This is a genomic window from Haloferula sp. BvORR071, from assembly GCF_000739615.1.
GTDB lineage: Bacteria > Verrucomicrobiota > Verrucomicrobiia > Verrucomicrobiales > Akkermansiaceae > Haloferula.
On record NZ_BATP01000022.1, the window covers coordinates 171,937 to 229,607 of the forward strand.

Consider the following 57,671-nt stretch of genomic DNA (forward strand, 5'->3'; position numbering starts at 1 on the left):
GGGGATCGCTATCGGGATCGATGCTGCCATTCCTGCTGCGACGGCTGGGTCTGGACCCGGCAACTTCGTCGGCACCTTTCGTCGCGACGCTGGTGGATGTGACCGGGCTGGTGATTTATTTCGTGTCTGCGCAGGCGATTTTGAAGGGGACTTTGTTGTGAGGGTTTGACGGGTGGTTTTCTAGAACCGCGAAAGGGCGCGAAATCCGCGGAACACCCGGAAGGGCTGGAGACTCAGGGGAGTTTCACGCGGTAGGCGCGGTAGGGGTAATCGGTTTTGTCTTCGCCGTTGTTGTAGTTGGGGCGGCGGTTGATTTGGGCGCAGGTGAGGTAGAGGTAGCCATCGGAGCCGATGCCGAGGGAGTCGGGCCATACGAGGCGCTCGTCTTTGACGAGGGTTTCGACTTTGCCGTCGGGGGTGACGTATTTCAGCGACTGGTTGGCGGAGTCGGTGATGTAAATGTTGCCCTTGGCATCGGCGACCATCCCGTGGCAGACGCCGGTCTCGGCGACGGTCTCGATGTGCTTGGCAAGGTCGTCGTTTGTTAGAGCGGGATCGGCGAGGTGACGGGTCTCGATGCGGTAGAGCTTGGTCTGGTTGATGGCACGGTAGTAGAAGTACTTCTCGTCCCGGGTGAGGGCGATGCCATTGACGTTTGAGGAGAAGGGGTGGCCACCGCCATCGACGACGTCCTTGCCATCGAGGTGGAGGACGAAGCCGGGAGTCGCGAGGGTGGAGGGATGGTCCTGGAGGACAACGCGGGATTTGCCGCTGGCGAGGTCGAGGACGACGATGGCCTTCAGCCCAGGATCGGAGAGGTAGGCGAGATTGTGGCTGAGATCGACACAGACGTCATTGAGCGCGCTCTTGTCCTTGGGGAGCTCGGGGAAGTCGTAGGTTTTGACGACGGCGTTTTTGCCGAGGTCGATGTGGACCAGTTTGAAGTAGCCGCCTTTTTGGCCGCTTTCCTTTCCGAAGATGGAGGCGGCGGAGCCAGGGGCGGAATCAAGGACCCAGAGGTGATCGGCTTTATCGACGAAGAGGTCCTGGACGTTGATGAAGTGGGTATCCGGCGCGGTGGTGTCGTAGCGGTTCCACTCGGGGTCCGGGAAGGGCTGGCGCTCACCGCCGATGATTTCGGTGAGGGCGTGGAGGAAGGGCTCGCGGTGCGGGAAGGAGACGAAGACGCGATTTGGCCGGGAGGCGACGGCCATGCCGATGGGCTGGTTTTTGCCGAAGGCGGCGACTTGTTCCAGCTCAGCGGCTTGGGAGGTAGCGAGGAGGAGAAGAGCGAGAAAGGGGCGGAGCATGGTGGTGGGAGGGGGAAGTTAGGTGGGTATTCCGGGAGCGCAAACTAGGCTTGGGAGCGCGTGGGCTCGGGCCGGCTAAAGCCAGCGCACCCAGTGGGCAGGCATTTGTGGGGCATTTTCGAGGCAGAATCGCGCCTTGCCGCGGGGGGCGGGGCCTGATTCCATCCGCGCCCCGAGCGAGCCGCTCGACCCTATTCCTATGGCCAACAAGGACTTCACCGACCCCGCCCGCATGGAGAAAATCGTCTCCCTATGCAAACGCCGCGGCTTCATTTTCCAAGCCGGTGAGCTCTACGGCGGTCTGAACGGCTGCTGGGACTACGGTCCGCTGGGCGCGGAGCTGAAGCGCAACCTGAAGGACTACTGGTGGCGCAAGACGGTGCAGGAGCGCGATGATGTGCTGGGCATGGACGGGGCAATCCTGACGATGCCGCAGGTGCTGAAGTCCTCCGGCCACCTGGATAGCTTCAGTGACCCGATGTGCGACTGCTTGCTCTCCAAGGCGCGGCTGCGCGCGGACCAGGTGCCGGCACAGGATGGCACGGCGGTGTATTTCAAGGGCGCGAAGCACGAGGCCACTGGCTGGAGCGTGGAGCGTGCCTTCGCAGTGCTGGTGGCGCCGGGCAAGGACCCGATCGAGTCGCACAAGACGGCGCGGAAATTCTACGGCGAGCTGATGCCGGACAAGAAGATCTCCCCGAAGGAGCTGGAGCTGATTGAGGAGCGTCGCGAGGAGGTGACGGGGACGACGTCCTTCAACCCGGACAATGGCAGCCTTCTCACCGAGCCGCGAGAGTTCAACCTGATGTTCAAGACGAAGATGGGTGCGTCCGCGGACGACAACGATCCATCGTCGGATGCTTACCTCCGTCCGGAGACGGCGCAGTCGATCTTCGTACAGTACAAGAACGTGCTGGATTCGAACCGGATCAAGCTGCCCTTCGGGATCGCGCAGATCGGGAAGTCCTTCCGCAACGAGATCAACCCGCGGAACTACACCTTCCGCAGCCGTGAATTCGAGCAGATGGAGATCGAGTACTTCTGCCGCCCGGAAGATGGCATGCGCCTGACCGACGAGTGGCTGGAAGCGCGCCTGAACTTCTACGGTGAGATCGGGATCCCGCGCGAGAAGCTGCACATCCTGGATGTGCCGGATGGCGAGCGAGCCTTCTACTCGAAGAAGACCTACGACATCGAATACGAGTTTCCCTTCGGCATCCAAGAGCTGGAAGGCGTGGCGTATCGCACGGACTACGATCTGGGCGTGCACCAGAAGGGCTCCGGCAAGCCGCTGCTCTACTTCGACGAGGAGACCAAGGAGAAGCTTCTGCCGCATGTGGTGGAGCCATCCGCCGGTTGCGACCGGACGATCCTCGCGCTGATCTGCGAAGCCTTCGATGAGGAAACCCTCACCGATGACAAGGGCAAGGAAGACATCCGCACCGTGCTGCGCTTTGTGCCGCGCATGGCCCCGATCAAGGTGGGGATTTTCCCGCTGCTGAAGAACAATCCCGAGCTGGTCCGCATCGCGAAGGAGATCCAGAAGCAGCTGCAGCCGTGGATGAATGTCTTCTACGATGAAGGCGCTGCGGTCGGCAAACGCTACCGCCGCCAAGACGAAATCGGCACGCCCTTCTGCGTGACGGTGGACTTCGATACGCTCGGCGAAAACGATCCGGCCAACACCGGCACGGTGACCATCCGGCACCGCGACTCGATGGAGCAGGAGCGGCTGCCAGTGGAAGGCTTGCTCGCTTGGTTCCTGGAGCGGGTGCGCTGATTCCGACCGAAGATCGCGCTGCTATTTCGCGTGCTTGTCCGGGGCGACGAATTCGTCGATGGCCCGGAAGTCGATGCGTTTGTTGGCGGGATTGACGAAGAGGAGGACGTAGGAGCGCATGTTCTTATCGACGGGCCAGCGGGTCTTGGTGATGGCCCGCTCGCCCGCTTCCTCCTGCGCGTTCATCGCGACTTCGTAGGCGTTGTCCTCGGCACCCTGGGGCTTGATGGCTTGGCCTTTGTTAGGTTCGAGGGAGAGCGTGGTGGTGCCGACCTTGCCGGTGATGGCTTTGTCGGTGTGATTGTAGAAGTAGATGTCTCCCGGTTTGAAGGAAGGATCCTTGGCGGGAATGGCAACGGGCGTGTAGGTGGCCTCGCTGGCGGTGACGAGGAGGACGATGAAGGCCTTGCCGGCGGCGGGCAGAGCCACGGAGGCAACGATTTCGTCCTTGCCCGCCTTACGAAGCTTGAAGCTGCGGGCCGGCGCGACGATGGGCTGGGAGATATTGGTGGTGGATAGATCGAAGGCAGCGGATTGATGCTTGTCCGCTACCATCTGGACCTGGCCGAGGCTATCCGGCACGGACTCGGCAAGGAAGCTGACCTGCACTCCGGAATCCTGCGCACGCAGGATGCTGGCGAGGCACAGGGCCAAGAGAGAGATGAGGCGTATCATGGTTTTTAACGGGATTCACCCGTTAGCATGATCGCCGCTTTGGCGCATCCAGCAATGAAATTCCTAGGCGTTGCCCGGGCGGCGGCGGGAGCGCAGCCAGGGGAAGAGGGCGAGGAGCGCGAGGATGGGCGCGCCGCACTCGGGAACATCCGAGGTTTCGATGCCGGTGTCGGCGAGCTCTTCGTAGGCCCAGTCGTGAACCGTGCCGGTGCCATCGCTGCTGACGATGAGGCGCATCCAGCCGTAGTGTTCCGGGCCGCCTTGGAAGGTGATCATGCGGAAGGCGAGGAAGCCTTCCTCCCCGGACTGGAATTGGTTGGGGGCGGTGCCGGTATGGTTCTCGCTGCCGTTCTCGCCGGAGGCGAAGTCCATGTCAGGGCCGACGTATTGTAGGCCGACGAGGCGCATCACGAGGCCATCGCCATTGCCGGTGGGCGGGGCCGTGATGAGGGGCTCGATGCGGATGCCGCTACCGATGGCGGTGCCTCCGAAGAAGAGGTTCAGCCATGGGCCGGAGTTCGGATCCGCCGGGGGCAGCGTGGTAGAAATGCCGCTCGCGACGTTGATGTAGACTCCGTTGTCATTCGCGGGGATGACGATGTCCTTGAGGCCGGAATAGACTACCGCGGCGTGGCCGGCCTGCGCGCAGAGAAGGAGCAGGGCGGCCATGGACAGAAGGGCTAGACCTCTCATGGCGCCGCGATGTTGAGATTCAGACGGAAGGCTTTCACGCTGGAGCGCCGGCCACCGATGAGGACGGGGAAGCGGACGCTGACGACTTCGAAGCTGCCGTCGTCGGCGATGACGGTGAGCGGCGTGGTGGCGTTCGGCCAGGCCAGCAGATCGCGGCTGAACTGCGGGGTGTATTGGAAGCGGGCGGCAGCGGTGTCCTTGCGGCGGATGTAGAGCACGCGGTAGTCGGAGACGTTCGGTGCCGGGAGATATTCGACCAGCGGCGTGCCGGGGCTGAGCAGATGATTGCCGGAGATGCGGAGGGGGGCCGCGCCGCTGTTGTTGTTGGCGGGATCGCTGCCATTCGAGAACTCGAAGAGATTGCTGACGCGGTCACCATCGAAGTCGTCATCGCGGCCGCCCTTGGGTGAGTTGAGTCCGAAGTACTGGATCTGCCATAGATCCGGCAGGGCGTCGCCGGCGTAGCTGCCGTAGTTGTCGGGGTCGGAGTTCAGGACTGTTAGAGCGAAGTCGTCCGAGAAGCCGCCGTGGGTGGCGCGGACGATGGCGGGTGCATCCTGATAGACGATGGCGGCGGTGGCGACACCTGTCGGCGAGATGGCGGAGAGAGGCCCGGAAGTGATTTCCCAAGCGAGGTCGCCGGGTGGAAGGGTGACGCTAGTGCCGTCGTCGAAGAGCATTTGCGCGGCGAGCTGGAGGCTCTGGCCTTCGGCGAGGTTTGCGAGCGGCGCGGAGAGGGTGATGCCCTGGACGGCACCGAGTTGCCCGGCGAAGCCGGTGCGGGCGGTGTAGTTCGCGGAGCTGCCTTGGCCTCCGGGGGTGGTGCTGGATGTCAGGAGGTAGCTGGCGCTGCTGCCATATCCCCCACCCTCTTCATTCGCCATCGGGTCGAGCGCATAGGCCGGGCCGGTGCCAGCGAGCGCGGTGGCTGCAGGCAGAAGCATGAGGGCGGCGACGACGCGGCGGGTCATGGCTTCAAGCTATCTTCGAGGCGGCGCAGGCGAGCCTCCTGATCGGCGAGTTTCTCCTTCAGGGCCTTGTTCTCACGGTGGAGCTCCTGAATCGCGGCGGCGGAATAGATGGTGAGCGGATAGGTGTCGACCTGGAGGATCTCACTGCCATCGGGGAGCAGCTCGCCGCTGCCCTGGACGTGGTCCGGGAAGACCTTCGCGAATTCCTGGGCGATGACGTTCAGGTAGCGGCGGTCTTGCAGGCCGGGGTGCGAGGCGAGGTAGCTGCCAGTGTAGCGGAAGTCGACGAGGCGGACCTGATCGAGCCTTTCGAGCGCGCCGCTGAGTGGCTGGATGTCGGTCTTGATGCGGCGGTCGGAATTCGAGAGCCAACTGCCGGCGGAGGACTTGCTGGCGTTGCCTTCGACTTCGAGGGAATTGGTGGCGGCGCTGCGGCGGATGCCGATCTTACCGGTGAAGGTGTTCGGCTGGTCGAGGCGTGCGACTTGGGCCGGCACGAGGTCGCTGTGGAGGGCTAGAACGTGGGAGTCACCGGCGGCGATAGACACGATCTGCACGGCATCGGCGGGGATCGTGGCCTGGCCATCGGAGGAATCGCCCCAGCAGACGATGCTGCCGTCGCTCTTGAGGGCGACGCTGAAGGTGTAGCCGGCGGCGATGGCGCAAACGCCTGTTAGGGCGGGCGGGACGGTGGCCTGGCCGGCGGAGTTCTAGCCCCAGGCGACCACGCTGCCGTCGCTTTTCAGGGCGAGGCTATGGTAGGCACCGGCGGCGATGGCGACGACATCCGCAGTGGCCGCGGGAGGGACGCTGGCCTGACCGGAGTCATTGCGGCCCCAGGCGCTGACGGCACCCCCGGGACCGAGGGCGAGACAGTGATCGTAACCCGCGGCGATGGCGGTGAAGCCGGACTGCGGAGGCACCGCGGTCTGGCCGAAGGTATTGTCGCCGAGAACGGTGAGAGTGCCATCGGCCCGGAGGATCAGGCTGTGCTTTTCCCCCGCGGCGATGGCGCTGGCATCCGCGATCCCGGCGGTGGTGGACTGCCCGTAGCTGTTGTCGCCCCAGGCGGAGATCGTGCCATTGGAGCGCAAGGCGAGGGCATAATTCACACCGGCGGCGATGGCGGTCACGCCACCAAGATCGCCCGGGACGGCGGCTCCCCCACCCCAGCGGACGACGCTGCCATTCTTGAGGAGGGCGAGGCTGGTATTGCCCCGGGCGGAGATGGCGGCGGTATTCGCGCCGGAAAGTACGGGAGGCACCGTAGCTTGCCCTTGGAAATTCTTACCCCAGGCGACGACGGGCAATACCGGCGGAGCCTGGATGTCCTTCAGCAGCACTTGCTCGACCTGCGCCGCGACCAGGGCATAAGGCGCGGCGACGAGGCGCTGGTCCGGAGTGATCATCTGGAAACCGCGGCTGCCATCATTGAACCAGACACGCAGGCGGACATCGGAATGCGTGAAGACATCCGCAGGCAGGGCCGTCATGCCGGCGACCGAAGCATCGCCGAGCTGCACCGAGTAGAGGCCGCGGGTGACGGGAAGCGAGATGATGCCCGCGGGCTGGCTGCCGGCGCTGCTGCTGCCGTCATTGCTCCAGTAGCTGATGCCGCTGCCGCCATCGACCAAGGCGAACTTGAACTGGCCGGTGCCATCGAAGGGCAGGCCTTCCACCGCCATGCGGCCCTGATGATGGAGCAGGCGCGGCACCTCCGCGCGGGCCGTGAGCTGAGCCGCAAGGACGAGCAGGAGAGGCAGGAGACGGGTCATCGTTTCGCGCTAGCAGGAGCAGGAGGAGGAGACGGCGGGGAAGTATCTTGGGCGAAGGGCTGGGACTTTTCCGGAGCGCCGGGCTGGAAGCCACCGCCACTGTCCATGGCATAGAGCTTGGCGCCGCCCGCGGTGAAGATGAGCTGCATGCCACCCTGGCGGGCGACCATGGCCTGCGTGCCCTGCAGGTCGCGGATGAACCACGCGGGGGCATCAGCCGGGATCTTCACGGGTTTCTTCGTGCTCAGGCGGAAGGCATTGTCATCGCGCAGGTAGCTAAGCAGGGCCGGTGAGGGCTCGACCTCGAGGAACCACTGCCAGTGGCTGACATTGCCGGCATCCTGCCACTCGCGGCGCTCCGCATGGAGGATCTGGTCGGCCTCGGTCGGGCGCTTCCAGAAGGCGCGCTGGAAGACAGTGGCCGGATCGACATTCGTCACATTGGGGGCAGGTCCGGTTGGCACGCGCCGGACCTGAGGGGGCGGGGCTGGAGGGGCCGCGGGAAGCAACCGCCACGCGGCGAAGCCGGCTCCGATCAGGAGGACGGCTGCGAGCGTAAGATGGCGGCGCTTCATGAGACCCTTAGTTGCCACTATGGCTGTAAGTGCGGAGGAAGAGCTGGATGTCCTTCACACTGGCGGCGAAGCGGTTCAGGCCTTCCTGCTCGTTGTTCAGCAAGGTGTAGGCCGGGATCACCAGCTTCCACTGGCCGTTCCAGACGCTGCGGCCGACGAGGCGCGAGTTCGTGAACTCCGCGGGCACGCTGCCGTAAAAGAAGGACGGATCATCCACGGCGCGGAAGGCCTGGTGCTTGCGGATGATCCAAGGCTTCTCGCTGAGAGTGCCATTGGCGCTGAAGAACTGCGTGGCGTTGAAGTCATTCGCGCCAAGGTTGAAGGGCAGCGGCAGTGCCTGGTCTTCCACCTTCCACGAGCGGAGCTGATTGGTATCGCCCAGCGGCGGAGCGAGCATGAAGTCGAGGCCGCAAGGAATTAGATAGACATAGGGCGTGGCGGCCAGCGCATTCGGCGAACCGGAGGCGGGAGCCCCGGACTGGGGATTACCGGCGGCATAGGCATCCATGCCGATATAGCCCGGCAGCGAGATCCCCGCGTCGTAGATCTTGGTGGCGAAGTTGCTTGGCGTGTAGGCGTGATCCCCTGCCGCCAGATCCAAGCCGAAGAAGTTCTTCCCGTGCTGGATGGTGGTGCTGAAGGGGATCACGATCCCCGGGACCGGAGTGCCGTCTGGCTTGCGGATATTGCGGCAGTAGGTCGCGACATCCGGATCGGCCAAGAGGTTCGCCGTCATGTGCTGCTCGAGGGTCTGTTGCCAAGCCTCGTCGTCACCGCTTAGCGATTGGTCGGTGCGGATGCGGAAGAGCTCACCACGCATCGAGAAGACCGTGCCATTGTGGTCCGGATTATTGATCCCGAGACGGCCCTCCGCGACGGAGAAGTCGGCATTCAGCTTCGCGATCGACCCAGCCAGACCTGCATCTCCCAGAGAGCTGGTGGTGAGGTGCGGCGTGCCATCGCTGAGATCGCCCAAAGCACGGGATGCGACGATGTTCTTGAAGACCGTCTGGCCCTGGGTGGTGCCGAGCAGGCCGGTCTCGTAGTCGTAGCTCTTCGCGGCCAGGTAGCTGTAGCGGCTGGCGAGATCGAAGAGGCTGCGATACTGCTCCAGCGCCTCATTGCGGAAGAGGCGGAAGGTCACGTCACGGGTGCGATAGCCCTGGATCACCGCGGCGGCACGCTGGCGGAAGAGCTCGCGGCTGCTGAGCACGCTATTCCCCTTCGCGAGGGTATTGCTGACATTCTGCAGAGCGCGCTGGTGATCGATGGTGAGCTGCATGAGCTCGTGCGAGTGCGAGGTGTAGTCGCGATAGGCGGCGGCAAACTCGGCGGCGGCCTGCTTCTCCTCACTGGAGAAACCCAGCTTGGTCACGGCCGTTTCCAGATCCTGCTCGACGGAGAGGATGCCGATGCCAGTGCCACCCGCGGCGGCCTCGCTGGCGATGGAGAGCGCCTTGAGCACCTTGCTGACCACTTCCGCAGTCGCCTTCGCGGCACCACGTGCGGCCGAGGTGGCGTCAGTCGCCAGACCCACGGAGCGCGGGAAGAACTCAGCCAAGGTGTCGCCGATGTCCTCCGAAGTCTCGGAGCCAGCATCCAGGCCAGCGGCGGCGGTCTCCAGCGCGAGCTTCACGCTCTCGAGGACGAGGATGGTGTCCTGGGCGGTGCCCATCTCGCTCAGTTGCTTGTCGTGCATCGACACCAGGTCATCGAAGACGAGGATCGACTGGCGCAGGTTGGCATTCTCCTTCGCGAGATTGGTCTTCGCCTCGGAGAGCGAGAGCCAGGTCTGCTGAGCATCGAGCAGGGCGTCCTGCAGCTCCCCGGTTTCCGAGCGAGCGCCGAGGCCACCGGACTTCCACACGTCATTGTATTGGACGAAGGAGGACGGGGATACTGTCACCGTGCGACTGGTAACCGCGGTGCCGCTGTCCAGGCCCTTCACGATGTCGCTGATCCGATTCGAGGAGAAGGCATTGAACTCCTTCGCTTCATTGAGGGTGATGCTGATGCTCCGGCTGGTGTCCACCAGGTCATTCGGACGGTCCACGATGTACCAGTGGAAGAGGTCCGGACCTTCGTAACCCTGCGCGTAGGTCTTACCCGCACCCATGTCGCCCGCATAGGGCGCACCGAAGATGGAGACCAGTTCATCCGTGAAGGCATTCTCCTGCTCGACGATGGAGGTGTTGAACTCATCAAGGTCGTTCTCCTGGGTGCGCAATGAACCGGTCATCACGGCCGCCTGGTTGAAGGCACCCGCGGCGTTGTTCAGGGCGGTCACCGCACGCTCGGAGACTTGCTCGTAGTGGGAGACACCGTCTTCCAAATCGGCGCGCGAGATATCGAAGGCGATCGCATCCGGGCTCAGGCCGAGCGGATTCAGATGCGCGTTGGCGCTATCGATCGAGGTCTGGAAGGTAGCAGCAGAAGCGGGCAACTGGGCGATCTCCGGCACGGTGCCGCGGTCGATCTTCTGGATGCCAGTGTGGACACTGTCCTGCACCGGAAGCAGCGAGTTGGCCACCGCCCAATTGAAGAGCGCACCCTGGGTGCCGCGGCTGACCCACTCATCGAGGCCCTGACGGCGGGTCACGCCGGTCTGCGGGTTCGTGCCCTGCTTGTCGCGGAATTGGTTCCAACCGGAAGCGGAGGAATCCTGATACTGCTTGCGCCAGGTGAGACCAATGACCTGCTCGGTGGTGCGGGCGAGGTTGCCTGCGGCGGCGGCAAACTTGCGCTCGTCGAAGTAATCCACGGTCACCGGTTGGCCGAGAACGGTCACCGCCTCCGCACGCGGGGTCCAGGTGAAGTTCGAGTTCGTGAGCAGCTTGTAGTAGCCGCTCAAGGCCGTGAGGTAGTGACCGTAGGCATCACCGTGGCCCTGCGGGAACATCCGCTGCGCGTCAGCTTCATCGATCACACCATCGGCAGTGCTGCTGCCGACCTTTTCCTTGATGTTGTAGTTGAGCGCGTAGATCGCCTCCCCGCCATTGATGCCGCGGGTGTAATTCCAATAGAGGCGGTTGTAGGCAGGCGCGGCGGACACGCCCGGGCTGACGATGTCATCGCGGCCGCGGAGCAGCGCGATCTCCTCATCCAGCGAACTGGCGACCTGGCCCTCGAAGGAGAAGCGGCTGGTATTCACCGATGCCGCGCCATCCGGACCGTCGACCGAGATGGTCGGGTTCGCAGCGTCCGCATAGGCCTCATTGCCCAGGAGGGTGTAGAGGTCATTGAGATAGCCGGCGGCGAGGATCAGGGCGTTGTTGGTATCCGGATCGTCGGTATTCGCATCGATACTCATCGCCTTCGCGCGATTGAGCAGGGTCTCGTAGATCTCGATCAGGCCGACGTCATTGATGTTCGAGAGCGAGAGGGCGACATCTCCTTCCCAACGGGTGCCAGCCTGGGTGATCGCGCTGACATCGGTATTCACCGAGTTGCCATAGAGATCCTTGACGCGTTGCTCGAAGGGATTGATCGCGGCAAGCACGCGCTTGATCCAGCCCTCGACCAGCATCGGCGGCATCCAACGCGACCAATTGGTCGAGCCAAGCACATTGCCGGAAGAAGCCTTGGGGCGATAGCGCATGGTGAACCAGCGGTCATTCAGCACGAAGGCCGGGCCACCGAAGGGATTCTCCGGCGAGCCGCCGACGATGGCGATGTTGGTATTCTTGCCAAGCGGATCGGAGGTGGGCTGCCAGGTGCCACCAGCCGCAACCGCATCGGTCTCGGTCGCCGCTTCCAGACGGAAGTCGAGCGAGCTGGAGACGTTTTGATCGGCACCGGTGTAAACGGCCACCTCGATGGTATTCGCCCCGGCGGTGAAGTAGCTGGATGGCACCGGGAACTGCTGGGTCAGGCCGGCGGGCGAGAGGCCGCTGCTGGCATTCGACAGGGTGAAGAGCGACTCCGGCGCGCGGTAGGCGACGGCGGCCGTGCCATTCACATAGAGCACGAAGCCATCCTGCGTGCCGAGATTCGCGCTGAAGAAGATGTCACCGGGAACGCCGCTGCTGAAGTTGACGCCGGACTCGGACTTGAGAACCACGCCGGGCAGGCCCGCGGTCTTCTCATCCACGGTATAGCCGGTGGGGCGGACATTCTGGATCCGCGGCAGCGGCACGGGTGCATTCGCGGCATACTGGACCGCGGAGGGCAGAATGGTGCCGGGATCGGAAACCACGCGCCATTGCTCGGTACCATTCGCGGCATTGCCGATCCGCGTGCTGACCGAGGTGGTGTAGATCGCGGGGACGGTGGCGGCACCGGTAGTCCAGCGCCACTCGAACTCATAGTCCTCCGGCTTGCCGGCGAAGTCGGCACTGTGACGGAGAGAGACCTGCTCATCCAGCGGGTTGCTGGAAGCGACGACCTTGAGGTCGCCGGTGTAGAGCTGCGGAGCGACCTTGAATACCTTCACCTGCACCGGATCACCCTCCGGCGTGAAAGTGCGCCCATTGCCGAAGACCATGGTCACGTAGCCGGTGCCCTGACCGGTGGCGGTGATCGCGTAGCTGTCCACCGCAGTCTCCGGGCTGCCGATCACGGCGAGATCATTCTCGCCGACATCCGCGTTCCTGGCGGCATCCACAATGAAAGTCCCAGCAACAGCCGGGTTCTCCTTGAAGGTCTCGACGCGGGTATTCAGCGCATCGATGGCGGCATCCCACTTCGACTTGTCCGAATCCGAGTCATTGGCCAGGGCCTTCAGCGCGGCTTCGTCGTCAGCGCTCAGCACGTTGAGATCGAGGTAGTCCTCACCCGCAGCCACATCGTGGAAGCTGCCGAGGAAGACCAGGCTGCCCTTCGCGCCACGGAGCGGATCGAGGTAGAAGCGCTGCTGGAGGTGCGGCGGCAGGCCCTGGAAGTAGGTCTTGCCCTGCTCATCGCTGGTGGCGATCGATGCCGGGATGCCACTTAGGCCGATCGCAGCTGCGTCCATGGCCACCACCTTTTCACGGGTGGGGTCGTGAAGCGTCACGCTGGTCTTGGTCAGGCCAGTGGCGGCGGCAGCCTTGGCGATCGACTGCTGATAGAGGATGGAGGCACTCGTCTGGCCACGCACCTGCGGCAGGCCGAACTTCGGCAGCGTGAGGGTCTCACCGACGCGGAGCTCCGGTGCCTGCTGGGGCCAGGCCGGGCGATAGATGATCGGCAGCGGCTCATCGGTCTGGCCATTGTCGATTGCCGAGAGGTTGAGCGTTTGGCCGCTGCGCGCCGCATTCCGCAGGAAGGGCAGGAGGGTGCCCGCCGCCGGCTGGCTGCCGAGGCCCGGGATGAAGAAGCTATCCTGCATCACATAGTAGAGCTTCATGGTCAGCGTGGGCGAACCCGTATTGTGGGGGCCACGGTGGATCCAGGTGAAGCCCTTGCGATCCTGGAAGGTGAAGCCGGTGTAGGCGCTATCGGAAGAGACAGTGCTATTGGTGGGGCTGTCGGCACCGAGGATTTCAAGGTCCTTCGAGCGCAGATTGACGCCGGTGCCAGTCAGCGGCAGCGGCATGAGCGGCAAGGGATAGGGCTTCACCAGCAGGGTGCCCGCGGTGGAGACGTAGTCGAAGTTGTAGGTCGCGTTCGAGCGGGACACCTTGTAGGCGTGCATCGCCGGGCGCAGGTCGACCGGATCCTTGTAGGCCACCAGCACACAGGGCTGGGAGCTGTAGTTCACGCCGGCGGTGACGTTCAGGTCATCGCGTAGGGCATAGGCGCGACCGGCGAGCATCAGGGCGTGTTCTTCGTTCGGATTGTAGCCCGGCAGGCTGGAGTTGTTCTGATAGTAGACCGCGCCGGTCGACTCCGCGGGCGGCAGGTCATTGGTGCCGACGCCTTGGGCGATAACGATCTCCGGCGTGGTCGCGGCCGGGAAGGAAACCGTGTAGCGGCCGATCTTGCCGGGCACGTAGAGGCTCTGGAAATTCCCGCTGGGCGCGGTGACTTTCCTGAACCAGCGCACCGTGAGGGTGTTGTTGCCGGGGCGGGCATTCACCGGAATGATCGCACCGAGATTTGCCGCGGCGACGCCGGAGACGACCGGGTTGATATAGCCGGCGGGATAGTAGCCGGTGCCATCGGAGATGAGGCCGGCGAACTCATGCCCTGCCGGCGGCGCGATCCGCGTGCCGACCGTGGCGCTGGTATTGATCGCCGCGAGGCGATCCGACTGCACGGTGTGGCTGAGGGTGCCATTGATGGAGGGCACACGCTGTGAAAGGACATAGTGCGTACCATCCACGATTTGTACGATGGTCGCGGTACCGGTGATGCCGGTGCCGCTGACCACCATGCCGACTTCCAGCCCCGCGGTGGAGGTCACGGTCACGACGGTCGTGTCGGCATCCGGCGGATTGGCGGGCGAGGTGGCGGCCAAGTCCTTTTGCCGGGCCTCCGCCTGGGTGTAGATGTTCACGTACCAGACTTCATTGCCGCTGCTGAACTTGAGCAGTGAGCGATTGCGCTGGTCCGCGCCGGGGTTCACGTAGAAGCGCTGGGTATTGACATCGAGCGCAGCCTCCGCCTGGGCGGGATCATCCTGATAGATGAGCTGCGGCAGGACACCATTCGAGAAGCTGATGCCGGTCTGCGCGGTGCTGCCACCGGCATCCACCGTGTAGTGGGCGTAATCGGCGAGGTCCGCGGACCAGCGCAGCCAGTAGCGGTCCTGGTGGTGGGGCCACTTGATATTGAAGTCGGCAGGCTCCATCCAGTAGAAGACCACCTTGTTGTAGGCCTCGTTCGGGAACCTCGGCGAGTCGTCGTCCGGATCATTGGCGACGCTGGTCTCGCGCTCCGCGTAGTAGGCGAGGGTCTGGTCCGGGCGCACCGCGGTGCCGTAGTAGCTCGAGCCATTCTGCTGGCTGCTGAGCACCGGCGAGGCGACCAAGCTGGTATCCCCATTGCCCGGGCGGATCTCCTCACCGAGGCTCACCGCAGGGTAGTCGACCGAGGCGACGCGCTTGATCTCGACGACCTCCGAGCCGACGAACTCGTAGGTGCCGGTGGAGGAGCGCACATTGCCGAGGTACTCGACCAGCAGGCGGCCTTCCACGTTATAGGCCTGGAGCTGGCCCACGCCGTTGAACTTGTTGAAGGAAAGCGTTGTCAGGTTCGGCGAGGCGGGCGTGTAGCCGGGTATGGAAACTTCCTCCGGCACGGCCTTCGGCACCTGGTTGTTGTAAACCGGGCTGACGGTGGTGATGCGGCCATCGGTAATCTGGACCTTCGGACCGTCGAAGTTGCCTTCCGTCCAGAAAATGGTGCGGATAGGGCGCAGAGTATTCGAGGAAACGGCGAAGGTCTCATCGCGGATCCCGTAGTTCGCGCCGTCCGGCACGCGGGTCACCCACTTGATCGTCACGCGGCCCGGCTGGTGGGCGAAGACTTTCTCCGCATGCGGGCTGTAGTAGTAGGAAGTGGCGGGAGTGATCGAGAAGCTGGTGGCGGAGCTGACCGTGGTCGAGGCATTGCCCGCCAGGGTCACGGTGTTTCCCGTCACGCGGGTGACGGGCTGACCGAGCAGGGTGGCGCCAACTACGAGTTCGGCGGGCACGCTGGCTACGGTGACCGTCGTACTATTGATCGAGGCGGAGCTTACGCTCACGCTGCCGAGCGGGACCAAGGCGCCGAGTCCGGGAACGATCTCGCCGGGGAATACCGGCTGCGGTCGCCAGTAATTCGCATCCGCGGCGGTGACGCCGTCCGCCTTCACCAGCGGTGGCGTGATGATGTCGCCGAGCGAGTAGCGCGGCACGCCGGCGGCGAAGGTATTGCCGATCGATGCCTTCTGCAGCACGATCGAGTTGTCCGTATTCGAAGGAAAGCGGTCCGCCAGGATGGAATTCGTGGAGATCGGTCCGGCAGCTCCTGACAAGGGTGCGACCGAGGAAGCCTGGCCGCTGGTCGCGGGCGGATTCGCCACGAAGGGCGGTCCAGCCTGATAGATCGGGTTGAAGGACCCGGCCTTCAACTCGTACTGCGCCCGCGCCGAGCCCATGGCACAGATCAAGGCACAAAGCCCCGTGAGAAGTATCCGCGTTCGTTTCATGACGGCGGGAGGTAGGTGTTTCAGCCCCGGACAAGGGAGGCTCAGCGGGGACCAACGGCGATGAAAGAAAGGCCAGCGGTATCGTTGCGGCCCGCGTCCTCGTCATTGGGAAGCTCCACATCGACAGAGGTAGCGCTGATGCTCGTGATCTTCGCAAAGGTACGTTCGACGCCGACGCCTTGAATCGGATTGAAGGTGAATGAAGGCGTATCGCTGAAAGCCGTGTTGAAAATAATCCGGTAACGGCCCGTCGAAATTCTCAGGAACTTGAAGCCGGATCCCTTGAGGTTCAGCGTCGAGCTGAGCGGGCTTGGGTACTCCACATTGACAATGCCGTTCTGCAGACCCGTGGCGACGCCGCGGACGATGCGGAAATCATCTTCACCCACGGTCACCTTCTTTCCACCCAGCGACATCTTGCCCGCGGCCGAGATCGAGGCGACCACCCCAATGTCGGAAGACGAATTCTTGTCGCGGGCGAGGAACTGGAAAACATCGTAGGTGTCACGGGCATCCACGCGGATCACCCCGCCCTGAGCTCCTTGGGTATAGCTGCCACCGAAGCGATTGGTGGAAGAATCATTGATGCCGAAGTTAACCAGACCCGGCTCCCCGGCGAGACCACCTCTGTAGCCCGTATTGACAACTACCGGGCCGCCGAAGCTGCCACCGGTCCCGAAGCTCCCAAGGCCGCCGAAGGTCCCGCTGCCGCCAACGTTGATGTTAGGCGGCGTGGAATCTCCGCCACCCGGGGTGTCCTTGAAGTAGAAGGTATTCGACGCGTAGCCGATATAGTCCTCGCTGATACCCGAGTGGGCGAAGCTGATGAAGTTTCCGGCCGTGCCGCCGAAGTCCGTGGCCGCCACATCGAAGGCACTCGGCAGGCGGATGCCCTTGGGCTCGATACCACCGTTGAGCTTGAGGGTCCCGGTCAGGCCATTGAGGTTCATCCACTCCGTGGTGCCGCCATACCACTTGTAGGAGGAAGTGGCCGGGAGCGAGTTCCACAAGGTATTGGCATCGATGCCGAGCGCAAAAGGAACTGTGCTCGCGGTTCCCGGGAAAAGCACCACCCGGGTCCCGCTTCCGCCGAGTTCGCTGGTCACAGGCGGTGCCGAGCCGGCACCACTCAGGCGGATGCTGCCGGTGACGTCCACCGTTGGAAGAACGCCATTCGCGTTTACCCGCAGGCGCTCGGCGTTGTTGGTCTTCACGGTCACCACGCCGTCTTCCGGCGAAAACAAGCCGCCATCGGCATCGCCCACGGTGTGGAAGATGAAGCCGCTATCACCCCGGGCCATCACCGCGCCATCGATCCTGGCATTACCGGTGACATCGAGCGCCTGGGTCGGAGCCGCACCGGCGCCGATGCTGACGCGACCGGCATTATCCCAACGCAGGGCCGCCTTCTGGCTGGCACCACTCACGCTGCCGAGGATACCGCCGCTGTAGCCGTAGAGGACCGGGCCATCGAGATTGATGCCATTGAAGAGACGACCCGTGCCATACCAGCCGAGGCCATGGTTGGCATCCCGGAGCATCAGGTCGCTCCCGCTGGTCACCGAGTCCGCGCTCGCGGCGCGCACGGCGAAGGCGGTGGCGATCAGGCGCTGGCGCGGGGTGATCGCGGTATCCGCGGTGGTGAAGTTGCCGTCGCCATTATCCACCACGATCTCCAGATAGCGGTCGGTGCCGCCGAAGACGGTGAGCAAGGAAGGCCGGGGGCTTTCCGCGACGCCATTGTAAGAAGCGCCGACGCCTTGGCCGAGGATCACACTGAAGTCGCCACCCGCGAGAGTCACGGTCTGCTCTTCAGACCACAGGCGGTTGCCGCCCGTCGCATTGTCGAAGAGGCGGAAGATCATCTTGCGGTTGGTCGGCGTGCCGGTGCCGATGCCGGTGCCGCTGCTATCCACCACGCGGCCCTGGTAGCTCATGAGGGCGGGCACGCTCTGCGCATGCAATGCGGCTGAGGAGAGGCAAAGAAGAGAGATCAGGGAGGTGGCGGATTTCATGTCGGGATGGCGGGTGAAAGGGAGAGGAAAAGTTTGGGCGGAAAGCGGGCGGAGTTACGGGAGATACAGGGTGCCGAGCTCATTCGCGCGGCGCAGCTCAAAGGTACCGGTGAGGGTGATGGGATTGCTTTGCAGTCCGGTGATCACCTCGCTGTAGGTGCCGCCGATGACATTGCTGCCCCAGCCGCTGGTCACCGTGCTTCCCGCGGGCGGGGTAGCGGTGAAGTTGAAGCTGCAGGTGCGGGTGATGTTGTAGCTCTCCACACCGGCAGGCAGGGCTTGGCCACGTGGGCTCTTGTTGTCGTGGTCCGGGTGATACTGGTGGACGAAGGGATTGGTCGGATCGTTGTACGGCACCTGGATGGTCCGCACCAGCGAGCTGCCGGCATTCACGCTGCCGCTGCCGCTGTTGAGCACACGGTCCAAGGGCATGTGGGCAGCTACCAGGCGCTGGGCGCTGGAGAGCGTGGCCGAGTCTAACAGCGACTCATCCGTGCAGACGCCGAGGTTGTGGGCACCGGCAGCGAGGCGGCCGACGAAGACCTTCGAGAGCAGGCTGGCGGTGCCATTGTCCGCGACGTGGAGGAGGGTGCGCAGCGGGAAGCTGCGCGGAGTATTGCCGGCCGTGGTGGCGTTGTTGCTGACCTGGCCGAGGGTGACATCGCCGACCCAGAGACCGGCCAGCGAGGACTTCGAGGCGGTGGCGGGCAGATAGATGTCGACGAGGCTGCCGCTGTCGGTGATGCGGAGGAAGGAGGCAAAGTAGGCATCCGCGGGTGCGGCACCCATGGCGCTGCGGTCGATGCCGAGCTGCACTTCCACGGTGGACTGCGGGGCGATCACTTCCTGGAAGCCGGCGCCGATGGGTGTCTCCTGCCACTGCAGGCTGGTGCCATTGAAGCTGCGGCGCGTGAGCGGGACAGGGCCGCTGATGCCGGTCTGGCCAAGAGGCGCCGGCTCGCTGTTAGACGAAGCGAAATTCAGCGTGATGGCGGCCGAGGTGCGGTTGCGGATACGGGCACTGACGACCGAGCCCGAGCGACCGAAGCTGATGCCATCCTGCGTGCTCAGGCTGATCTCGACCGGGCCATAGAAGTTGCCGACCACATCGGCGGAGAACCAGTAAGCTTTGGTGCGGTCGATGCGCTCCGCGGCAGGCGAAAAGACCTGGAGCGGATTGGCCGCGCCGAGGTCGCCGCCCACGTATTTGAAGATCCGGGTATTCGCCGCAGTCGCGATCGGGAAGGACGCAAAGTAGGCGCTCATCAGCGGCGAGCTCGCGCCGCTGCCAGCCACCGGAAACCCCATCAGGTTCGCACCGCTGCGGACCCAGTTGTTCGAGGGCGGACGCGGGGACTGGAGGAGCGGGACGTTGTAACTGTTAGACGCGGAGCCGCTGCACTTCACCAGATAGGAGGCCTGCCCGGTGAGCTGGGAGAGCGAGCTATTCGCAGCATCACCACGCTTCCAGACCGACCACTCCGGCGTGCCCGCGGATGGAATCAGCGGTGAGTCCGTGAACTGGACCTGGGTGGGATTCGGATTCCAGCGCCAGACTTCGGTAACTTCCGCGGGGAAGAGATTTTCCAGCGTGTTCTGCCGGGCGTCACCCGAGAGATGAATGGCATTCCATCCGCCCTTCAATTGGTAGGTGGTGGTTTGCCATTGGGCGGAGGCTTGCGAGAGCGTGAAGAGCGCGGCTAGGAGAGGGAGCGCTGGGAATTTCATCGGACAGTCAGGCGGTAAAGTTGTCGGCTCTCGGAGCTAGGGGCGCAGAAGGCGGAGACCACTCCGATATTGGAGGCCTGCCAGCTCTGCGCACCGGCGGCGGGCGTCGCCACGGAGAAGGGCACGCGGGTCCAAGTCTTCATGTCCGTGGTGGACTCGATCGTGTAGGTCTTGCCGGTGATGGCGTAGAAGGCGAAGCGGACATTGCTGGCGGTCTTCTCCTTGATCTGCAGGTCGAAGCGCTCGCTGGCGTCGCCCGCGAAGGTGCCGGCTAGATACTCCAGCCAGTTGCTGTTGCCGTCGTGGTCGAGGTCGCCGTTCTTGTCGATCAGGCCGAGCGGCCAGTTGCCCTGGTCATCCGGGCCATAGCCGGCCTGATAGAGCTGCCACTGCTCCCAGACATCCGGTAGGCCATCGCCATCGCTATCCTGGCCGAGGGTGAGGTCGAGACGCACGCGCTCGCCGCCTTTGCCAGCCGTGAGCGGGCCGCTGGCTTCGATGGGATAGTAGCGGACGCCGCCGATATCCACGGCGAGGCTGAAGGGACTCTGGGTGGCGACTGCCTTCTCGGTGTAGAGGGTGGTGCCACCGCGGTTCTGGTCGAGGCGGACGTTCAGCTCGTAGTTCTGATCGAGCCGTGTGCCGGAAGAAATCGGGGTGCGCCCCAGCTCCTGGGTCCCCTTGAACAGGATCACCACGGCTCCCTCGGCGGAGATCGTCTGCCCGACTTGGTCGCGCACCGTGCCATAGAGGGCATAGGAAGGAGCGGGCGGAAAGGCCTGCAAGGTGCCGACCGCTCCGCAGAACATGCCAATGGCTGCCAGGATGCGGGGACGGGAGGTCCATCTAACAATGGGGAGGGTGACCATCATTTACGGGGCGAGGCGGTTAGTTTCAAATTAGTGTATTATCAAGCTTATTGTAATTTTCCGCAAATTTACCGGGATAGCGCGGAGTCGGCCGCCGCATTATCGGACATCATAAGGAGTCATTATGGCCCGAAGTTGGAATGGCGCTCACTTGCCAGCCCCCTTGGGTACTTCAAGCTCTTGCCATGGCCCCGATGAAGCGCTGCCTCACGCCCCTGTTTGTCGTCCTGCCACTGCTTTGCCCATTACTTCATGGCGTAGTGTTGCCAGCGGAGTTGCGGGTGCTCTCCTTGAAAGATCCGGAAGGGATCGACCAGCAGCCGGTGCTATCCTGGCGTCTGGAATCCAATGAGACGAATGCCCGGCAGACGGCTTACCGGGTGCTGGTGGCTTCGTCACCGGAGTTATTAGCCAAGGATCGGGGCGACTTGTGGGACAGTGGAAGAGTTCCATCGGCGGAGTCGCTGCAGATCCGCTACGCGGGCAAGCCCTTGGCCTCACAGGCACAGGCCTGCTGGAAAGTGATGGCCTGGGACGACAAGGATCAGGTCTCCGGATGGAGTACTCCGGGGAAGTGGAGCATGGGTCTGTTAGACAAGGGCTACTGGCAGGCGCAGTGGATCGGCTTGGATGATGTGGCTCCCGCGAACCTGCCATGGAAGGAGACGATGCCGCCACAGGATGCCTTCGCGGCGGCGAACTGGATCCGCGCGGGAAAGACGGATGTGGCGGGCAAGTCGTGGTTCCGTGGCAGCTTCGAGCTGCCCGCGGGACGGGCAGTGCGGCAGGCCACGGCGTTCTTCACGGCAGACGATGAGTTCACGCTGGAAGTGAATGGCAGCGCGACGCTCTCCGGAAAGTTGTGGAAGACGGTGAGCTGGAAGCCGGTGACCGCGGTGCTTCTGCCAGGGAAGAACACTTTGACGGCAGAGATCACGAATAACGCCTCGGCGGCGGGCTTTCTCGGCGCGGTGGTGGTGGAGTTCGCGGATGGCGGGGTGCAGAGCTTCGCGACCGGAGCGGGCTGGGAGGCCTCGCTGGATGGAAAGAACTTCGAGGCGGCGGATGTGTTAGGGCAAAACGGCTGTGCACCCTGGGGACCGCTCAAGGCGGAGCCGGTGGTGAAGAGCTATCTGCCGGCCACGCAGTTGCGGAAGGATTTCACGGTCACGCGCCAGCCCCTGCGGGCAGTGCTCTATACCACGGCACTGGGTCATGTGGAGCCGCGGCTCAATGGCGAGCGCTTGGATGACAGCTACTTCGCACCCGGCTGGACCGACTACAAGAAGCGGCTCTACTACCGCACGCACGATGTGACGGCCAAGATCAAGGTGGGACAAAATACCCTCGCAGCTCTATTGGGCGATGGCTGGTTCCGCGGCAATATCAGCGTGCTCGGCCAGAATCGCCATGGCTCGAAGACGCGGCTGAAGGCGCAGTTGCAACTCATCTATCCGGATGGCAGCCGCGAGCTGGTCAACAGCAACGGCACCTGGAAGGCATCCACCGGGCCGATCCTGGAAGCGGACATGTTCGCCGGCGAGAGCCACGACGCGCGGCTGGAGACAGCGGGCTGGGATGCGCCGGGATTCGATGACAAGGCGTGGAAGCCGGTGGCGAGCGGTGCAGAAATCGAGCCGGAAGTGCTGGAGGCCTATCCGATGCCGCCGGTGCGGAAGACCGCGGAGCTGCAGGCAGTGAAGATCACCGAGCCGCATGCCGGGGCGCAGATCATCGACTTCGGGCAGAATTTCTCGGGCTTTGTCCGGCTGAAGGTGAATGCCCCGGCAGGCACATCGATCCGCCTGCGCTTCGGCGAGATGCTGGAGCCGGATGGCCAGCTCTACACCGAGAACCTGCGCTCGGCACGGGCGACCGATCACTACATCTGCAAGGGCAGCGGCGAGGAGATCTGGGAGCCGCGCTTCACCTTCCATGGCTTTCGCTACGCGGAGATCAGCGGACTCCCCTCCCCTGCCACCAAGGACACCCTCACTGGAATCGTGATCGGCTCGGACCTGCCGGTGACCGGCTCCTTCACCTGCTCGGATCCGCTGATCAATGCGATCTACAAGAACACGCTTTGGGGCCAGCGCTCGAACTACCTCGAGGTGCCGACCGATTGCCCGCAGCGCGATGAGCGGATGGGCTGGAGTGGTGACACCCAGGTCTTCGCGCAGACTGCAGCCTACAACATGGACGTGGATGTCTTCCTCGCCAAGTGGACGCAGGACATGGTGGACGCGCAGAATCCTGCGGGCGGCTTCCCGGGCATGGCGCCGGTTTATCACGACATGTGGAGCCCCGGCTGGGCGGATGCGGGGGTGATCGTGCCGTGGACCCTCTACCGGATGTACGGCGATACTCGTACCGCGGAGGACCACTATACGGCGATGACCAAGCACCTCGCGCTCTACCGGCAGAAAGCACCGCAGGACATCGGGCCGAATGAAGGCTTTGGCGACTGGCTGGCGGTGGGCGGCGACACGCCGAAGGACCTGCTGGGCACCGCTTACCACGCGTATAGCAACAAACTGGTGGCGGACCTCGCGGAGGCCTTGGGCAAGAAGCAGGACGCCGCGACCTATCGGAAGCACTTCGAGGAAATCCGCGCAGCCTTCCAGAAGACCTTCGTGAAGGCAGACGGAAAGATCGGCAACGACACGCAGACAGGATACCTCGTGGCGATCAGGTTCGGGCTGCTGAGTGAGGAGCAACGGCAGCTAGCCGCGAAGCATCTGGTGGCAGCGATTGAGGCACGCGAAGGGCATCTCGGAACCGGCTTCCTGGGCGTGAACCTGCTCTTGCCGGTATTGAGTGAGATCGGGCGCAGCGATCTGGCCTATGCCTTGATCCAAAAGAAGACTTACCCCTCGTGGGGCTATTCGGTCGAGCAAGGCGCAACAACCATCTGGGAGCGTTGGAATAGCTATACGCTGGACAAGGGCTTCGGCGATGTGTCGATGAATTCCTTCAACCACTATTCCTATGGAGCCTGTGTCGAATGGCTCTACCAGACCGTGCTGGGGATCACGCCGCTGGAGCCGGGGTTCAGTAAGATCTCGATTGCACCGGTGCCGGGTGGTGGCTTGACCCAGGCATCGGGACACTACGATTCCGCACGCGGAAGAATTGCTTCGGCATGGAAGCTTGAAGACAAACACTTCGCGCTCGAAGTCAGCGTGCCGCCGAATACGACGGCTCTAGTAAGCGTTCCTGCAAAGCGGGCCGAAGACGTAAAACAGGAGGGTGGAAAGCTCGTGAAGGAGGAGAATGGTCGGGCAGTGTTCGAGGTCGGCTCGGGCACCTATCGCTTTGCTTGTCCGACGGAATGATCGGGGAGCGATACCGCGGCGCCCTCCACCCCGCGTACCCCCGATGAAAGCCGCAGGCCCTCGGACTGCTGGGGTCACCCCCAGCTTTATTCCCCAGACAAGCCCTGACCAGTGCGGTGTTCACTCTGGTGAAAGCTAATTCACCGGGAACCACAACATATCTCCCCATGAAACACCGCACTGTTATCCGCAGCCGCCGTGCCGCTGCCTTCACCTTGCTCGAAATGGTGATCGTCCTCGGGATCATCGCCGTTCTATTGGGAAGCTCCATCTCGCTTATCAGCCACATCACCGATGGAGCCAAACTGCAACGCGTCACCTCGGACTTCAGGTCCATCGGGGCCTCGGTCCGGACTTACCAGATGAATGCCGGGACCTTCCCCTCGACTGCGCAAGGCCTCCAAGCACTCATCACACGCCCCACCAGTGCACCCCTGCCGGCCAAGTGGACCCAAGTGCTCGACAAGCTTCCGCCGGACCCATGGGGAAATTCCTACGGTTACAAGTTCCCGGGAACCAAGAAGCCCGGCGAGTTTGAACTGATCAGCAGAGGCAAGGACGGCCAGGAGGGCACCGACGACGATCTCAACAGCCAGGATGAATAATCCACGCTCCAAAAGCCGATGCAACTCCAGCGCAACGAATAAGGAACCACGAACAAAGGTTCAGGCCAGCCAGTCTTTCCTGCCTTTCATCCGTGTCCATCCGTGGTTCCCCACTCTTCGCGCAAATAACAATCGCCCGCGTTGCCTCATAGCAAACAAAGGAGCGGCCGCCCCCGCAAGGGGACGGCCGCGACCTCATACTAACCCAAGGAAAAAGCCCGCATCGCTTCACTGCGACACCTTCAGCCGGGCGAAGATCTTCCGACCGGTGGCGAGCGAAGAAGGAATCCGCACTTCCACCAGATCGGCCCCGGCCTGCGTTCCGGTCACCGTTCCCGCCGGAGCTGCGATCCAAGTGCCGGAACCCAGGCTCAAGGAGTATTCCACCGAGGGATTGAGATAAGCCGACTCCGGCGTGCGCCGGAAGAGGAAGACAAAATCGCCGCTAGCCGCTTGGTACGATGCCTGTGGTAACAGCGCCGCGGAATTCGAAGCAACACCCGGTGCCGGCTCGCCACCGATGACAAACTCGATGCCGTTGGAAATCCCGTCGTTGTCGGGATCCGCGTCAAAGCCGGTGACGCCCTTCCCGGCAGCCCAAGCGTCGAAGCCGGAAGCAGAGCCTTGCTTCAGGACCAGTTGGCCGGCGGCATAGGTTACCGTGTAGCCGGGAGTAACCGTGGCGAAGCTGCCGGTGAGCGTGCCAGTGTAGGTAGCGATCACATACGACTGCTGGGTGAAGCCACCGCCGAGCAGCGAGACGTCCAGGGTCGCGCCCGTGATATCGAGATCACCGTTTACGACCAGTTGGTCGGCGCTCGCGCCATCCACCTCCACCGCATAGGTACCGGTGATCGCCGTGCTCCCAGTGGTGAGAGTTCCCGCCGAAGCGCCTGGCGCGATCTTACCCGCAACCGCCACCGCGCGGGCGATGCTACCAGTGCCTCCCAAGGTGCCCGTCGCATTGACCGTGACCGTGCCGCCACCCGTGGCGAAGCTCCCATTCACGCGAAGCGTCCCTTCGGACACCGTCGTGATACCGGTGGCATTGTTCGTGCCGGTGAGGATCAAGGTGCCGCTGCCTTGCTTGACCAGATTCCCCACCCCGCTGAAGTCGCCGGCGACGGTGCCGGTGAAGGCCTGGGTATTGATCGGCATCGGAGCCTGGTTCGAGTAGAGCACGATCGTACGACCGGCATTGAGCGTGATGTTGTCGGCATCGAAGCGCAGCGAGCCGAGCAGGTTCTCCGTGGAGAGCAGGATGTCGTTCGAGGGATCGCCAAGGGCGGCATCGCTGGTGAAGGCGATGGTGCCGCGCCATGCCTCGATCTGGCCGAGAAAGTCATTGGAGGGGTTGTCGAGGATGGTGGTATTATCGTGCTCGCCGGTGATCAGCGTGTCGCTCATGCGGAAGACCCGGTCGGCCGAGCCACCACTGATCTTGCCCGTCAGGCGGGTGGCGGTGCCGGGTCCCGGAGCGCCACGATTGAAGCCGAAGGAGCCGAAGAGGCTGAGCACGCCGGTGCCGCCGGGCAGCGTGATGTTGGTCGCTACCGTCGATTCACTGCCCGAGGCGATGGCGAACTCGATGCTGCCACCGGTCGAGACCACCGGCGCGGTGCCGAAGGCCGTGGGGCTACCGGCGACCAAGGTCCCCGCCGCCACCGTAGTGCCGCCGCTGTAGGTGTTGTCGTAGTTCAGCGTCTGACGGCCACTGCCGATCTTGGTCAAGGAACCGCTGCCGGAGAGCAGACCGCCGAAGGTCGCACTCGCACTGCTGCCGACCGTGAGCGCGAGCGGCTGCGAGGAAGCATTCTTCAGGGCGAGGTCCGCATCACCACCCAGGCCGCCCAAGGTAGCCGCCGTGAGACTGCCGAATTTGATCTCCGAGGAACCATAATTGGTGATAACCACACTCCCCTGCAGCGCCTGTGCATGCTGCAGGTTCAGGATCCCGGATGAGATCTGGGTCGCACCCGTGAAGGTGTTCGCATTGCTGATCGTCAGCGAACCGGCACCCACCTTGACCAGACCAGAGCTCCCGGTGATGGCACCGCTGCCACCAAGGGTGAAGTTCTTGATATCGTTGTTGAACAAGATGTCTCCGGGCTCGACGTCGCCATTGCTCAAGCTGATCGCGGGAGTAGCGCCGGCCGCGTTGTCATCAAAGGTGACCTTGTCGAACTTCTGGAAATCAGTAGTGGTAAGACCATCGCTATCGAGCACCCAATTTTTCGGCGCGCTGATCACCGCATTGCTCCACTCGCCGCTGGCACCACCCTTCCAAGTAATGGGAGCAGCGCGCGGCGGATTTACCGGCGAGCCGGCGGTGCCGAGCAGGGTCACTTCGGCGGCACTGAGGCGCGTGTCCATCAGCGCCAACTCGGAAACGACCACCCGGGAAGTCTCACCATCGTTGTCCCAGAGCAAGCGCCAGGGCGTGGTGGTCGAGAGCGACTGGCGAGTGGCATCCAGGGTGCCGGTGCCATAGCTGCCGATCAGGGTGCCATTCAGATAGATCGAGCGGCCGACGCCATTGTCCACCGCGAGGACCAGGCGATACCAGGTATTGGCCCGCACCGTGCCGCTGGTGCCGCCGCCATTGGCGGTGGGACCGGCGCCGATGTAGGGCCACTGCGTGCTGACGCCCAGCTCGGTGGCGTTCGCCTGCTTGCGGATGAAGAAGTCGGCATCCGAGCCACCGTTATCGAAATCGAAGAGCCCGGTGAAGGTGCCATTGTCCGCCGCGGCATCAGTGAAGTCCGGCACCATGAAGTCGACGACGATGGTGTATTGATTCGTACGGGTGGGGAATCCGCTCGATCCATTCGCCGGGATCGGGCTCGTGACCGCGGCCCATGCGCCTTTCGCAAAGTCCGCCGCGCCGCCAGAGCCAGCACCCGTGGCGGAGGAGACAGCACCGGTGAAAGTGAGCGCGCTGCCGACCGCGGCCTTGCCAAGGTCAGCGGGATCATCGAACTGCCAATCACCGACCAAGGCGGCGCTGGCAGAGGAAAGCGGTAGCAGGAGGAAGGGAAGAAGCGAGAGAGGCGACGAGGTCTTCATGGGTCAAGGAGGTGAGATGCGGAGTGATCAGCGGCGGCGACGCAGGCCGGCCAAAGTGGCAAGTGCGCCTAACAGCAAGGAGGAAGGCTCAGGAACGGGAGAGCCCGCACTGCCGAGTGCAGTGACGTCGGTGGCGCTCAAGCGGCCATCAAAGAGCGCGAGATTCGAGACCAGCACGCGCGAGGTCTCGCCATCGTTGTCCCAGAGCAGGCGCAGCGGATTGCTGGTGGAGAGCGATTGGCGCGTGGCCTCCTGGGTGCCGGCGGTGAAGGTTCCGATCAGGCTGCCATTCAGATACACCGAGCGGCCGACACCGGTATCCGAGGCAAGGACAAGCCGATACCAGGTATTCGCCAGCACCGTGCCGCTGGTGTCGCTGCCATTGCTGGTGGGGCCGGCGCCGACATAGGGCCACTGGGTCGTCACGCCGAGTTCGGTGGCACCGGTCTGCTTGCGAATGAAGAAGTCGGCATCGCTGCCACCATTGTCGAAATCGAAGAGCCCGGTGAAGGTGCCGTTGTCGGCTCCGCCATCGGTGAAGCTCGGAACCATGAAGTCGAGCACGATGGTGAATTGATTGGTCCGCGTCGGCGTGCCGGTCGCGCCATTGGCGCTGATTGGATTCGTCACCGCCGCCCACGCTCCCTTGGCGAAGTCCGCCGCACCATCGCTGCCGCTGACGCCGGTGGTCGCGGCGACGGTGCCGGTGAAACTCAGCGCGCTGCCTTGGGTGGCTTGGTTGAGATTGCCGCTGTCATTGAATTCCCAGAGGCCCGCCAAGGTGGCAGCGTGGGCGGGCAGGGCGAGAAGGAGCAGGGAGACTACGGGGATTTTCATCAGTCGAGGTCGAGGTCGGCTGGGTGCCGGTATCCATGCCTGCCTGCACCCGCCCGAAATCACAATGGCCGCCCGGCAAATCTCTTTGGCATTTTCGCGAGAAGCCTGCTACGAATCCGTGAGATGCCCGCCGCGAAGAAATCCACCACCAGTTCCGATGCACCCTTGCAGAGGCACTTCCGCGTGGGCGTGCGCCTGCCGGAGTGGGCAACCGGCTTTGTGTTCCGGGTCTTCGAAGGCTTGATCGATTTCCAGCGCAGCCACGGCTCCTTCGTGGAGATGCATTTCGACCAGCCGAGCGGTGGCGACTTGCCCGCCGCACCGATCGACGAGCACTGGGAAGGCGATGGCTTGCTGGTCTTCCGCCATACCGCCGCGGAAGCGAAGGCATGGAAGGCGCGTGGCATCGCGGTGGTGAATCTGAGCGCGGAGTTTCCCGGCGAGGCACCGGAATTTCCTCGGGTCACAGTGGACAATGTGCGCGTCGGGCGGATGGCGGCGGAGCATCTCGCGTCGCTTGGCCTGCGCGACTTTGCCTACGTGCATGAGTCGACGCGGCGCTACTCGCAGGAGCGGCTGGAAGCATTCCAAGAGGCGGTCGCCGAAATCAACGGGCGCTTCCACCGCATCGATGTGCCGGTATCGAGCTATCCGCTGGCAGTGCGGCCGCAGCGGATCGAGCGCAGCATCTCCGTGCCCCTGGGCTCGCTGCCAAAGCCCTGCGGAATCTTCTGTAAGGACGACATCATGGCGGTGTGGGTCATGCGCCTGCTGAAGACCTTGGGTATCCGCTGTCCCGAAGAGATGCCGGTGCTTGGCGTCTCGGATGACGTGGTCTTCTGCCACACCACCAACCCGGCGATGAGCAGTATCTCCTATCCGGGCCGCCGGATCGGGCGCGCGGCAGCCGAGCTGCTGCACCACATGATGAGCGGCGAGAAGATCCCGCCCCAGCGCCGGGTGCTGGTGCCGCCCGCGGGTGTCGCGCGGCGTGAATCGACGGGCCGCGTGATCCTCTCCGATCCCGTGGTCACCAAGGCGCTGGACCACCTGCGGGAGAACATCATGCAGAAGGGCATCAGCGTCGATTCACTGGCGCGGCGCGCCGGGGTTTCGCGCGAACTCCTGCGCCAGAAGTTCCATGCCGCCCTGGGCCACAGCCCGAAGGAAGAAATCGAGCGCCTGCGCTGCCTGCGCGTCTGCGACTATCTCCATCGGACCAACTTCACGCTCGAATCGATCGCTGAGGAATGTGGTTTTTCCGGTCCAGACGATGTATGTCGTTTCATCAAGCGGATGACCGGCAAGACCCCGGGCAAGATCCGCAATGAGGCGAAATCTTGACCCGGGATTTGGCAAGCAGCCAATGGAATTGGGTCTGCCGCAATGGCACCAAAGACCCGCGGAGGACTATGAAAATGCTCCTTCATGCACTCCTCCGCGAAACCCTGGAGCCGCTTGGCCGCCGCTTTCCTCCTCACCGCCCTGCCACTGGAAGCCGCGCAGCTCCGCGGGCTATGGCTCTTCGATGACCCGACGCTACCCGGCAAGGCCACCGTCGGGAACAACCTGACCATCGCGGGCACGCCTCCTGCCTACTCTTCCACTCTGGCCGATGCCGGCGGGACCTCACTGAGCGGTGTGATCACCACGGTCAGCGGCGCCGCGAATGCCTTGACTGCGACGCACGGTATCACTCCGACAGCGGTCAGCCAGTATTCGATCCTCGCGGATATTTTCTCTCCCGTGGCTTCGCGCTCTTCATGGCGCAGCATCTATCAGACCTCCGCCACTCCAGCGGCGAACGACGCGGAATACTTCATCCGCAACTCGAACGACACGCTTGGAATCGCGGACATCGGCTACTCGGGCACGGCGATTCCAGAGACGCTGTGGACCCGCCTGGTGATCACCGTGGATCTGACTCAAGCAGGCGGGGCGGCCGCGCCGAAGGTGAAGACTTACCTGAATGGTGCGCTGGTCTATAGCCACACCGGCACGACGAATGCGGGAACGACCGGTCGTTTCGCGCTGGATAGCGTAATTCATTTCTTCGCGGACAATGATGGCGAGAACGGCTCGCTGAATGTAGCTGCGCTCGCAATCTACGGTGGGGTGCTCACAGCGGGCGAAGTCACGGCCCTGGGTGCCGCCGGCGCACCGATCGCCAATCAGCCGCCGTCCATCACGGAGGGCAGTCCGCGGACCCTGGATGCGACGAAGAATGGTCCCGGGGTTGATCTGGCCTTCAACGCCATCGATCCGAATGGCGATACGATCAGCTGGAGCGTCGCCACCGCGCCAGCGCATGGCAGTACCACGATTGTCTCCAGCAGCACCACGCAGTGCACGGTGCGCTATACGCCGCAGGCTGGATACAGCGGCACGGATAGCTACACGGTGCAGGCGGGAGATGGCAGTGGCTCGACGCAGAGCGTGGTGAATGTTTTCGTACGTGATCCGGCGACTCCTCCCTACCCCAATCCGGTCGGCTGGTGGCAATTCGATCATGCCTTCGATCATACGCTAGCAACGATAGGCAGCGATCTGACTACCAGTGGCAGTGGCTTCAGCGAAGCAACAGGCCTCGCTCCCGGGGATGGCGCAATGCTGGTGGCATCCGGCAGCTACTACATCGCGAACCACGGGATTGCCGCAGGCACCGGTGGCGGGACGAAGGTAAATGAATACAGTCTGCTCTTCGACATCAGCTATCCCGCTGCGGGCTGGAAGTGCCTCTATCAGGCCGATGGCAATAACACCACTGATGGTGAACTCTTCATCGATACCTCGAACCGCGTCGGTATCGCCGCCATGGGAGGCTACTCCACCAATACCACTGCGCCCGATACCTGGTATCGGGTGGTCGTCAGCGTGGACAATGGCACCGACCGCCGGATCTATGTGAATGGCCAGCTTTGGTATGATGGCAATGCGGGTGCGCTTGATGACCGGCACGCGCTCGCGCCGCTGCTGCTGGCCTTTGCTGACGAGGATGGAGAGGACGGGCCGATCCGGGTGTCGAACCTGGCGCTCTGGAATACCGCGCTGAATGCGACGCAAGCCGCCGCGCTAGGTGGTGCGGGTGCCTTCATCGCGGATGTCTCACCACCGCAGCCGAATCACCCGCCGGTGATCGCGGAGACGAGCCCGGTGTCCGTGAATGCCGGCATGGCGGTGCCGACGCCGATCACCTTCCATGTGAGTGACGCGGATAACAACGCCATCACATGGACGATCCAAACTCTGCCAGCCCATGGCAATGCGGTGATCTCCGTGGCGAGCAACAGCGTCTGTACGGTGACCTATGCTTCTGCCAACAACCACACGGGCGCGGATAACTTTGTGGTGAGGGCCTCGGACGGGAAGGCCTTTGCCGATGTGTCGGTCGCGTTGCAGGTCCAGAACAGCGCGCCGGTGATCTCGGAAGGAGACAGCTACCTGCTGAACGCGACGCTCAATGGCAGCGAGCAGACTGCGACCTTCACCGCCGCCGATCCGAATGGAAATGCGCTGAGCTGGAGCATTGCCACGGCACCGCAGCATGGCAGCGCCGGGATTATTGGAAGCATCAACGGCACTTGCCAAGTGGGCTATACGCCTGCCGCGGGTTACACTGGGGCGGACTCCTTCGTGGTGGCCGTCAGCGATGGGCAGTCGAGCGACAGCATCGTGGTGCAGGTCACCGTAGTCGATCCCGGGGCGGATCCGGTGCTTACCGTGATCTCCGCACATGGCAGCGCGACACCGGCCTCGGGCAATCATTCATATCCGGGAGGAACGGAGCTGCACCCCTCAGCCACGGATGAGATCGGCGCGAATACCCGCCACCTTTGCGTGGGCTGGACCATGATCGGCAATGATCCGGGTTCCGGCACCGGCAGCAGTTTCACGATGAGCCTGACCCGCAACTCGACGCTCACCTGGCTGTGGCGCACCGAGCATCGCGTGGTCACGGCAACGAGCGGCAATGGCACGGTGAGCGTGGCGTCGGGTTGGCAGGAGGGCGGCAAGCCGCTGCAGATCACCGCGACACCCGCGCCGGGCTATCACTTCGCGGGATGGACCGGTGATACCAGCGGCGCGATCACCGGCGGCAAGAACATCGTGCTGCCGATGACCCGGCCCTATGCGACCATTACCGCGAACTTCTCGGCAGACGAGAACTTCACCGTGGTCGCGCTGCCGGATACACAGAATTACACCAGCCTGACATCACCGACGGACACCTTCACGCGCCAGACCCAGTGGGTGCTCGACAACAAGGAGACGCTCAACATCAAGTTCCTCACCCACCTCGGCGACATCGTGAACTCGCCAACCAACACCTCGCAGTGGACCCGCGCGACGGATGCAATGAACTTGCTCAACGCCCAGCTCGCCTACGGCACCTGCCCGGGCAACCACGACCTGGCCAGCGGCTCGAACCATTACCTCGAACGCTTCGGGCCGAATCCGACGCACGCCTCCTCGGTCGGACGCTGGATCAATCCGGCGACGAACCAGGTGTATGACTGGTACCGCGGCTCCTCGCCGCGCGGTTACAGCTCCTATCAGATCGTGCCGGTGAATGGCCGCGATTTCATGTTCATGCACCTCGACCACGATTGCCCGGACGAAGACATGGCCTGGGCCTCTTCCGTGCTAAGCGCGCACCCGCAGGTGCTGACGATGATCACCACCCACAACTACCTCGCGGAGACCGGCGGCACCGGTGTCTTCGGCACCGGCACCGGCGAGCGCGGCTACACCGCCCAGCCGAATGTCAGCATCGGCCCGGATCGCAACAAGCCGGAGGAGGTCTTCAATGCGCTGGTGAAGCCCTTCAACCAAGTCTACATGGTGATCTGCGGGCACATGTTCGCGATCTACAATCTGGAGAAGATCAACGCAGCGGGAAACACCGTGCACGAGGTCCTGTGCGACTACCAGTCGCTGCCGAATGGCGGCAATGGCTTCCTCCGCATCATGGATTTCCGGCCGGGCGAGAACAAGATCTACAACAGCACCTACTCCCCCACCCTCGGCCGCTATGTCGATCCGAACCTCGCGGCGGACCGCCAGGGCATGCTCGACCTGCACGACCCGAATGGCGGCGAGTTCGTGCTGGATCTCGATTTCGACGGCCGCTTCAACAGCACCCTGACGGTGGCTTCCGCCCACCCTTCGGTGATTCCGGCAGTGGGCACGCACCAGGTTTCCGATGGCTCGCCGATCGTGGTCAGCGCAAGCAACCAAGTCAGCGGACTCACCCGCCATCGCCCCTCGGGCTGGACCTTGAGCGGCAAGCAGAATTCCTCCGGCAGCGGCAGTACGGCGACCACCGTACAGAATGGCGATGCCACGCTGACATGGACCTGGGCCACCGACTACTGGCTCGATACCGCCACCACCGGAAACGGCATCGTCAGCATCGGCGATGGCTGGCAGGCGGCGGGCGCAAATGTCTCGATCCAGGCTCAGGCCGATGCCGGATCTTCCTTCCTGCAATGGAGCGGTGATATCGCTGGCTGCACGATCGAAGGCAGCCGTATCACAGTGCCGGTGGATCGTCCGCGCGGCCCGGTGACGGCGGTATTCGATTCAGGAACGCCGACCTTCGCGGTGCAGGTGGTCTCCGCGCATTCCTCCACCAGCCCGGCGCCAGCATCCTATGCCTATGAGCAGGGCAGCAGCGTAAGCTTCAGTGCCTCGACCTTCACGGATGGCGATACCCGCTATCTCTGCAACGGCTACCAACTGGCTGGGGCAAGCACTGCCAGCGGCACAGCCAGCGAATTCAGCACCACCATCAGCGGCAACCTGACGGTGACCTGGCTGTGGAAAACGCAGCATCGCGTTACGGCAAACTCGAGTGGCCCGGGAGCAGTGACACCTACGGATAAGTGGGTGGATGCAGGGCAGCCGCTGGTGCTCGGCGGCACTCCTGATAGCGGCGCGGCTTTGGTTTCCTGGACCGGCGACACCACCACGGGCACTGCCAATGGCAACAGCTTCACGATTCCTGCGGTGAATCGTCCTACCGGGCCGATCACGGCCAACTTCTCGGTCGGAATGCACACGCTGACCATCGTCTCCACACAGAGCACTGTGACGCCTGCGGCCGGTTCGCTGGTGCTGCCGCATGGCAGCGTGGTCCACTTCTCGGCTCTGCCGAACGTTACCGGCACTACACGCCAATCGCCTGCGGGCTGGACGGTGAGTGGCGGGCAGAGCGGCACGGGCTCATCCGGCTCGCTGGTCTTGAACAGCGATGCGATGCTGACCTGGAGCTGGAGTCCGGAGGTCCGCCTCACGCTCGGATCAGGGCTTGAAGGCGTAATCCTGCCGATGGACGCCGCGGGCTGGAAGCCTCTGGGCTCGCAGGTGACACTGGAGGCGCGGCCTGCTGGCAAGTTCCTCTTCGCCCGCTGGCGTGGCGATGTGCCTGCCGATGCGACCTCGCCCCAGATCGTTCTGACGATGGATCAGCCGCGCACGGTGACCGCGGATCTTTCACCGCAGGTGACCGCCGCTGGCACCCCCTACTGGTGGTTGGATGCACATGGCTTGGTGAGCGGCGGCGACTACGCCGCGGCGGACTTCCGCGATGCGGACGGCGACGGCCAGATCGCGCGTGATGAGTTCGTGGCGGGCATGGACGACCGCGATCCGGCACGGCGCTTCTACATCGAGCAATCCAAGTTGCTGCCTGGTCCTTTCTTCCAGCTCTCCTGGCAGTCGGAGACCGGCCGCAACTACGTGGTGCGCAGTAGTCCGGACCTCACCACGCCCTTCGTCGATCTGCTGGGGCCGCTTCCCGGCCAGCGTCCGTCGATGAGCGCGCAAGTTCCCGCCAGCGGATCCCGCCGCCTGTATCGGATCGAAGCACTGCTGCCAGAAGGCACTCCGCTCGATGGCGATCCGCTGGCGCTGAGCCACCAGGCGGCACGCGGCAGTGTGCTGCGCGACATGCGGCGCATCCCCGCCGGCTGGAGCACACAAGGCGACAATGGCGGCGTGCAGACCAGCAAACCTGCACATGCCACGCTGGTGGCGGGCTTCGAGATGGATCGTTTCGAGGTGACCCGTGGCGACTGGGAAGCGGTGGCCACCTGGGGAAATGCCCACGGTTATGACTTGCCGGTCACCCTGCCCTACAGCGTGCCGCTCGATCATCCGGCGGTTGCGGTTTCGTGGTATGATGCGGTCAAGTGGTGCAATGCCCGCTCCGAGATGGAGGGCCGCATCCCGGTCTATCGCGCGGATCTCGCGGGCCTCGTCATCTATCGCAGCGGTCAGCTCGACCTGACCGCCGCGCAGGTGAACTGGTCCGGCAATGGCTACCGCCTGCCAACCGAGGCCGAGTGGGAGGGTGCCTCCCGTGGTGGCATCGAGGGCCAGCCCTATCCTTGGGGCGGAGGTAGCGCTGAGCTGCGCGCGAACCACTGGAACTACGAACTCTTCATCGGCCGCGCGCCATCCGAGGACTACCCCTACACCCAACGGGTCGGCTTCTTCGACGGCACCCAGCCGGGCGGTGCACCGGATTCCGCGAATGGCTATGGCCTCTACGACATGACCGGCAACGCCTGGGAGTGGACTTGGGACCGCATGGGTGATTACAGCGCGGAAGCACAGGTCGATCCGCATGGCCCAGACAGCGGCGAGTTCCGTGTGCTGCGCGGCGGCTCCTGGTGGAACTATGTGGACCAGTCCAGCAACCACCAGCGCCTGGCCTATCCGCCGACGGGCAATGACGACTACGGCATGCTGGGCTTCCGCTGCGTGCGCGGGCTGCATCCCAACGAGTGAGGCGGCGATTTTACAGAAGGTTTACCCCATACTTCTCTTCCTTTGCTAGTTTGGTCCCGTGAGAAGGACCCCGCTGATCATCTTGGCCGCGAGCCTGGCGCTTAGCTCCCTGTCTGTCGGTAAGGGCAGCGGCCAAGGAAGGGAATGAGGTGAAGATCGGGACCCTGATCCGCGCGGGTTCGCCCGTGGACCTGACCAATGTCGAGAACTCCACGCCCTTGATGGTCGCCTGCGAGGCGGGCAAGCTGGAAGCCGCCAAGCTGCTGGTGGCTCATGGCGCCAAGATCAGCTTCCAATCGAAGTGCGCGCCCTATCACACGCCGCTCTTCCGTGCAGTCCTCTCCTCCCGATACGAGATGGTAAGCTGGCTACTTGAGCGTGGCGCCGATCCGACGACCAAGGACTCGGTGGACAAGACAGTGCTAGACCGGGCGCGGGAGCGGAAGGATGCTAAGATGGTGGCGCTGCTGGAAGCTCCGGCCAAGCGCTGACGCGAATCACGCGAACATCCCCAGCGTCCGCTCGAAGCACCAGAACGTCGCGACGATCCCGAGTGCATAGGCCGGGGCCCACGCGTAGCGCCGGGGAAGCTGCCACGACAAAGCGAACAGGGCCTTCGCGATCCCAAACCACACCCCGATCATCGCCAACTGCCCGAGCTCAACTCCGACATTGAAGAACATCAGTGCCACCGGGATCTCCGCTCGTGGCAGCCCCAGATCCGCGAGCACTCCGGCGAAGCCGAGGCCGTGGATCAGCCCGATGAAGAAGGACACCAGCCAGGGCTTGCGCGAGGTGAGCCCTGGTCGGCCTTGCTTCACATGGAGAATCTCCACGGCGAGAACGACGATACTCAGGGCAATCAATATCTCGACCACAGCGACATCCACTTTCACCAGCCCGGTCACGGATAGCCCCAGAGTGAGGCTATGGGCCAAGGTGAAGGCCGTGATCGTCGCTACGACCTGGCGCCAGCCACTGACCAGCATGAGAAGCCCCGCGACAAAGAGCAGGTGATCCCATCCCGTGAGCATGTGCTCCACGCCGAGCACCGTGTAGCGTTTCGCCGCCTCCGCCGTATCCCCTGCCCCCGCGCGCAACTTGCCGATCTCGACCACAATGCCTTCGTCGCCGGGCCGGAAGAAGTGCCGCGCGGTCTCGCCGCTGCGCCAGAATGCCTGCACCAGCACGCCATTGCGTTGCCACGGCAGCACGATGCGGTCTTGGGACGAGAGCGGCTTGCCATCGGTGGCGAAATACAGCCGCACCGGACCGGTAGGCAGTCCCGGCTCCTGCTCCCAGGTGCCATGCGGGGGCAGGATCGGCGGCGCGACGCTTTGCGGGCTGCCGGGCGGCGCGACGTAGTCGAGTTGATAGCGATCATCACCGAGCTCCTGGAAGCGCAGCACCAGCACGCTGGTATCGTGCGCCAGCGCGGGCTGGAGCAGCAAAAGCAGCCAGCAACCTAACAAGAGCAGGTAACCTCTCATGGCGGCGGGATATCGGCTGGAAGTTCAATACGATAGCCGCCCCGCATCCCCGCGACCTTCTCCGAGACCACCGCCTTGCGGCGCTCCTCCTGCCACTTCGCCACCAGTGCCGGACGGACTTCCTCAAGCGACATCTCGCGCGGCTCGTCGCGGCGGATCAGCTTGATGAAATGCAGCCCACGCGAGGAGTTCAGCGGTCCGGTCCACTCACCCGTCTTCGCCGTAAGCAGCCCGGCCGCGAAGTCCACGCCGAAGGTCTTCTCGATCTGCGGCAGCCAGGTCATCGGCATCGGGTTCGGCATGCGCATCGCGCTTGAAACGTAGGCCGGCGGGTTGCCCTCCCGTAGGGCATCTAGAAATCCCGGCGGAATCTCCTCCGCCTTCCCAAAGGACACATGCTCAAAGCTCACGCCCGCCGGATAGCGGAAGGACTCCGGATTCCGCTCGCGATAGCCTTGCAACTCCGCATCGGAGGGATCCGCGATCACGGGCTCCAAGGTCTCGCGCAGCGAGGTCGCCAGCATCCCGCGTACCCGCGGGTCATCGGTGTGCCCGGCCTTGAGCGCCTCGCGGGTGAGGATCTCCTCCGCGACATAGGCATGGGCGATTTTCACCCGCTCCTCCAGGGTCGGCACCCGGCCACTCTTCAGCTCAAAGTCGCGCGCCATCGAGTCGAGCCACTCCGTGGTCAGCTTCACCTCCGGTCGCGAGTGCCTCAAATAAAGCTGGTGCGCAGCCACCAACGCCGCCGCCACCACGGCAAAGTGGAGCAAGGGTTCGCGCAAGATGGATTTCAGCGATGGTCCGCCGGACGTCATGCCCGGAGCTTGGAGCCAGCCTGACTCCACCGTCCAGCATGGCCCATGGACGGGACCGCCAAGGGCATTGACTGGAGCACAAGTGACTTGTGACGACATTGTCCCATGCCGCCGGACGCCGCGGGCTTCCTCGGGCCTGACCGGCTGCCTGTTTACCGTAGCTCCGGATCAGACTCCGCTTGTCAGGCTAGCGACTCTCCCTTTCTCCACAGGATCAGGATTGGGGAGCGCGCTCTCTTGGAAATCTTGTTCCGCTGCATCCCCGAGGATCGAAACGTACAATCGTTTCGCCGCTAGCGGCGATAGCAGGTCCAACCACTCCTTCCGGTGTCGGATGTAATTTGCCCAAGTCAATTCTGTGTCTGGAAGCGGGGGAAGAACGGGCCCGGCTGGCGCGTTGCGGAGAATCACTCCGATTCCTCCCGCCGTATCGATGACGAACATGCGGAGCTCGGGATGGGCAGCCCGGAATTTGATCCATTCCTTCCAGCGGCTGTCGATCTCCGCCTCGCCCGTCAGTTCCGATTCCAGCCCAGGCTTCTCCGCCCTGATCTCGCCACACACCAAGGTTCCACCCCGGTTCAAGGCCTTGAGTCCTCCGTACAGGATGCTTCGCAACTCATCTCCATCTTTGGGATGACGGGCGACGATGATATCGAAACCGTCATCGTTCTGCGCGAAGAAGTCTCCGGCGCTCATCCGGTAGGTAGGCTTACGCCGGAGCGACTCGGATTCGCCCTCATAGGATGCCGCCAGTTCGGAAGACAGCGTGTCCACCGGATCGACAGACACCTTCCGGGAGCACTTCACGCGATCAAAGAGTGATCCTTCACCCAAGCCAAACAACAGGAAAGAGTCGGCATGCGACGATGACTGGAGATCGCCCACAATATCGGCAGGACTAGACCATACCGGATCGAGCTTCATACGCTCGCTCAGGATCAGATCCGCGGCAGCGGCGGCCTGCGGGGGCTTGGTAGGAATGAACGGCTCGCCAAAAAGATGCAGCCACATCCGCTCAATGATGTAGCCGTGGGCAGGGTGGGTTTGAGCAAATCTCCGCGTATTCGTGATGACCTCCGGCGAGAGACTGTCGATCAAGGAGGACTTCACTGCAAAGATGGCCCCGAAGGAGTAACTGCCGAGATCCGCAAACGCAGCCTCACGTGCCCGATCAGCCATGCCGATGGATTGGAAAAAGTGGGCGGCAATGTTGGTCCCCGGAAGCAGACCATGAACTGTCATGTAGCCGTTCATGATCCCGAGGGAACCAGGATCGTGGTACCGGATCATGTTCATCGTGTGGAGCGAGATGAGCTCCTTCCGGATTGCCAAGCCATCGATCCAGTGCTCCTTGTCGTGCTCCAGTAAGGTATCCGGAGGAAGGTGAAACCAGCGGCAGCTCAGCGGTTGGAAGTCAGCCCACCGGTCGATCCGATCAAGCAGTTGGATAAAGGCGGGGCTATGGGGAAATGGATCGCCTTGAGCGAAAACCATCCACTCGTAGCCCTGGTGCCACCTCTTCTCCATGAAATTGAGATAGGTGTCCGATTCCCTTCCGATGTTCGGCCACTCGACGATATGCGGGCTTTGCCGTTGGAAGATGGATGCATCCAGCGGCTTCCCCTTATTGACGACAAAAACCTGGTAGAAGTCGGGAACCGCATCGATCCAGGAGATATCTTCCTCGTAGCGGGCGACGACCATCGCTGCCCGCTTTTTGGGCAATTTGGGAAGAACGCCGGCACCCGGTCGCGGCGGAGCCAATTGAGCCACCGCTTCCGCAACCCGCTGGAATTGCTCCTCGAGTCGCAAGCGGGATGCAGCAAATTCCCGGGCATTCTGCCAGATCTCCTCATACAATGAGGGGCTCTCCTCGACCCGCTTGTAGTTGTCCAGAAGGTCGGAGAGATCCTGCTCCACCGGAATGTAGTGAACCCATGGCTTCATCTCGTCGTGCCAGTGTTCGACCTCGTTCCGATCCACCACGAAAACCGGACGCCCGCTCGCAAGAAGCCACTTGAGGCGCCCTGAATACCCATACCCTTGACAGTCGATGAGGTACTTGTAGTCGCGATGTTCAGGTATGGATACTTGGCGCGTCTTCGAGCGGACGGTATTCCCCGAATCGCGCGCCCACTCCATCAATTCGACGTCAAAAATTGTCGGGTGCTCTTGTCCCAGATCCCGCAGGGCCCGCCGGGAGGAGTGGGTATCTGCACCGATCCAAAAAATCCTTTCGTCCTTGTAGGGTGCCTCAGCCGCAATCAACTCCTCCATCAAGGACTCGGAGCTATCGATGCCAATGTCGGGCCATCGAAGAGCGAAGGGACAGGGGAAAGGCAAGCAAGGTGCCGGGACCCCTACCATCTTCGTGGTGCAGAAAGACAACTCAAATCTACTGGCCCAGGAGCGGGAGGGGGGTGCATCACCGAAAGACACAGCCCCTATCCTTTGCTCGAACAATTCCGGCCAGTTGGCCACAAGATCGCAGAGAATTTCGGCACAGATCTCACCCCGCTGATCACAAATATCACGCTCTAGGATATGTACCTTGTCAGCTGATTCGACCTCAAAGACAAACTGGTATCGCTTCATATTGCATTATCCGGGCGTCTGCTCCTTGGAAGGGTGGCATGCGGCGGTCTGAGACTTTGTTATGAACGGTGAAGTCCCCAGCTGCCAATGTTCGAGTTGGTCAAAAACTTCCGCGCAAACCACGCAGATGAGCTGACGATTCGAGTGATGGTTTCCGCGCCCACGTCCGAAAAGCCCTCCGGCGAGCCATGCCCCTTTTTCCACTTGGTCCAAGTGATGGCTTTGTTGATGGCCCGGTCCTCCAGCGGGTATCCAAGCAGGCTTAGCACGGTGGAGAAATAGGCTTCCTCGGGATGCTGCATGGCAGCAAAATCGGACGTGTAGTCCACACTGGTTACCCACTCTGCGGCCATGCGGTCGAGGAGCCACCACTGAGATTGGAATCTCCAGCAGCCCGAAGGGACAACCGGAAGCTGGGCCGCCCTCTCAAGCTGAAGGTCCCGGGCATTTTCCAAAGTATTCCAATGGAATCTCGACTTGGGATCCAAGCGGAGCTGCCGCAGCATTTCCGGCAGAGGAATGGCGGGAACGCAGGATTCCGAGAGCAGCACGAAGTGAGTGAGCTGCGGGTCCTTCAAGGCCTCCAAGAGCAGCGAGAGAGCGGCCTGCACCAAGGAGATGCTGCCCCAAGCGGTCTCGTGAATGTCAGTGATAGCAGTGTTCTCGAGGAAGCCGCCTTGGATCGCACCGGGATCCTTTGGATGACTGAAGACGCGGACCTCGGGGCTCTGGCCAATGAACTCCCGCCAAATCTCAGGGTGATTCACGTCTCCCCGGGTTAAAAACAAAAGTCCGAGCTTGGGTGAGATCCGGCCCGGCTCTGCCGCCTGGGCTCCCATGATGCCTGCGAAGGTCTCCTCGACCAGAAGCGGATGACTCTTCTGGCTACCACCTTTCAGATACAAGATATCATCCTCCTCGACCTTCTTTTCGTCGCCGACTCCGATCCACGCCAAGTTTGGAAAACAGGCATAGGAGGGAATCGTCTCTTGAAGCGCTGTCATCCGCTCCTGCGGAGATGACATAGCGAGCGGATCATCCCCATGATGACCTTCGAGCGCCGCCAGAAACTCGTCGTAGTGGGTCTCCCTGATGGCAAAGGCTGCCGAGTGGATCACCTGGGATGAGCGGACCACTCCCGGTGAAATCGGGACAGCTTGTTTGCCGTGGACGGCGCCGAAGAAGAAAATACCCCAATCCTCCGGGATATCCACCGCCGCTACCAAGGATCGGAAGTTCGGATGAAATATGGCTTCGTCCGAAATCAGTAAAACCGCGCTCGCGCGGGAATGCTTGGCGCGACGGATTGCCAGCCTGAGTGTCAGCGCCCAAGCGTAGTCGGAGGCTGTTTGATAGCCTTCGAAGCCAACGGATCCGCGGGACCGGCGCTTGGCGATCCTTCTTGAGATGAAGCGCGGGGCTATCGCGGGAAATCTCCGCGCCTCAACTCCTGACGAAAACAGGTTCCACTCGACTTCCTGCCGCTCCGCGGTCCGGATGCCGGAGTTGAGCCAGTAGCGAAGCGGGAAGGTCGTCTCGAAATTCATATCCTCTCCGGATTCACCGCGTCATGACTCGAGGATGTCCAGGAAATGCCCCGCCTCATCGTCGTAAACGGACATCATGTGGAACCCGAAGGCCGCGCGCCGCCGGGTAGTTTCGTCAAGGCCACTGAAAAGAAGCACTGCGGCCTTGGTGAAATCCTCGACATTGCACTCGGGATCCGCGGCATGGAGGACCTCTCCTCTCTCGAACTCAGCCCAAGTCCACTTTCCTCCGCGCAGCGCCACCTCGATTCCGACGCTTTGGAGTTCAACCACGAATTCCCTTAGGCAACAGCCTCTCACTGCCAGGAATCCCGGCTCGAAATGCCCGGCGACGCGGCTGACCAATACATCCCTGTCGCTATCAAACAGGTGGTCAAGGTTGCGCAAGACCACCGCCGGGGTATCCGCAAGCAGGACCCAACCGTCCACCCCGACGACTTCCGCTGCCAGAGCCAGGGTGTGCTGGCGCGCCAGGTCAGAAAGCTCGTTGCTTCCCGGATCCAGATACGGAAGCCCTTGTGATAGTTCGACCTCATCCAGTCCCGGGCGTCCGACCGGGAACAAGGGTTGTGGAAAGTTCCTGCCGATCAAGATCTGACCGTCCCAGAGATGCCTCAGCAAGGAAGCACACCAAATCTTTCCGGAGACTCGCGCCGAGTGCGAGCTCCGCTGGCCGACCACAGCGCTAATGGCGAGATTTGGCATAGATGATAGCTTGGGTAGAACTTCCGGAAAGAACCGGCAAGATTAGAGCATGTTTGAAAAGCTCATAATGCGGCAGGTCAAGTCAAGCATCCTCCGGTCCGCATGAAGTTGAGGAGGGCGATTGGGATGACCATCGCCGACGGCACAACATCGGCCTCCCATCTCAAGATGTTAGAAGTCAAAAAATTCCCCGCAATCATGCCAACTGGACCATGCGGGTTCTGCTCCCTCTCCTTCCGAGGAGCGCAGGGCCTCAGCCGAATCGCCAATTCCTGAAGTCAGCGATCCTTCGGCAACTCTCATGAGATTCACGACAGATATACCCGCGCAAGACAACCACCGCATAACCCACCCCGGCACATTTCCCGCCGTCGCCCGGCACCCTGTAGTTCGAACGCAGAAACAAACGGCAGCACCGTTGGCTCACCTACCTCACTGAGGACCAATCTAGCAGCCTCCGTGGAACAAATCCCCGGCGTAAACTCTCGCAGCCTTTTTCCCGCCAGTGAGGACAACCCATCAGGCCGCGTGCCAAGCGCTTACTTGGCGCAAGGGAGCGGCTAAAAGCGGTTTGCCGAGGCCCCTCTTCGCGCCGACCTCGGCGGATTTGCGGGAGTGGACCACAATTGTGGCCTGAGGCCACCTCCCAGCAAGGCGCTGAGAGAAAAGTGGTCGGGGCGGCCAGATTCGAACTGACGACATCCTGCTCCCAAAGCAGGCGCTCTACCAGGCTGAGCTACGCCCCGGACGGGCGGGACCATCTGGGAGCAAAGCGGCGCTGGCAAGACGAAAGGAAGGATTTTCAACGGCGGTTGTTCCACGCCTCGTTTCCGTAGCGTGCAGCCGTCTTTTCCGCAAGAATGGCTGGCGGCGGGGTGAACTCAATGACTTCGACACCGCGGGAGAGCGCTTGGGCCAAATTTCCCGCGAGATCCGCGCTCCCTTGGACCGATCCTTGGTGCAGCAACCCGCGCACGCTCCGGCGCTGGCCCGCCCCGGCGATTTTTCCGCCCTTGGCATCCAGAATATCGTGCTCCACCGGCTGGGTGAAGCATTCCCCGCCCGCAGCGGGGGCACTGGTCCCAGCCAACCGCGCCGAATGCCCCAGCACCGCGGCCAAGGCCCCGTGGATCAGCCGGTAGCTCTCCGCACCCCGGGCCTCCGCAAGCTCATACCCGCGGGGAATGAAAAGCGTATAAGTCCAGTCCGCCCGGTGATCGACGATGCCGCCGCCGGTCCAGCGCCGCACCCAGCGCAGGTCGCTCTCCGCCGGCAAATCCGCCAGCTTCACAAAGTAGCCGAAGCTCCCCCAGCCCGACTCCCAGCGGTAGGAGCGCAGCAGCGGGACCTCGCAGGTCTCCGCCAGCCACTCATCCACCGCCATGTTCTCCGGCCCCGGGCGCGGGACGGGATCAAGCCAGAGCTGGAGCTGCGGGAGCACGGGGAAAGAGTCCAGAGACCAGACGCGAGAGACAAGAGGGATCCCGCGCTCCGGGTCCGGTTTCTTGTCTTTGGGCTCTTGCCTCTTCTGTCCGGGCCGCCCAGCCTTCCGCCATGTCCTTCACGCCCAAGCCCGGCACCGCGCTGCTGATCGTCGGCCACGGCTCAACGGAGAATCCGGATTCGTCCACTCCCTACTTCGAGCATGCCGATGAGATCCGGCAGCGCGGACTCTTCGGGGAGGTCCACTGCTGCTTCTGGAAGGAGGAGCCCTCGATGCGCGAGTCGGCCTACATGATCGATGCGGACGAGGTTTACGTGGTGCCGGACTTCATCAGCGAGGGCTACTTCACCCAAGAGGTGATCCCCCGCGAACTGCAACTCGAAGGCCCGACCACCCGCCGCGGAGGAAAGACCTGGCACTACACGCTCCCCGTCGGCGTGCACCGCTCGATGACCGGGCTGCTGCTGCAGCGCGCGAAGGAAGTCGCTCCCGATGCCTCGCCCGCGGAGACCACCCTCTTTATCGTCGGCCACGGCACCGGCCTGAACCAGAACTCCACCAAGGCGATCCGCGACCAGGTGGATCTGATCAAGGCCTCCGGCGCGGGCTATGCCGAGGTGCACGATGCCTTCATGGAGGAGCAGCCCTTCATCGCCGAGTGGGACAAGATCGCGGCCACGCCCAATGTCGTGGTGGTGCCCTTCTTCATCGCCGACGGCCTGCACAGCTACCAGGACATCCCCGTGCTGTTAGGGATCGAGGCCGAGCCCGGCGAGGCGGCCAGCCAGCGCGAGGTCTTCCGGCACAATCCCCACCACCTGCGCGGCAAGACGCTCTACTACTCCTCTTCCATTGGCACCGAACGCAACATGGCAGACGTGATCCTCGACCAGGTCGCAGACTTCGACGCGACGCACCTTTCATGAAACTCGCTGAACGCCTCGCCCAAGCCCTCGCCGCCGGCATCCGCCACATCGGCCAAGTCGCGATCTCGCCGCGTGCCGGTGCCAAGGGCTACGAACTCCGCCACATCGACGACGAAGGCCAGCCCGAGTCCGCGCTCCAGCGTCACGAAGGCATCGCTGCGGCACGCAGCATTTCCACTTGGGCGGCGGACGGCCACTACCGCTTCACCAAGGGCGAACTCTCGCTGGTCCGCGGCTGGCGGCTGCTGTTAGATTCACCGGAAGAGCTGAGGCAAGCCCTCGATTTATTCTACCCCGCCGCTGCTGGCTTGTGGTTCGCCCAAGCCGATGGCCGCATCGAGATCGAGCACCTCCGCGCCAAGCTCAACCGCCAGACCGGGATGTATCGCTTCGCCCGCAATATCAACGATGAAACCGCGCAGCGCCTCGTCCGCGAGGTCTGCGGACCGGGCAATTGTTGCGTGAAGAAGATCCTCTGGCAGATCGATGCGGACACCCCGCTGGAAGACAGCGAGGCCAGCCGCTTCGATGGCGTGGTGGGAGAGATCGCCCGCGCCGAGGCAATCCCCCTGCTGTGCCGGGAAGCCTGTAACCATTTCGTGGCGGAGGCCCGCAAAGCCGCGAAGGCGAAGTAGCGCTACTCCTTGCCGGGCCCGATGAACATTTCCTCCCGCAGTTTGCCGTCGATGTTCTTCCGGCTGCGGTAGAACTTCATCATCTTGCCAGCTTCATTCACCACCGGCGAAAGCCCGCAGGTGAGTGAAATGTAGCGCACCGGGCCGCTATTATTCTCCGGCGTATCGGCGGCGGCGAACCAGTCGTCGATCTTGCTCTCCTCCTTGAAGTCCGCGAAGTCCTTGCCGGGACCCACGCCGAGCAGGGTGAGCTGCTCCATCATCTTCGCGGGCTTGCTGCCGGGGTAGAGGATCGCGTTGATCTGGTCCGCCTGTAGCGCCCGGTAAGGGTCCCGCGCCTCGGCTTCCGCCTTGGCCAGCTTCTTGCGCGCTACATCCGCGGGATTCGCAGGACCGCACGCGGCCAGCACCACGGCCAGGAGGGCCGAACCTAACAAAAATTCCGCCCGTGCCATCATGCGCGCCCTCACTCAATTTTGATCGAAGCCGGATCCCAGGTCGGCTTCGGGAAATCCATCCGCAGGTTGCGCAGGGTATCCACCATGATCCGCGCCACCACCAGGTTCCGGTACCACTTGCGGTCGGCGGGAATGACGAACCACGGCGCCTGCTCGGTGCTGGTCTTCTCGAAAAGATCCTCGTAGACCTTCTCGAACTCATTCCATTGCGCCCGGTCGGCCAGGTCGTCAGGATTGAACTTCCAGTATTTGGCAGGATTCGCGAGCCGCGACTCGAGGCGCTTCTTCTGCTCATCCTTCGAGATGTGCAGGAACATCTTGATGATGGTGGTGCCCTCCTCCGCCAGCATCCGCTCGAATTCGATCACGTGGCGATAGCGGCGCTTCCACACTTCCTCGCCGAAAAGCTTCTTCACCCGCACGGCGATGATGTCCTCGTAGTGGCTGCGGTTGAAGATCACGATCTCACCATTGCCCGGCACCTCGCGGTGCACGCGCCACAGGAAATCGTGGGCCAGCTCAACCTCGCTCGGCTTCTTGAAGGCCGCCACCCGTACCCCCTGCGGGTCCACACGGGAGAAGACATGCTTCACGCAGCCGTCCTTGCCGCCGGTATCCATCGCCTGCAGCACGATCAGCACGCGATGCTTCTGCTGCGCGTAGAGGACCTTCTGGAGGGCCTGAAGCTCATCCCGCAGCTCGTCGAAGAGCTGTTGGGACTCCAGCTTGCCACCCTCCTTATAGAGCTCGCACTCCCCGGCATCGATCGCCGAGAGATCCACCTTGTCCCCGGGCTTCACCCGGTATCGCTTGATGGACTCGCCGATTCTCATTTGCGGCCCATGCTCGTCCGGGTCCCGCAGGCTGGCAAGCATGGAGTCGGCTGGGCCCCGGCTTTCAGGCGTGTCACACATTCGTCATTGAAAGCCGGGCGCTGGCGCGCTGTCTTTGGCCGATGTCCGCCACATTGCCCGCCGACGCCTCCGGTTCGCTCGCGACCGCGATCCATGTCGGTGCCGGCTCCGTCTCACTGCTGGTGGCCGAGCCCACGGGGAATGGCACTTACCGGGCGGTCGATTTCCTGGAGCAGCCGGCCCCGCTCGCCCGCGATGTCTTCCGCCACGGCCACATCAGCGCGGAGACCACCGAGCGGATCGTCACCATCCTCAAGGACTATCAGAACGCGCTGGCCGAATACGGTGCGGATGGCCATGCCATCACCCGCGCCGTGGCCACTAACATCCTGGTGGAGGCCACCAACTACGATATCTTCCTCAACCGCATCCGCATCGCCTGCGGCTTCTCGATCAATCCGATCGATGACGGCGAGATGACCCGCCTGATCTATCTGAAGACCCGGCGGCGCCTCAAGGATACCCCGGCGATGCGGCGGAGCTGCACCCTGGTGGTCCATGTCGGCCCCGGGAATACCCGTGCTCTCCTCTTCCAAGACGGCGCCATCAGCCGCTACACCAGCTACCGGCTGGGCACCCACCGCACCCGCGAGGCGACGGAAGGCTCCCACGCCGAGGGCGCGGCCATGCTGCGGGTCATCCGCGAGCACACCAGCGGCAACCTTGCGCAGATGAAATTCGACTACAGTGATGTCGAACTCGAAGGGCTGGTGGTCATCGGCTACGAGATCCAACAGATCGCCCGCCAACTCTCGAAGAGCGCCGGAGCCCACACCCTCAAGTCGCTCAAGAAGATGACCATGGAGGCCGCCCAGATGAGCGACCTCGACTTGGTCACGCGCTATCAGATCGACTACCAGACAGCCGAGGCCTTGTTGCCCGCGCTGGAGACGAATCTCGCGATTGCCGAGATCTTCGGTCTTAAGGAAGTTCACATCCCGGCCAGCGACTACGAGCAAGGGATTTTGCAGGACCTGCTGGTCTCCAGCAGCCTCGCCGGCACCCTGGACCAGGAAGTCCTGCGCTCGGCGCGGATCCTGGCCCTGCGCTATCAATCGGACCCGCGCCACGGCGAGCACGTCGCCAAGATCTGCCAGCATCTCTTCTCCGAACTGCAAGACCTGCACCGGATGAGCAAGCACGACGCGATGCTCCTGCAGGTCGCCGCAATCCTCCACGAGGTGGGCACCTTCGTCAGCCCGCGCGCGCACCACAAGCACTCCGAATACATCATCCTGAATAGCGAGATCTTCGGGCTCGATCGCCGCGACATCAACATGGTGGCGATGATCTCGCGCTACCACCGCCACTCCGGCCCGCGGATCGATCATCCAAACTACCACGACCTCGATACCGTCGACCGCATCCGCGTCGCCAAGCTCTCCTCGCTGCTGCGTGTGGCGGATGCCCTCGAGCGAACCCACGAGCAGCGGGTCGCCGACATCCTTGTCCGCCGCGACGAACGCCGCCTGCGCCTCGGCCTGCCCGGTGTGACTGACGCCGCCGTCGAGCGTCTCGCCATGGCCTCGAAGGGCGACCTCTTCGAGCAGGTCTTCGGGCTCGAGGTTGTCATCGACGACGCGGGTGGCTAAAGCTTCCCGATTTCAAATTTCAATTTCCAGATCTCAAATTCCATCTCTCGTTCTTCCGCATGCCTCTACCTTTTATCAACCGCGAGCTCTCTTGGCTGGAGTTCAACCAGCGCGTGCTGAACGAGGCGCTGCGGGATGATCTGCCGCTGCTGGAGCGAGTGAAGTTCCTGGCCATCACCGCTTCGAACCTCGACGAGTTCTTCCAGGTCCGCGTGGGCAGCCTGATGCTCCTCTCGCGCAGCGGCCGCAAGACGCCGGACCCCTCCGGCATGACGCCGAACCAGCAGCTCACGGCGATCCGCAAGCGGGTGCATGAGATGGTGGATGCCCAGTACACGCTCTTCCGCGACGCTCTCCTGCCCGCACTCCATTCCGCGGGCATCCGCTTCCTGCATCCGAAGTCGCTCACACCGGCCCAGTCCGATCAGGTCGCCGCTGCCTTCCACGATGTGATCTCGCCGCTGCTCACACCATTGGGCATCGTGCCCGATGAAGAGCCGCCGATGGTCCCGGCCTTGCAGCTGGTCGTCGCCTGCCGCGTCTCCGATACCGAGACCGGCGCGATCCGCCATGTGCTGATCCCGATTCCGGAAGGGGTCCAGCGCCGCATCCCGGTGAGTGACGTTGGTGATAGCTCGGCCTTCGTACTGGTCGAGGACGTCGTCGCTTATCACGCGGACGAACTTTTCCCCGGCGAGGATGTAGTGGCTACCACCTGCTTCCGCGTTACGCGCAATGGCGACATCGCGGTGCAGGAAGAAGACGCTACCGACCTGGCCGGCGAGATGGAAGAAGTGCTCGCCGCCCGCAAGCTCTCGGACACGGTGCGGCTTGAACTCCCCGCCAGCCTGCCGCGCGATCTTTCCAAGGTGATCCAGGATGTATGCCGTGCCTCCTCGAACGAGATCCTGCGGATCAGCGGTCCGCTGGCACTCTCCGGCTTCATGGACCTCGCCTTCCTGCCGGGTGCGGAAGCCCTGCGCGACGAAGACTGGCCACCGCAGCCTTCTCCCGATCTCACCCCGGGCGAGCCGATCTTTGAAGCGATCGCACGTCGCGATCTGCTACTGCATCACCCATACGAAAGCTTCGAGCCGGTGATGCGCATGATCGAGGAGGCCGCGGACGATCCGCAGGTGGTTTCCATCAAGCAGGTGCTCTACCGCACCGCCCGCCAGTCGCGGATCATCGACGCACTGATCCGCGCTGCGGAGAACGGCAAGACCGTGACGGTGCTGGTCGAGCTCAAGGCACGCTTCGATGAAGCGCGCAACCTGCTGCGGGCGGAAGAACTCCAGCGCGCCGGTGCCCAGATCGTGTATGGAGTGAAGGGCCTCAAGACCCACGCCAAGATCTGCCTGGTGGTGCGCCGCGAGGATGGCCGTCTCCGTCGCTACGTCCACCTCGGGACCGGCAACTATAATGAGAGCACTGCCCGCCTCTATACGGACATCTCCCTGCTGAGCTGCCGTCCCGAGTATGGTTCGGATGCGTCACTCTTCTTCAATGCGGTCACCGGCCGCTCCAAGCTGCTGCGCTTCCAGCGCCTCGTGCCTGCGCCGACGGCGATGAAGCCGCGCTTGCTCGACCTGATCGCTTCGGAGGCCGAACGCGCCCGCCAAGGCGAGCCAGCAAAGATCATCGCAAAGGTGAATTCACTGCAGGATCCGGAGATCATCGCCGCGCTCTACAAGGCCTCGCAGGCCGGCGTGGAGATCAACCTCAACGTCCGCGGCATCTGCTGCCTGAAAACCGGCGACGCCAAGCACTCGAAGCACATCAAAGTGATTTCGGTGATCGACCGCTTCCTTGAACACGCGCGCATCTTCTATTTCCACCAGGGCGGCGACCCGGGCATCTTCATCGCCTCCGCCGACTGGATGGGCCGCAACCTCGACCGCCGCGTGGAGCTGATGATCCCGGTGGAAGACAGCCGTGCGCGCCGCCGCCTCTTGCGGATTCTGGAGGCATTCTTCCAGGACAACGTGCAGGCTTCAAAGATCCTGCCCGACGGTTCCTCCGAGCGGATCAAGCCGGCCAAGGGCGAGAAAAAATTCCGCGCCCAGGAGAACTTCTACCGCGATGCCCGCAAGGCCGCAAAGGCCCGCGAGCACGAACGCGCCATGACCTTCGAGCCCCACGTGCCGAAGTAGGGGCAATCGGGAGCGCGGCTCTACAAGCAGCAACGAAGCAGTTCTTGTGGCGGATCTGCACCCGGGGGCCCTCCGGTAATGCAGGCAGTTCTGGCGGCTTCGTCCGCCTGAAGGCAGGGACCACATACCCTTGAAGACCTGACGCCATCACGACTTCTCCCTGACTCCACACCCAAAGTAGTATTTCCCCTTCCCATGCTTCGTGGAACTCTCCACCCGTGCGCGGACCTATCCTCATCATCGGCGGCGGCATCGGCGGATTGACAGCCGCCATCGCCCTCCGCGCTGAAGGCCACGAAGTCGCCGTCTACGAACGCGCCCCGGAACTCCGCGAAGTCGGCGCTGCCATCAGCGTGATGGCCAATGCCACCCGCGTGCTCAAGCACTACGGCCTCCTGCCACTCCTGCTGGAACACGGCGAACCCATCGCCGCCGGCATCATCCAGCCGAATGATGGCAAGCCCCTCAAGCCACCCATCGAGATCGATACCGGAGTCCCCGGCGTCCTCATCCACCGCGCCGACTTGCACGACACCCTGCTCTCCGCCGTGCCGCGCGAGCGCATCCACCTCGACAAGGAGCTCAAGTGGGTCACGCAGGATGAAGACAGCGTGACCGCCATCTTCGCCGATGGCACCGAAGCTCGCGGCAGCCTGCTGATCGCCGCCGATGGTCTGAACTCCGCCGCGCGTCGCATGCTGATCAACGACGGTCCACCCATCTACCGCGGCTACCAGTGCTGGCGCGGCGTGAATCCGGACGCCAAGCTCGACATCGTCGCCGAGGTGTTAGGCCACGGTGTGCGCATGGGCCTCATCCCGATGGGTCGCCGCGGGGCCGCCTGGTGGTTCTGCGCGAACGAGGCCGAGCACCAGTCCGACGAACCCGAAGGCAGCAAGACCAAGATCCTGCGCTTGCTCGAAGGCTGGCACTCCAGCGCCCGCGACCTCGTCGCCGGCACCCCCGAACCAGCAATCAGCAAGAACGCGATCTACGACCGCCCCGCCAAGCGCGGCTGGAGCAAGGGCCGCGCGATCCTCATCGGCGACGCCGCCCACCCCACCACGCCGAACCTCGGCCAAGGCGGCGGCATGGCGATCGAAGACGCCGCCATGCTCGCGCGCTGTCTGAAGCACTTCCCGGATCACGGAACTGCCTTCCGCCGCTTCGAAGAACTCCGCTTTCCGCGCGTGAAGAAGATCGTCGATCGCTCGCGGGTGTGGGGTGCCATGGGACAGTGGAGCAATCCCGTTGCTTGTGGCTTCCGCAATCTGCTGCTGGCGAAGATGCCGTCGAAGGGACTGGCGAAGGATTTGATCGAGATGATGAACTACGATCCGTTTGCGGTGAAGTTGGATTCGTGAGACCCGCTCACTCTTCCTTCGCCGCCAGCTTCAGCGGCACCGCCACCCCCACCCGGTGTTCCTTCTTCCGCTCCTGCCCGATCGGAACATCGTAGCGGTAGCAGATCTCCGGAATCAGGTCCTCGGGCTCAATTCTGACCCACTGCAGGATTTGGCAGGTTGTCGTTTCCCCGGAAGTTTGCCGCCCCTTCGAAACACTCACCAGATAAGGCGCTCCCTTCACCATCCGGAACTCGAACTTCCTGATCCAATCCGCAAGCTCGTGTGGATCGTCCCACTTTTCAACCCCACGAGCGAAGGCCCCAACGAGTTCCTTCCCCTTCCTGTGCAGCAGCCGCGGCTGGAACTCCTCCACCCAACACATCTGATAGACCACCCGCGTTGCGCCCTCGTAGCGGCGGGTCGTCCACGTAATGCCCAGCATCCCGAACAGCTCCGGATATTTCTGCCTGAAGGCATCCGAATCAAAGCCGCAATCATCGGCGGCCTGCCAAGCCAAGGTATCGGCAATGGTCAGCGAGCCCATCAAGTCGGGACTGCTGAAGACGTCCGGGTAGATCTTCGCAAGCTGGTTGGCTTCCGCGATGGCGGCATCAGTCTGCGGAGCCTTGTTCATCCAGAAGCGGACCCGTTCCACGACCCGCTCTTGCGCATCCTGCGCGCGAGCATGAGGGCTCATCATCCCAATTGCGAGAGCCCCAAGGAACAGACAAATAGCCCGCTTCATCATGGCATCTACGGCATGCCGCCTCAAATCTTCCCCTTGTCCAAAAGGTAATCCATCAGCGCCTGCCGCGTCGCCACCTGCGTGTCCTGCCGCTTGCTCTCGGGTCGCGCGATGATCTCGCTCAGGCGCATCAGGTCCTGCCCGCCCGATTGCGCGTCGTAGGTGTTGAAGGCGATCCGGTAGCGTCGGTCGGGATCGACCGGCTCGCCCTTGTAGAAAAACTTCTTCGTCTCACCCGCCTCGCCCAGCTCGATCTCGAAGGGCCATAGCGTCCGCTTGCCCTTGTCCTCAGCCACGATGGTGATCAGGTCCTTGGCATTGAGTTCTGCGGTCAGCAGGCCGTTCTCGTAGGGCAGCAGTTCCCAGACATCCGCCACCGTCTTGTCGCCGGAGCTGATCGGCTCCTTGCCGAAGGTGCCGTGGAAGACGCCGTCCACCGGTGTGCCGGCCTTGTCCAAGGCAGCCGCGAAGGCCTCGCAGAAGAGCGCACCCACCGCGGCAGCCGGCACTTCGTTGATGAAGGTGCAGAGCTTCTTCTTCATCTGCTGGTCCGCCTTCGCCAGTTCCGGCTTGGCGATCTCCATCACCACCGGGTCCAGATCGAAGCGCGAATCCATCAGCACCGTGAAGGCGCGGCGGTCGATCAGCTTGCGGCTGTCCTTGTCGAACATCAGATCCACCCGCCCGCAGTGGATGCCATAGTAGCTCGCCTGTGTGCAGAGCACCTTGTTCGCCATCCACGAAGGCTCGTCCTTGTGCGTATGCCCGGCCAGCAGGACATCCACGCCCTCGACTTGACGGAACATCTCGTGAATCGGATTCGCGAAGTCATCGCCCTGAAAGCGGAAGCCGAGGTGACCCATCACCACGATCGCATCCGGCTTCTCCGCACGGATTTCATCGATGCTCTTGCGAAGCGACTCGATGGGATTGAGCACGTCCACCCCACCCAGCGTCGCGGGGCTCAGCCAGTACGGCAGCCCCGGCGTGATGATCCCGACCAAGCCGATGCGGAAGCCACCGACCTCCTTCACCACCCAGGGCCGGACCTTTTCCCACACGCCCGTAGCTTCGCCCGTCGGGCGGCCATCGATGCGCAGGTTACCGGTGATGATGCCGCACTTCGAGGCCTCCAGCGCGCCTTCTACGATGCCGCGGCCCCAGTCGAAGTCATGGTTGCCCAGTGCCCAGGCATCGTAGCCGAGCTTGTTGAAGAGCTCGATCATCACCTTGCCACCCGTGTTCAGGCCAACCGGTGTGCCCTGATAGACATCGCCGATGTCCACCAGCAGCGAATCGGGAAACTCCTTTTTCCAGCGGCGGATCTGCGTCACACAGCGGGCCATGCCGCCGAGGTCGCCCACGCCATCGTAGTTTCCCGTCGGCACGATATGCCCGTGCAGGTCGGTGGTGTGGAAGATCGAAATCGTCTTGGCGCGACGGTCTGCCGCCGCTTCCCCAAGCATTCCCGCACCCAGCCAAGCACCCCCGGCAGCAAGGAAATCCCGGCGGGAGACGGAGGGGACGACGCGGTCGTTCATGCCCCGCATGCTTCACCTACCGCCTCGAGCCTTCAATCTCCAAAACCCCATAGGGCAAGGCATGCGGCGATTTCATTTCACCCGCCGCCCTACTTCTGCCGGCTGAGATACTCCTGCAGGTTCCCGGGATTCCCGATTAGCCGGACCAAGGTCTCCCCGTTGGCCCCATCGAGAGCATCCGTCTCCCCGCCGATGCGGCGGGCCATCCGCCGCAGCATCTCGGTGCCGCCGCGGGAGTCATCCGGCTTCCGCTCCTTCAGCCGCTCCCGCTCCGCAGCCGACTCGAAGGTCCAGGCGAAGCGCGGCCGCAGCGCCAGCCCGCGCTCGTCCCAAGCTCGCATCTCTCCGAAGCGCAGGTCCACCAACCAGAGCCCTCCGGGTGCCTCACGGGCGATCCACCAACCCTTGGAGAATTCCTTCACCACCTTGACCTCCCACTCCTCGGAGTAGCGCGCCAAGGCGGCCTCGCCCTTCGGGATCACCGTCCAGCGCGGGTTGGCCGTCGCGGGATCGAAGACCGAGCGGTAGCTGACCCAGATTTCGTCCGGTCGCTCGACCAGCACCCGCCAGAGCAGGATATTGAAGGGGCTGGGCGCCTCCATCTGCCGCTGCCAGGTAATCCCGCGCCGCTGCAGATCCGCCTCCGCTGCCCGGTGGACCACATGCTTCGCCCAGAAACTGAGCCCCACGTAGAGCGCGCTAATCCCCAGGCACCACCACGCCGAACGGAGCCCCTTGCCCTTCTTCCACTCCTTCGGCTTGACGAAAAAGCCGATGATCACCGCCACCAGCAGCGGAATCGTGAACACCGGGTCGATGATGAAAAGATTGTCCGTCGATACAGGAAAGCCGGAAAAGGGATCCAGAATCCGGGTTCCGTAGACGGTGAAGACGTCGATCAGCAGATGCGAGCCACAGGCCAAGAGGACCAGTAGGCCGGCCCGCTGCGGAGTCACCTTGTCCTTCTTCCAGCGCTTCGCCAAAGGCTTGGCCAACAGCCAGGACAGGAGGAGCACCAAGAGGATCGAATGTGAAATCCCCCGGTGCATCCGCAGATCCCAAGCGGTATTCATCACCATGCAGGGGAGCGTGTCCCAATCCGGCAGAACCCCGAACAAGGCCCCCCAGCCGATCGCCCGGCGGCCAAGCTGCCGCCCCAGCAGCAATTGCCCGGTCACTGCCCCCACTGCCGCATGCGTGATCGGATCCACGGCCGGGAGGAAAGGGGCGAGCCCCCGCCCCGGTCAAGTCCCGCCCGGAAGGCTCTCAAATTTGAAATTTCAGATCTCAAATTTCAAATTTCGGCTTCCAAGGGCCGCTTTTGCCTTGCCAAGCGGGGCCCGACCCCTAGTTTCGCCGCCCCATGCCACGCGTCTCAGGAAAAGCAAAGACTCGAAAGGCTGTTGCCAAGCGTTTCAAGGTGACAGGAACCGGTAAGGTTCTGCGCCGGAAGCAAGGCGCCCGGCACTTGCTCCAATGCAAGAGCCGCAAGCGCAAGCGGAGCCTTACCAGCGCCGCCCTTGTCTCCGATGCCGACATCAAGAACGTGAAGGAAAACCTTCCGTTCTCCCGCTGAAGCAACAAACCGCGCCCCCGTCCGCGCCTCGGACGGCCTCCATCGCAGCCTGACCCGCAAGGGTACCTATCGGACGAGCGAGACTGCGGGAGGAAATTAAGAACCAACGGCCCGCCCGACCTGAAAATAGAAAATGCCACGCGCCACTAATAGCCCGGCTTCACGTGCCCGCCGCAAGCGGGTGCTGCTCCGCGCCAAAGGCTTCCGCGGATTCCGCTCGAAGCTCTTCCGTTACGCCAAGGACGCCGTCCGCAAGGCGATGACCTATGAGTATCGTGACCGCAAGAAGCGCAAGGGCCAGTTCCGCCGCCTGTGGATCCAGCGTATCAGCGCTGCAACCCGCAACGAGGGCCTGACCTACTCGCGCTTCACCGAGGGTCTCAAAGCTGCCGGCATCGAAGCCGACCGCAAGATCCTCGCCGACCTCGCGGTCAAGGACGCTGCTGCGTTCTCCGCGATCGTCGCCCAGGCCAAGGCCGCCCTCGAAAAGAAGGCTGCCGCTGCTGCCTGAAAAGCGAAAGCGATAACTTACTGATTCCAAGACGCCGCCCGGGAAACCGGGCGGCGTTTTGCGTTTCGACGCTGGCCGCTTGTCCCCGCTTTCGGGGACAAGCGGTAGCTCCAAAAAAACTTGGCGGACCAAGGCGTCTAACCACGCATTGGATCCTGCAACGCTGTGTCCCGGCGACGGGTCCCCGGTGCCCCCAAGAACCTATGAAAACCCATATCTCCCCTTCCCTGGCCCGCATCGTCGGACCAGCCACTCTGGGACTTACCCTATTCGCCGCGTCCCAGACCCACGCGGTGATCTCCTCCGGCCTCACGGCCTACTGGTCGCTGGACAATACCCTCAACGATGCCGCCGGCACCTACCCGCTGGCCAACAGCACGACGGCGGACAACGGCAGCTTCACCGCCGCCACCGCCACCTACGATACGGGTGGGCGCTTCGGCCAAGCCTTCAAGGGCATCGGCGGTAATAACGGCAAGATCACGGTGCCCCTCTCGGGGGATTTGAGCGGCATTCCGACGGGCAGCGTGACCGTGTCCGTTTGGTTCAAAGCGGTGTCACCCATCCCGGATTGGGGGGCCTTGGTGGCTG

The 57,671-nt window shown here is 63.2% G+C and carries 39 protein-coding genes and 1 tRNA gene (2 of these 40 only partly in view); 15 read left to right on the forward strand and 25 right to left on the reverse strand.

Translation table 11 applies throughout. From position 1 onward, the window contains the following. Positions 1-161, forward strand: partial view of a magnesium transporter gene (gene mgtE, locus BV071_RS10945; protein ID WP_035606377.1) — the 3' portion only. The gene continues 1,219 nt to the left of window position 1, outside the view; the window shows 161 of its 1,380 coding nt (coding positions 1,220-1,380); the start codon falls outside the window, past its left edge; the stop codon is at positions 159-161. A 72-nt stretch (positions 162-233) separates the two neighbouring features. Here the strand turns inward: mgtE and BV071_RS10950 are convergent, their stop codons facing one another. Continuing rightward, a complete protein-coding gene (locus BV071_RS10950; RefSeq protein ID WP_035606380.1) occupies positions 234-1,310 on the reverse strand; it encodes an L-dopachrome tautomerase-related protein in 1,077 nt (358 codons plus the stop codon). A 199-nt stretch (positions 1,311-1,509) separates the two neighbouring features. Between BV071_RS10950 and BV071_RS10955 the strand changes: the two genes are divergently transcribed. Beyond that, positions 1,510-3,090 (forward strand): glycine--tRNA ligase, encoded by a 1,581-nt coding sequence (locus BV071_RS10955; protein ID WP_035606383.1) that lies wholly within the window; start codon positions 1,510-1,512, stop codon positions 3,088-3,090. 21 nt (positions 3,091-3,111) lie between these two features. Here BV071_RS10955 and BV071_RS10960 read toward each other — a convergent pair whose 3' ends face one another. The 10 genes from BV071_RS10960 to BV071_RS11000 all read right to left on the reverse strand — a co-directional run bounded on the left by BV071_RS10960 (position 3,112) and on the right by BV071_RS11000 (position 20,447). Then, a complete protein-coding gene (locus BV071_RS10960) occupies positions 3,112-3,765 on the reverse strand; it encodes a hypothetical protein (RefSeq protein WP_035606385.1) in 654 nt (217 codons plus the stop codon). Between the two features lie 63 nt (positions 3,766-3,828). Continuing rightward, the gene (locus BV071_RS10965) at positions 3,829-4,458 is read right to left on the reverse strand and encodes a hypothetical protein (protein ID WP_265594323.1); all 630 of its coding nucleotides are present in this window, start codon (positions 4,456-4,458) and stop codon (positions 3,829-3,831) included. After that, positions 4,455-5,429 carry a hypothetical protein gene (locus BV071_RS10970; RefSeq protein ID WP_035606392.1) on the reverse strand — a complete coding sequence of 325 codons (975 nt, stop codon included), beginning with the start codon at positions 5,427-5,429 and terminating at the stop codon, positions 4,455-4,457. Before BV071_RS10970 ends, BV071_RS10965 begins: the two co-directional genes overlap by 4 nt. Continuing rightward, positions 5,426-5,986 (reverse strand): tail fiber domain-containing protein, encoded by a 561-nt coding sequence (locus BV071_RS32810; protein ID WP_052573147.1) that lies wholly within the window; start codon positions 5,984-5,986, stop codon positions 5,426-5,428. Before BV071_RS32810 ends, BV071_RS10970 begins: the two co-directional genes overlap by 4 nt. Before the next feature lie 153 nt (positions 5,987-6,139). Continuing rightward, positions 6,140-7,204, reverse strand: a complete 1,065-nt coding sequence (locus tag BV071_RS32815) for a hypothetical protein (protein ID WP_052573148.1) — start codon at positions 7,202-7,204, stop codon at positions 6,140-6,142. Beyond that, complete coding sequence (locus BV071_RS10980; RefSeq protein WP_035606395.1) at positions 7,201-7,779, reverse strand: hypothetical protein; 579 nt, start codon at positions 7,777-7,779, stop codon at positions 7,201-7,203. Before BV071_RS10980 ends, BV071_RS32815 begins: the two co-directional genes overlap by 4 nt. 7 nt (positions 7,780-7,786) lie before the next feature. Continuing rightward, positions 7,787-15,832 carry a hypothetical protein gene (locus tag BV071_RS10985; RefSeq protein ID WP_265594324.1) on the reverse strand — a complete coding sequence of 2,682 codons (8,046 nt, stop codon included), beginning with the start codon at positions 15,830-15,832 and terminating at the stop codon, positions 7,787-7,789. 41 nt (positions 15,833-15,873) lie between these two features. Beyond that, entirely contained in the window at positions 15,874-17,847 is a 1,974-nt protein-coding gene (locus tag BV071_RS10990; protein ID WP_035606401.1) for a hypothetical protein, read from the reverse strand. A gap of 54 nt (positions 17,848-17,901) precedes the next feature. Then, entirely contained in the window at positions 17,902-19,575 is a 1,674-nt protein-coding gene (locus BV071_RS10995) for a hypothetical protein (protein ID WP_035606404.1), read from the reverse strand. Next, on the reverse strand, positions 19,572-20,447 hold the full coding sequence (locus BV071_RS11000; RefSeq protein ID WP_265594325.1) for a hypothetical protein: 876 nt from the start codon (positions 20,445-20,447) through the stop codon (positions 19,572-19,574). The genes BV071_RS10995 and BV071_RS11000 overlap by 4 nt, the downstream gene beginning before the upstream one ends. 191 nt (positions 20,448-20,638) lie before the next feature. Here BV071_RS11000 and BV071_RS11005 point away from each other — a divergent pair, with 191 nt between their 5' ends. Together BV071_RS11005 and gspG are read left to right on the forward strand one after the other, a co-directional pair. After that, positions 20,639-23,779 carry a family 78 glycoside hydrolase catalytic domain gene (locus BV071_RS11005; RefSeq protein ID WP_265594326.1) on the forward strand — a complete coding sequence of 1,047 codons (3,141 nt, stop codon included), beginning with the start codon at positions 20,639-20,641 and terminating at the stop codon, positions 23,777-23,779. Positions 23,780-23,946: 167 nt separating this feature from the next. After that, positions 23,947-24,384 (forward strand): type II secretion system major pseudopilin GspG, encoded by a 438-nt coding sequence (gspG, locus tag BV071_RS11010; RefSeq protein ID WP_035606409.1) that lies wholly within the window; start codon positions 23,947-23,949, stop codon positions 24,382-24,384. A 228-nt stretch (positions 24,385-24,612) separates the two neighbouring features. Here the strand turns inward: gspG and BV071_RS11015 are convergent, their stop codons facing one another. After that, complete coding sequence (locus tag BV071_RS11015) at positions 24,613-27,450, reverse strand: autotransporter-associated beta strand repeat-containing protein (RefSeq protein WP_035606412.1); 2,838 nt, start codon at positions 27,448-27,450, stop codon at positions 24,613-24,615. 27 nt (positions 27,451-27,477) lie between these two features. Further along, complete coding sequence (locus tag BV071_RS11020) at positions 27,478-28,287, reverse strand: PEP-CTERM sorting domain-containing protein (protein WP_035606415.1); 810 nt, start codon at positions 28,285-28,287, stop codon at positions 27,478-27,480. A 123-nt stretch (positions 28,288-28,410) separates the two neighbouring features. On the opposite strand from BV071_RS11020, the gene BV071_RS11025 reads away from it, so the two are divergent. From BV071_RS11025 to BV071_RS11035, 3 genes are all read left to right on the forward strand, one after another. Continuing rightward, on the forward strand, positions 28,411-29,631 hold the full coding sequence (locus tag BV071_RS11025; protein ID WP_035606418.1) for a DNA-binding transcriptional regulator: 1,221 nt from the start codon (positions 28,411-28,413) through the stop codon (positions 29,629-29,631). Between the two features lie 84 nt (positions 29,632-29,715). After that, positions 29,716-36,081 (forward strand): SUMF1/EgtB/PvdO family nonheme iron enzyme, encoded by a 6,366-nt coding sequence (locus BV071_RS11030; RefSeq protein WP_035606421.1) that lies wholly within the window; start codon positions 29,716-29,718, stop codon positions 36,079-36,081. A 113-nt stretch (positions 36,082-36,194) separates the two neighbouring features. After that, positions 36,195-36,572, forward strand: coding sequence for an ankyrin repeat domain-containing protein (locus tag BV071_RS11035; RefSeq protein WP_081885925.1), 378 nt, complete (start codon positions 36,195-36,197; stop codon positions 36,570-36,572). Positions 36,573-36,578: 6 nt separating this feature from the next. Here BV071_RS11035 and BV071_RS11040 read toward each other — a convergent pair whose 3' ends face one another. From BV071_RS11040 to BV071_RS11070, 7 genes are all read right to left on the reverse strand, one after another. After that, positions 36,579-37,571, reverse strand: coding sequence for a HupE/UreJ family protein (locus BV071_RS11040; protein ID WP_052573151.1), 993 nt, complete (start codon positions 37,569-37,571; stop codon positions 36,579-36,581). After that, positions 37,568-38,389 carry a peptidylprolyl isomerase gene (locus tag BV071_RS11045; protein WP_265594327.1) on the reverse strand — a complete coding sequence of 274 codons (822 nt, stop codon included), beginning with the start codon at positions 38,387-38,389 and terminating at the stop codon, positions 37,568-37,570. The genes BV071_RS11040 and BV071_RS11045 overlap by 4 nt, the downstream gene beginning before the upstream one ends. A 168-nt stretch (positions 38,390-38,557) precedes the next feature. Continuing rightward, positions 38,558-40,987: a glycosyl transferase family 90 gene (locus tag BV071_RS11050; protein WP_075090889.1), complete on the reverse strand. Its 2,430-nt coding sequence runs from the start codon at positions 40,985-40,987 to the stop codon at positions 38,558-38,560. Positions 40,988-41,046: 59 nt separating this feature from the next. Further along, positions 41,047-42,534: a beta-1,6-N-acetylglucosaminyltransferase gene (locus BV071_RS11055; RefSeq protein ID WP_035606430.1), complete on the reverse strand. Its 1,488-nt coding sequence runs from the start codon at positions 42,532-42,534 to the stop codon at positions 41,047-41,049. A 21-nt stretch (positions 42,535-42,555) separates the two neighbouring features. Next, positions 42,556-43,098, reverse strand: coding sequence for a hypothetical protein (locus tag BV071_RS11060; RefSeq protein ID WP_265594329.1), 543 nt, complete (start codon positions 43,096-43,098; stop codon positions 42,556-42,558). 810 nt (positions 43,099-43,908) lie between these two features. Next, a tRNA-Pro gene (locus tag BV071_RS11065) sits at positions 43,909-43,985 on the reverse strand. Between the two features lie 56 nt (positions 43,986-44,041). Beyond that, positions 44,042-44,680, reverse strand: coding sequence for a hypothetical protein (locus BV071_RS11070; RefSeq protein ID WP_052573152.1), 639 nt, complete (start codon positions 44,678-44,680; stop codon positions 44,042-44,044). A 113-nt stretch (positions 44,681-44,793) separates the two neighbouring features. Between BV071_RS11070 and BV071_RS11075 the strand changes: the two genes are divergently transcribed. After that, positions 44,794-45,609 carry a CbiX/SirB N-terminal domain-containing protein gene (locus BV071_RS11075; RefSeq protein ID WP_035606436.1) on the forward strand — a complete coding sequence of 272 codons (816 nt, stop codon included), beginning with the start codon at positions 44,794-44,796 and terminating at the stop codon, positions 45,607-45,609. Further along, positions 45,606-46,244, forward strand: a complete 639-nt coding sequence (locus tag BV071_RS11080; RefSeq protein WP_035606439.1) for a DR2241 family protein — start codon at positions 45,606-45,608, stop codon at positions 46,242-46,244. Before BV071_RS11075 ends, BV071_RS11080 begins: the two co-directional genes overlap by 4 nt. A 2-nt stretch (positions 46,245-46,246) precedes the next feature. On the opposite strand, the gene BV071_RS11085 is transcribed toward BV071_RS11080, so the two are convergent. Both BV071_RS11085 and BV071_RS11090 read right to left on the reverse strand, forming a co-directional pair. After that, positions 46,247-46,702, reverse strand: coding sequence for a hypothetical protein (locus BV071_RS11085; protein ID WP_035606442.1), 456 nt, complete (start codon positions 46,700-46,702; stop codon positions 46,247-46,249). A gap of 8 nt (positions 46,703-46,710) precedes the next feature. Continuing rightward, positions 46,711-47,535 (reverse strand): polyphosphate kinase 2 family protein, encoded by an 825-nt coding sequence (locus BV071_RS11090; RefSeq protein WP_035606863.1) that lies wholly within the window; start codon positions 47,533-47,535, stop codon positions 46,711-46,713. Between the two features lie 122 nt (positions 47,536-47,657). Here BV071_RS11090 and BV071_RS11095 point away from each other — a divergent pair, with 122 nt between their 5' ends. The 3 genes from BV071_RS11095 to BV071_RS11105 all read left to right on the forward strand — a co-directional run bounded on the left by BV071_RS11095 (position 47,658) and on the right by BV071_RS11105 (position 52,725). Then, positions 47,658-49,208 (forward strand): HD domain-containing protein, encoded by a 1,551-nt coding sequence (locus BV071_RS11095; protein WP_035606445.1) that lies wholly within the window; start codon positions 47,658-47,660, stop codon positions 49,206-49,208. 59 nt (positions 49,209-49,267) lie between these two features. Next, positions 49,268-51,361, forward strand: a complete 2,094-nt coding sequence (gene ppk1 / locus BV071_RS11100) for a polyphosphate kinase 1 (RefSeq protein WP_035606448.1) — start codon at positions 49,268-49,270, stop codon at positions 51,359-51,361. 218 nt (positions 51,362-51,579) lie between these two features. Then, positions 51,580-52,725: an FAD-dependent monooxygenase gene (locus tag BV071_RS11105; RefSeq protein ID WP_035606451.1), complete on the forward strand. Its 1,146-nt coding sequence runs from the start codon at positions 51,580-51,582 to the stop codon at positions 52,723-52,725. Positions 52,726-52,732: 7 nt separating this feature from the next. Here BV071_RS11105 and BV071_RS11110 read toward each other — a convergent pair whose 3' ends face one another. From BV071_RS11110 to BV071_RS11120, 3 genes are all read right to left on the reverse strand, one after another. After that, a complete protein-coding gene (locus BV071_RS11110; protein ID WP_035606454.1) occupies positions 52,733-53,407 on the reverse strand; it encodes a hypothetical protein in 675 nt (224 codons plus the stop codon). Positions 53,408-53,475: 68 nt separating this feature from the next. After that, positions 53,476-54,993 (reverse strand): bifunctional UDP-sugar hydrolase/5'-nucleotidase, encoded by a 1,518-nt coding sequence (locus BV071_RS11115; protein ID WP_035606456.1) that lies wholly within the window; start codon positions 54,991-54,993, stop codon positions 53,476-53,478. Positions 54,994-55,082: 89 nt separating this feature from the next. Continuing rightward, entirely contained in the window at positions 55,083-56,204 is a 1,122-nt protein-coding gene (locus BV071_RS11120) for a metal-dependent hydrolase (RefSeq protein ID WP_035606459.1), read from the reverse strand. Between the two features lie 152 nt (positions 56,205-56,356). Between BV071_RS11120 and rpmI the strand changes: the two genes are divergently transcribed. From rpmI to BV071_RS11135, 3 genes are all read left to right on the forward strand, one after another. After that, on the forward strand, positions 56,357-56,569 hold the full coding sequence (gene rpmI, locus BV071_RS11125; RefSeq protein WP_035606462.1) for a 50S ribosomal protein L35: 213 nt from the start codon (positions 56,357-56,359) through the stop codon (positions 56,567-56,569). 133 nt (positions 56,570-56,702) lie between these two features. After that, positions 56,703-57,080: a 50S ribosomal protein L20 gene (gene rplT / locus BV071_RS11130; RefSeq protein ID WP_035606465.1), complete on the forward strand. Its 378-nt coding sequence runs from the start codon at positions 56,703-56,705 to the stop codon at positions 57,078-57,080. A 203-nt stretch (positions 57,081-57,283) separates the two neighbouring features. Further along, positions 57,284-57,671, forward strand: partial view of a LamG-like jellyroll fold domain-containing protein gene (locus BV071_RS11135; protein ID WP_035606468.1) — the beginning only. Its footprint extends 2,981 nt past the window's final position; only the first 388 of its 3,369 coding nucleotides appear in the window; it begins with the start codon at positions 57,284-57,286; its stop codon lies off the right edge, out of view.

Excerpts from the sequence above, each read along its gene's own strand:
- BV071_RS11005 (WP_265594326.1), top strand. The coding sequence starts at position 20,639 with ATGAAGCGCTGCCTCACGCCCCTGTTTGTCGTCCTGCCACTGCTTTGC.
- BV071_RS11110 (WP_035606454.1), bottom strand. The coding sequence starts at position 53,407 with ATGATGAGCCCTCATGCTCGCGCGCAGGATGCGCAAGAGCGGGTCGTG.
- BV071_RS11045 (WP_265594327.1), bottom strand. The coding sequence starts at position 38,389 with ATGACGTCCGGCGGACCATCGCTGAAATCCATCTTGCGCGAACCCTTG.
- BV071_RS11095 (WP_035606445.1), top strand. The coding sequence starts at position 47,658 with ATGTCCGCCACATTGCCCGCCGACGCCTCCGGTTCGCTCGCGACCGCG.
- rplT (WP_035606465.1), top strand. The coding sequence starts at position 56,703 with ATGCCACGCGCCACTAATAGCCCGGCTTCACGTGCCCGCCGCAAGCGG.
- BV071_RS10985 (WP_265594324.1), bottom strand. The coding sequence starts at position 15,832 with ATGAAACGAACGCGGATACTTCTCACGGGGCTTTGTGCCTTGATCTGT.
- BV071_RS10955 (WP_035606383.1), top strand. The coding sequence starts at position 1,510 with ATGGCCAACAAGGACTTCACCGACCCCGCCCGCATGGAGAAAATCGTC.
- BV071_RS10950 (WP_035606380.1), bottom strand. The coding sequence starts at position 1,310 with ATGCTCCGCCCCTTTCTCGCTCTTCTCCTCCTCGCTACCTCCCAAGCC.
- BV071_RS11080 (WP_035606439.1), top strand. The coding sequence starts at position 45,606 with ATGAAACTCGCTGAACGCCTCGCCCAAGCCCTCGCCGCCGGCATCCGC.
- BV071_RS10980 (WP_035606395.1), bottom strand. The coding sequence starts at position 7,779 with ATGAAGCGCCGCCATCTTACGCTCGCAGCCGTCCTCCTGATCGGAGCC.
- BV071_RS11055 (WP_035606430.1), bottom strand. The coding sequence starts at position 42,534 with ATGAATTTCGAGACGACCTTCCCGCTTCGCTACTGGCTCAACTCCGGC.
- BV071_RS10965 (WP_265594323.1), bottom strand. The coding sequence starts at position 4,458 with ATGAGAGGTCTAGCCCTTCTGTCCATGGCCGCCCTGCTCCTTCTCTGC.
- BV071_RS11075 (WP_035606436.1), top strand. The coding sequence starts at position 44,794 with ATGTCCTTCACGCCCAAGCCCGGCACCGCGCTGCTGATCGTCGGCCAC.
- BV071_RS10995 (WP_035606404.1), bottom strand. The coding sequence starts at position 19,575 with ATGAAATTCCCAGCGCTCCCTCTCCTAGCCGCGCTCTTCACGCTCTCG.
- BV071_RS11115 (WP_035606456.1), bottom strand. The coding sequence starts at position 54,993 with ATGAACGACCGCGTCGTCCCCTCCGTCTCCCGCCGGGATTTCCTTGCT.
- BV071_RS11020 (WP_035606415.1), bottom strand. The coding sequence starts at position 28,287 with ATGAAAATCCCCGTAGTCTCCCTGCTCCTTCTCGCCCTGCCCGCCCAC.
- BV071_RS11000 (WP_265594325.1), bottom strand. The coding sequence starts at position 20,447 with ATGATGGTCACCCTCCCCATTGTTAGATGGACCTCCCGTCCCCGCATC.
- BV071_RS11085 (WP_035606442.1), bottom strand. The coding sequence starts at position 46,702 with ATGATGGCACGGGCGGAATTTTTGTTAGGTTCGGCCCTCCTGGCCGTG.
- BV071_RS11015 (WP_035606412.1), bottom strand. The coding sequence starts at position 27,450 with ATGAAGACCTCGTCGCCTCTCTCGCTTCTTCCCTTCCTCCTGCTACCG.
- BV071_RS11090 (WP_035606863.1), bottom strand. The coding sequence starts at position 47,535 with ATGAGAATCGGCGAGTCCATCAAGCGATACCGGGTGAAGCCCGGGGAC.
- BV071_RS11050 (WP_075090889.1), bottom strand. The coding sequence starts at position 40,987 with ATGAAGCGATACCAGTTTGTCTTTGAGGTCGAATCAGCTGACAAGGTA.
- BV071_RS10960 (WP_035606385.1), bottom strand. The coding sequence starts at position 3,765 with ATGATACGCCTCATCTCTCTCTTGGCCCTGTGCCTCGCCAGCATCCTG.
- BV071_RS10990 (WP_035606401.1), bottom strand. The coding sequence starts at position 17,847 with ATGAAATCCGCCACCTCCCTGATCTCTCTTCTTTGCCTCTCCTCAGCC.
- rpmI (WP_035606462.1), top strand. The coding sequence starts at position 56,357 with ATGCCACGCGTCTCAGGAAAAGCAAAGACTCGAAAGGCTGTTGCCAAG.
- BV071_RS11025 (WP_035606418.1), top strand. The coding sequence starts at position 28,411 with ATGCCCGCCGCGAAGAAATCCACCACCAGTTCCGATGCACCCTTGCAG.
- ppk1 (WP_035606448.1), top strand. The coding sequence starts at position 49,268 with ATGCCTCTACCTTTTATCAACCGCGAGCTCTCTTGGCTGGAGTTCAAC.
- BV071_RS11040 (WP_052573151.1), bottom strand. The coding sequence starts at position 37,571 with ATGAGAGGTTACCTGCTCTTGTTAGGTTGCTGGCTGCTTTTGCTGCTC.
- gspG (WP_035606409.1), top strand. The coding sequence starts at position 23,947 with ATGAAACACCGCACTGTTATCCGCAGCCGCCGTGCCGCTGCCTTCACC.
- BV071_RS11030 (WP_035606421.1), top strand. The coding sequence starts at position 29,716 with ATGCACTCCTCCGCGAAACCCTGGAGCCGCTTGGCCGCCGCTTTCCTC.
- BV071_RS10970 (WP_035606392.1), bottom strand. The coding sequence starts at position 5,429 with ATGACCCGCCGCGTCGTCGCCGCCCTCATGCTTCTGCCTGCAGCCACC.
- BV071_RS32815 (WP_052573148.1), bottom strand. The coding sequence starts at position 7,204 with ATGACCCGTCTCCTGCCTCTCCTGCTCGTCCTTGCGGCTCAGCTCACG.